At 73.5% G+C, this 43359-nt stretch carries 38 protein-coding genes; 19 read left to right on the forward strand and 19 right to left on the reverse strand.

Going from position 1 to position 43359, the window contains the following annotated elements; genetic code table 11:
* The first annotated feature begins 254 nt into the window (after positions 1 to 254).
* From ACFVXG_RS27370 to ACFVXG_RS27380, 3 genes are all read left to right on the forward strand, one after another.
* Positions 255 to 1733 (forward strand): FAD-binding protein, encoded by a 1479-nt coding sequence (locus tag ACFVXG_RS27370; protein WP_387931091.1) that lies wholly within the window; start codon positions 255 to 257, stop codon positions 1731 to 1733.
* 57 nt (positions 1734 to 1790) lie between these two features.
* Positions 1791 to 2252, forward strand: coding sequence for an SRPBCC family protein (locus ACFVXG_RS27375; RefSeq protein ID WP_387931092.1), 462 nt, complete (start codon positions 1791 to 1793; stop codon positions 2250 to 2252).
* Between the two features lie 444 nt (positions 2253 to 2696).
* Entirely contained in the window at positions 2697 to 3476 is a 780-nt protein-coding gene (locus ACFVXG_RS27380; RefSeq protein WP_387931093.1) for a class I SAM-dependent methyltransferase, read from the forward strand.
* Between the two features lie 289 nt (positions 3477 to 3765).
* Here ACFVXG_RS27380 and ACFVXG_RS27385 read toward each other — a convergent pair whose 3' ends face one another.
* Positions 3766 to 4494 carry a TetR/AcrR family transcriptional regulator gene (locus ACFVXG_RS27385; RefSeq protein ID WP_387931094.1) on the reverse strand — a complete coding sequence of 243 codons (729 nt, stop codon included), beginning with the start codon at positions 4492 to 4494 and terminating at the stop codon, positions 3766 to 3768.
* A gap of 90 nt (positions 4495 to 4584) precedes the next feature.
* Between ACFVXG_RS27385 and ACFVXG_RS27390 the strand changes: the two genes are divergently transcribed.
* A complete protein-coding gene (locus tag ACFVXG_RS27390) occupies positions 4585 to 5154 on the forward strand; it encodes a DUF1707 domain-containing protein (RefSeq protein WP_387931095.1) in 570 nt (189 codons plus the stop codon).
* Positions 5155 to 5450: 296 nt separating this feature from the next.
* On the opposite strand, the gene ACFVXG_RS27395 is transcribed toward ACFVXG_RS27390, so the two are convergent.
* Positions 5451 to 6275 carry an SAM-dependent methyltransferase gene (locus ACFVXG_RS27395; protein ID WP_387931096.1) on the reverse strand — a complete coding sequence of 275 codons (825 nt, stop codon included), beginning with the start codon at positions 6273 to 6275 and terminating at the stop codon, positions 5451 to 5453.
* A gap of 310 nt (positions 6276 to 6585) precedes the next feature.
* Between ACFVXG_RS27395 and ACFVXG_RS27400 the strand changes: the two genes are divergently transcribed.
* Positions 6586 to 7218 carry a hypothetical protein gene (locus ACFVXG_RS27400; RefSeq protein WP_387931097.1) on the forward strand — a complete coding sequence of 211 codons (633 nt, stop codon included), beginning with the start codon at positions 6586 to 6588 and terminating at the stop codon, positions 7216 to 7218.
* Positions 7219 to 7333: 115 nt separating this feature from the next.
* Positions 7334 to 8749 carry a M64 family metallopeptidase gene (locus ACFVXG_RS27405; protein ID WP_387931098.1) on the forward strand — a complete coding sequence of 472 codons (1416 nt, stop codon included), beginning with the start codon at positions 7334 to 7336 and terminating at the stop codon, positions 8747 to 8749.
* Positions 8750 to 8824: 75 nt separating this feature from the next.
* Here the strand turns inward: ACFVXG_RS27405 and ACFVXG_RS27410 are convergent, their stop codons facing one another.
* Positions 8825 to 9184, reverse strand: coding sequence for a hypothetical protein (locus ACFVXG_RS27410; RefSeq protein ID WP_387931099.1), 360 nt, complete (start codon positions 9182 to 9184; stop codon positions 8825 to 8827).
* Between the two features lie 42 nt (positions 9185 to 9226).
* Positions 9227 to 9586, reverse strand: a complete 360-nt coding sequence (locus ACFVXG_RS27415) for a hypothetical protein (RefSeq protein ID WP_387931100.1) — start codon at positions 9584 to 9586, stop codon at positions 9227 to 9229.
* A 334-nt stretch (positions 9587 to 9920) separates the two neighbouring features.
* Here ACFVXG_RS27415 and ACFVXG_RS27420 point away from each other — a divergent pair, with 334 nt between their 5' ends.
* On the forward strand, positions 9921 to 10358 hold the full coding sequence (locus ACFVXG_RS27420; protein WP_387931101.1) for a DUF6234 family protein: 438 nt from the start codon (positions 9921 to 9923) through the stop codon (positions 10356 to 10358).
* 179 nt (positions 10359 to 10537) lie between these two features.
* On the opposite strand, the gene ACFVXG_RS27425 is transcribed toward ACFVXG_RS27420, so the two are convergent.
* From ACFVXG_RS27425 to ACFVXG_RS27435, 3 genes are all read right to left on the reverse strand, one after another.
* A complete protein-coding gene (locus ACFVXG_RS27425) occupies positions 10538 to 11140 on the reverse strand; it encodes a DUF1772 domain-containing protein (protein WP_387931102.1) in 603 nt (200 codons plus the stop codon).
* A gap of 232 nt (positions 11141 to 11372) precedes the next feature.
* Entirely contained in the window at positions 11373 to 12020 is a 648-nt protein-coding gene (locus tag ACFVXG_RS27430) for a hemerythrin domain-containing protein (protein ID WP_387931103.1), read from the reverse strand.
* Between the two features lie 83 nt (positions 12021 to 12103).
* On the reverse strand, positions 12104 to 12946 hold the full coding sequence (locus ACFVXG_RS27435) for an NmrA family transcriptional regulator (protein WP_387931104.1): 843 nt from the start codon (positions 12944 to 12946) through the stop codon (positions 12104 to 12106).
* A 428-nt stretch (positions 12947 to 13374) separates the two neighbouring features.
* On the opposite strand from ACFVXG_RS27435, the gene ACFVXG_RS27440 reads away from it, so the two are divergent.
* The 4 genes from ACFVXG_RS27440 (at position 13375) to ACFVXG_RS27455 (ending at position 16377) form a co-directional block, all read left to right on the forward strand.
* Positions 13375 to 13785 (forward strand): hypothetical protein, encoded by a 411-nt coding sequence (locus tag ACFVXG_RS27440; protein WP_387931105.1) that lies wholly within the window; start codon positions 13375 to 13377, stop codon positions 13783 to 13785.
* Between the two features lie 83 nt (positions 13786 to 13868).
* On the forward strand, positions 13869 to 14279 hold the full coding sequence (locus tag ACFVXG_RS27445) for a hypothetical protein (RefSeq protein WP_387931106.1): 411 nt from the start codon (positions 13869 to 13871) through the stop codon (positions 14277 to 14279).
* A 73-nt stretch (positions 14280 to 14352) separates the two neighbouring features.
* Positions 14353 to 14766: a hypothetical protein gene (locus ACFVXG_RS27450; protein ID WP_387931107.1), complete on the forward strand. Its 414-nt coding sequence runs from the start codon at positions 14353 to 14355 to the stop codon at positions 14764 to 14766.
* Positions 14767 to 14880: 114 nt separating this feature from the next.
* Positions 14881 to 16377 carry an MFS transporter gene (locus ACFVXG_RS27455; protein ID WP_387931108.1) on the forward strand — a complete coding sequence of 499 codons (1497 nt, stop codon included), beginning with the start codon at positions 14881 to 14883 and terminating at the stop codon, positions 16375 to 16377.
* Here the strand turns inward: ACFVXG_RS27455 and ACFVXG_RS27460 are convergent, their stop codons facing one another.
* The gene (locus ACFVXG_RS27460) at positions 16378 to 18015 is read right to left on the reverse strand and encodes an alpha/beta hydrolase (protein ID WP_387931109.1); all 1638 of its coding nucleotides are present in this window, start codon (positions 18013 to 18015) and stop codon (positions 16378 to 16380) included.
* 299 nt (positions 18016 to 18314) lie between these two features.
* On the opposite strand from ACFVXG_RS27460, the gene ACFVXG_RS27465 reads away from it, so the two are divergent.
* The 5 genes from ACFVXG_RS27465 to ACFVXG_RS27485 all read left to right on the forward strand — a co-directional run bounded on the left by ACFVXG_RS27465 (position 18315) and on the right by ACFVXG_RS27485 (position 25034).
* On the forward strand, positions 18315 to 19133 hold the full coding sequence (locus ACFVXG_RS27465) for a BTAD domain-containing putative transcriptional regulator (protein WP_387931110.1): 819 nt from the start codon (positions 18315 to 18317) through the stop codon (positions 19131 to 19133).
* A 93-nt stretch (positions 19134 to 19226) separates the two neighbouring features.
* On the forward strand, positions 19227 to 20015 hold the full coding sequence (locus ACFVXG_RS27470; protein WP_387931111.1) for an SDR family NAD(P)-dependent oxidoreductase: 789 nt from the start codon (positions 19227 to 19229) through the stop codon (positions 20013 to 20015).
* A gap of 62 nt (positions 20016 to 20077) precedes the next feature.
* Positions 20078 to 22384 carry a condensation domain-containing protein gene (locus ACFVXG_RS27475; RefSeq protein WP_387931112.1) on the forward strand — a complete coding sequence of 769 codons (2307 nt, stop codon included), beginning with the start codon at positions 20078 to 20080 and terminating at the stop codon, positions 22382 to 22384.
* A 188-nt stretch (positions 22385 to 22572) separates the two neighbouring features.
* The gene (locus tag ACFVXG_RS27480; protein ID WP_387931113.1) at positions 22573 to 24513 is read left to right on the forward strand and encodes a PIG-L family deacetylase; all 1941 of its coding nucleotides are present in this window, start codon (positions 22573 to 22575) and stop codon (positions 24511 to 24513) included.
* Between the two features lie 80 nt (positions 24514 to 24593).
* On the forward strand, positions 24594 to 25034 hold the full coding sequence (locus ACFVXG_RS27485) for an SRPBCC family protein (protein ID WP_387931114.1): 441 nt from the start codon (positions 24594 to 24596) through the stop codon (positions 25032 to 25034).
* On the opposite strand, the gene ACFVXG_RS27490 is transcribed toward ACFVXG_RS27485, so the two are convergent.
* A complete protein-coding gene (locus tag ACFVXG_RS27490) occupies positions 25024 to 25839 on the reverse strand; it encodes a hypothetical protein (protein ID WP_387931115.1) in 816 nt (271 codons plus the stop codon). The genes ACFVXG_RS27485 and ACFVXG_RS27490 overlap by 11 nt on opposite strands.
* Before the next feature lie 148 nt (positions 25840 to 25987).
* Positions 25988 to 26929: a TIGR01777 family oxidoreductase gene (locus ACFVXG_RS27495; RefSeq protein WP_387931116.1), complete on the reverse strand. Its 942-nt coding sequence runs from the start codon at positions 26927 to 26929 to the stop codon at positions 25988 to 25990.
* Between the two features lie 181 nt (positions 26930 to 27110).
* On the opposite strand from ACFVXG_RS27495, the gene ACFVXG_RS27500 reads away from it, so the two are divergent.
* Positions 27111 to 28358, forward strand: a complete 1248-nt coding sequence (locus ACFVXG_RS27500) for a cytochrome P450 (protein ID WP_387931117.1) — start codon at positions 27111 to 27113, stop codon at positions 28356 to 28358.
* A 44-nt stretch (positions 28359 to 28402) separates the two neighbouring features.
* Here ACFVXG_RS27500 and ACFVXG_RS27505 read toward each other — a convergent pair whose 3' ends face one another.
* From ACFVXG_RS27505 to ACFVXG_RS27520, 4 genes are all read right to left on the reverse strand, one after another.
* A complete protein-coding gene (locus ACFVXG_RS27505; RefSeq protein WP_387931118.1) occupies positions 28403 to 31552 on the reverse strand; it encodes an ATP-binding protein in 3150 nt (1049 codons plus the stop codon).
* 306 nt (positions 31553 to 31858) lie between these two features.
* The gene (locus tag ACFVXG_RS27510; protein ID WP_387931119.1) at positions 31859 to 32011 is read right to left on the reverse strand and encodes a hypothetical protein; all 153 of its coding nucleotides are present in this window, start codon (positions 32009 to 32011) and stop codon (positions 31859 to 31861) included.
* Between the two features lie 369 nt (positions 32012 to 32380).
* Positions 32381 to 33022 carry a hypothetical protein gene (locus ACFVXG_RS27515; RefSeq protein ID WP_387931120.1) on the reverse strand — a complete coding sequence of 214 codons (642 nt, stop codon included), beginning with the start codon at positions 33020 to 33022 and terminating at the stop codon, positions 32381 to 32383.
* Positions 33019 to 35016, reverse strand: coding sequence for a Gfo/Idh/MocA family oxidoreductase (locus ACFVXG_RS27520; RefSeq protein ID WP_387931121.1), 1998 nt, complete (start codon positions 35014 to 35016; stop codon positions 33019 to 33021). Before ACFVXG_RS27520 ends, ACFVXG_RS27515 begins: the two co-directional genes overlap by 4 nt.
* Before the next feature lie 189 nt (positions 35017 to 35205).
* Here ACFVXG_RS27520 and ACFVXG_RS27525 point away from each other — a divergent pair, with 189 nt between their 5' ends.
* Positions 35206 to 35877, forward strand: coding sequence for a class I SAM-dependent methyltransferase (locus ACFVXG_RS27525; protein ID WP_387931122.1), 672 nt, complete (start codon positions 35206 to 35208; stop codon positions 35875 to 35877).
* Here the strand turns inward: ACFVXG_RS27525 and ACFVXG_RS27530 are convergent.
* The 5 genes from ACFVXG_RS27530 to ACFVXG_RS27550 are packed head-to-tail and all read right to left on the reverse strand — an operon-like array spanning position 35850 to position 41019.
* Complete coding sequence (locus ACFVXG_RS27530) at positions 35850 to 36689, reverse strand: hypothetical protein (protein WP_387931123.1); 840 nt, start codon at positions 36687 to 36689, stop codon at positions 35850 to 35852. The two genes, ACFVXG_RS27525 and ACFVXG_RS27530, sit on opposite strands and share 28 nt — an antisense overlap.
* Positions 36690 to 36710: 21 nt before the next feature.
* On the reverse strand, positions 36711 to 37676 hold the full coding sequence (locus tag ACFVXG_RS27535) for a TauD/TfdA dioxygenase family protein (protein WP_387931124.1): 966 nt from the start codon (positions 37674 to 37676) through the stop codon (positions 36711 to 36713).
* A 32-nt stretch (positions 37677 to 37708) separates the two neighbouring features.
* A complete protein-coding gene (locus ACFVXG_RS27540) occupies positions 37709 to 38560 on the reverse strand; it encodes a hypothetical protein (RefSeq protein ID WP_387931125.1) in 852 nt (283 codons plus the stop codon).
* 28 nt (positions 38561 to 38588) lie between these two features.
* Complete coding sequence (locus ACFVXG_RS27545; protein WP_387931126.1) at positions 38589 to 39848, reverse strand: hypothetical protein; 1260 nt, start codon at positions 39846 to 39848, stop codon at positions 38589 to 38591.
* A 28-nt stretch (positions 39849 to 39876) separates the two neighbouring features.
* Complete coding sequence (locus ACFVXG_RS27550) at positions 39877 to 41019, reverse strand: amidohydrolase family protein (RefSeq protein WP_387931127.1); 1143 nt, start codon at positions 41017 to 41019, stop codon at positions 39877 to 39879.
* Between the two features lie 259 nt (positions 41020 to 41278).
* On the opposite strand from ACFVXG_RS27550, the gene ACFVXG_RS27555 reads away from it, so the two are divergent.
* Positions 41279 to 43258 (forward strand): B12-binding domain-containing radical SAM protein, encoded by a 1980-nt coding sequence (locus tag ACFVXG_RS27555; RefSeq protein WP_387931128.1) that lies wholly within the window; start codon positions 41279 to 41281, stop codon positions 43256 to 43258.
* Positions 43259 to 43359: the final 101 nt, after the last annotated feature.

Consider the following 43359-nt stretch of genomic DNA (forward strand, 5'->3'; position numbering starts at 1 on the left):
TCTGGCCCACCTACACCCGCCGATACCAACAACAAACCCGCCACTTCGACCACACCAACTACCACACCACCACCCACACCCCCACCCCATAAACCAGCCACCCGGACACCCCCCCCTGGCCTGCCCACGGCAGGCCACACGCATACCCCCACCCCGTCACACCCGCCGCACACACACCACCAACCACCCCACACCCCAGGGCCCCTGGCCCCCGGCCCCGCCCGTCACCTCTACGGAAAGGAATCCCGCCACCCATGAACCGCCCACCCCTGACCCGACGCACCCTGCTCACCGGCCTGGCCGCCACCGTCATCGGCTACAACACGACCACCCGCGCCTGGGCCACCGCCGACACCCCCGTCACCGGACGCCTGTGCCCCGTCCCCGCACTCGAGGGCACCCTCACCACCGCGTCCGCCACCACCACCGCGTTCGCCCAGGACTTCGGACGCCTGGTCACCACCACGCCCCACGCCGTCCTCACCCCGGGCTCCGTCCAGGACATCGTCAAGATCATCGACTACGCCCGCGCCAACGGCCTCAAGGTCGCCATGAACGGCCAGAGCGGCACCGGGAACGACCTCGAATCACACTCCAACTACGGCCAGGCCGGCGCCGCCGGCGGCATCAGCATCAACGCCCGCGCTCTCAACCGCATCCACGCGATCACCCCCACCAACGCCACCGTCGAGGCCGGCGTCACCTGGGCTCAACTCACCGACGCCGCCCTCCAGCGCGGCCTCACCCCGCCCTGCCTCACCGACTACCTCCACCTCTCCATCGGCGGCACCCTCTCGGTCGGCGGCATCGGCTCCACCGTCCAGAAGTACGGGCTCCAGACCGACACCGTCGAATCCCTCGACATCGTCACCGGCACCGGTCGCCTGCTCACCGCCACCCCCACCCGCAACGCCGACCTCTTCAACGCCGCCCTCGCCGGTGCGGGACAGGTCGGCATCATCGTCCGCGCCACCGTCAAGCTCATCCCCGCCCCCGAGCGCGCCCTGGTCTTCAACCTCTACTACACCAACCTCGCGACCTATATGAGTGACCAGGAAACCATTCTGAACGACGGTCGCTTCCACTCCCAGGTCGGCGAAATCCAACCCCAACCCGTAGGAACCCCCACCCAATACAAAATCGAAACCGTCGCTTATTACAACGGCACCACACCCCCCGCTTCCGCCCCCCTCCTCGCCGGCCTCACCCCCAATCCGCAACAGACCATCATCACCGACACCACGTACCGCGACTACACGTTCCGCGTCAACGCCTTCGCCGACAACCTGAAGAACACCGGCTACTGGGACCAGCCCAAGCCCTGGCTGTCCCTCTTCCTCCCCGCCAGCGCCACCCACCAGTTCCTCACCCAGACCGTCCCCACCCTCACCCCCGACGACCTCGGGGCCGGGCTCCTCCTCTGCTATCCGTTCCACACCAACAAGATCACCCGCCCCCTCGCCATCACCCCCGACGAACCCACCGCCTACCTCTTCGACTTCCTCACTTTCCCCCACCCCGGAACCGACCCCCAGCCCGCCCTCGCCCGTAACCGCACCCTCTACGACAACGCCACCAAGCTCGGCGCCAAGCGCTATCTCGTCGGCGCCGTCCCCCACATGACCACCACCGACTGGCAGCGCCACTACGGCCCCCAATGGGCCACCCTCACCACTGCCAAGCGCACCTACGACCCCGCCCACACCCTCACCCCGGGACAGCACATCTTCTGAATCACCACCCCGGAGATCCAGAACGCGAACCCGATCCCAAACCCGGAAAGGAAACCCGTGCACACCATCAACCACACCGCCACGACGATCCTCCCCGCCCCGGCCCACATCGTCTGGCAGCACCTCTTCACCGAGCTCAACGGCACCTCCACCTGGTGGCACCCCCACAACACCTTCCGGCCCGGCCCCACGCCCCCTGACCACCTCGGCGGCGCCACCCACGTCACCGTCCACACCAACGGTGTCAACAAGCCGGGCCCCAAGATCCACTTCACCGCCACCACCACCCACATCACCCCCGGCACCCACTACGCCGCCTCCCACACCGGCCACTTCCACGGGCACACCACCATCCACCTCACCCCCCACGACGACACCCACACCCACCTCGCCTACACCTTCACCGCCACCCCCCACGGCTGGCCCCACCTCCTCCCCATCAGCAAGATCCACGCGAACCACGCCGCCGCCACCAACACCGCCCTCACCAACCTCCACCGCCAGCTCACCTCCCACTGACCGTCAAGACAGCTACCAGAGGCTGTAGCCATGCAGGCCAGTACCGACGACAGCGCCGCCGCCCGCGAGTTCGTGGACGGCGGCGTCGGCCTGCTCCGCACAGCCCGGCGGTACGAAGGGTCTTCGTCCGAGCGCCGCGAACCCGGAGGACACCTCCGCGCACCTGGTCCGGGCCCTCGCCCTGATCAACCCGCGGGATCCGCCCGGCGAGCCCGACCGACTGACCGACTGACCGACTGACCGGTGAAGACCCCGGACACGACCGAAAACCGGCCGCGGAAACTGCGCAGCTACGGCTACCCCACCGTCTCCGCGGAGCCCCTGCCGCGCTCCCGCGCCACCCGGTCACCGCTACACCGCCATGAAACCGGTGCGGAGGCGGCGGAAGTTGAGGAAGTGATGAGAAATCCCGCCCGAGCGCCCGGGCGTCGATAGCGTGGCCGGATGGATCACGACCGACAGCGTCTCCACGCCTCCTCCTTCGGTGCGGCTGCGGCCGCCTACGCCGAGCACCGTCCGGACTACGCGCACGCCGCGGTGCGGTGGGCACTCGACGCCGCGCCCGGGCCGCGGGTGCTCGATCTCGGGGCCGGGACGGGCAAGTTGACGGCCACCCTGCTCGAACTGGGGGCCGAGGTGATCGCGGTCGAGCCGGATCCGGCGATGCTGACCGAGTTGCGCCGCTCGCTGCCGACCGTCCGGGCGCTGTCGGGCAGCGCGGAGTCGGTTCCGCTGCCGGACGCCTCGGTGGACGCCGTGCTGGCCGGCAACGCGATGCACTGGTTCGACATGGCGGTCGCCGGGCCGGAGATCGCCCGGGTGCTGGCGCCCGGCGGCGTCCTGGCCGGACTCTGGAACCTGCTGGACGACCGGGTCGAGTGGGTCGCCGAACTGGCGCGGGTGAGCGGGGCCGCGGCGATCGGGCCGCGTGACACGCCCGCCGCCTGGCGGGCCGAGACGGCCGGTGCCCACCTCCCGAGGAGCGGCGGGGCGGTCCGCTTCGGCGAGGCGCAGCAGGACGTCTTCCCGCACGGCCAACCCCGCACCGCCGATTCGCTGGTCGCGACCCTGGCGACGCGCGCGGGGATGCTGGTCATGCCGGACGAGCGGCGGGAGGCCGCACTGAGCCGGATCCGGGCGTTCCTGGCGGGCCGTCCGGAGACCGCGGACGGCGGGTTCACCCTGCCGATGCTGACCGGAGTGCTGCGCACCCGCCGGCTGTGACGGCTACCGTCCCCCAGCCATGGAAGGCGGTGAGCAACACCTGGTAGCCGGCGGCCTGTTCGGAGGCGCCCGCGCCAGTGCACGTCGCCCCACGAGGTGCCCTGCCGTGCGGCTCGTCGGCCGAGGAGCCGGGCGCTTCGGCCCCCACCGCGGCCGGACGAAGAGCATCCGACGGCGGCAAGGAGGACCACCGCCACCGACCTGACCGCAGCGGCGGTCCTGCTCCTCGGGGTCCACTGCCGCGAACTCCCCATCTGCCCACCGTCAGCGTTCAGTTGGCCAGGCAGACCTACGCCGCCGTCCCCGGTGGGAGGGCGGCGGCCAGGCAGTCGAGGACGCGCTCCAGCCCGTGGTGGAACTGTTCGTCGCGGCTGAGCCGGGGCTGGCGCGCCTCCAGTGCGATCCGGCCGAAGATCGGGTATTCCCCACTGTCCAGCAACTGTTGGACGTACGGGAGGCTCCGCGCCAGCCATTCGGTCTCGCTGAGGCCGCTGCGCCGGACCTCCTCGGTCCAGCTGACCTCGTCGCGGGCGGCGCCCTCGACGTAGCCGTTGAGGAGCGCGATGAGGCCGAGGTTCTCGTCGATCGGGACGTGGGGGTCGAGCACGCCCATCACCCCTTCGATCAGCCGGAGTTGGTTGGGGCCGAAGCCGGGCAGGGCGCGGTGCGCGGTGGCGATCCACGGGTGCCGCAGCCACATGGCCCGCAGGCCGTGGGCGTAGCGGGTCAGGTCGGCGCGCCAGTCGCCGGAGGGCATGCCCTCGACGTCGATCTCGCCCATCAGCCGGTCGGCCATCAGCTGGATCAGCTCGTCGCGGCCGGGGACGTACCGGTAGAGCGACATCGCGCCGGCGCCGATCTCGGCGGCGATGCGGCGCATGGTGGTGGCCTCCAGGCCTTCGGCGTCGGCGATCCGGACGGCGGCCTCGGTGATCTGCGCGCGGCTGTAGGCGGGTTTGGGTCCGCGGGCGGGGCGCTCGGGCCGCATCCAGATGTTCACGTACTCGGCGTCGGTCACCGTCGGCCCTTCTTCTTGCGTACACGGTACCCAGTAATCTAGCTTGGCCGCCATGACCGCGTACAACGTACTCAGTCCAGGGGTGGCGTGATGGAGAGCAGCACGAACGGGTCGACACCGATCAGCGACGCCGAGCGCGACACCACCGTCCGGCGCCTCCAAGAGGCTTACGCCGAAGGGGGGTTCACCTTCGAGGAGTTGGACGAGCGACTGCAACGGGCCCTCACCGCGACCACGCCCGACGAACTCGCCGCGGCCCTCACCGGACTCCCGGAACGCGCCACCGAGCCGGCGGCAGCAGTCGCGGCCGAGCCCGCGGTCACCCTCACGGGCGACGCCCTCGGCGGCCGGATCCGGCGGCGCGGCGCCTGGCGCGTCCCCCGCGTCCTCACGGTGGCCTCGGCGCTCGGGCGGGTGCGACTGGACCTCTCCCGGGCGGTCATCGAGCACCCGGTGGTCGACATCCAACTGCACCTCGGCACCGGCGGGGCGGGCATCACCGTGCCCCGGGACGCGGTGGTCGACCTCACGGGCCTGCACAGCGGCCTCAAGGCGCCGCGCTACCGCCCCCGCCGCCCCGGACGCCCGGACGGGCCGACCATCCGGATCTCCGGAGTGGTCGGGATCGGGCGGCTGAGGATCCGCCACGCCCGGTGGTGAACCTCGGGCGCCCCCACGCCGCCCGCTCCGATCGGGCGCCCGCCAACCGACGGTACCCGACCGATCATCTCCAACTCACCAGTGGATCACCGGACTCAGAGAGGCATCGCAGGTCCCGGAGGGCGGCACCGACGCCTGTCGTCGCGAGTCCGGGCAGCGGCGCACACGTCGTCCGGATCGACTTCTGGGCCACCATCGACGGCCACTGCGGCTACTACGGCGACGTGGAGTCACCGGTCACCTCGGTGTTCTGAGCCACACGGGCCCACAGGCCCTCGGGCAAACGGACCTGCAGCTCACCGCGAGGCGGTGCGCACCGCCTCGATGAAGCCGCTGGTCCGGCTGGCGCCCTCCGGCAGCGGCCGGCCGTAGGTCTCCCCGACCTCCGTGAGGGCTGTGGTCCGGGCCTCCCAGCCGTGGGCGTTCAGCCACTGGTCGGTGTCGGGCCCGAGCCCGCCCTGCCAGAGCTCGGTGACCTGGGCCAGCGCCGGGTCCTGCGGGGTCCGGGAGACGTCCCGGCCCCGCTCCATCAGCAGCCGGCTGCCGGGGGCGGACAGCGAGCCGACCGCCGTGAGCAGCCCGGCCGCCTGCTCGGCGCTCAGATACACCAGCAGGCCCTCGGCCAGCCAGGCGGTGGGCCACTGCGGGTCGAAGCCCGCCTCGACCAGGCGGCGCGGCCAGGCCGGGTCCAGCAGGTCGCCCGGCAGCACGGCGCGCCCGCAGGTCGGCGCGGCGCCGGCGGCGTCGAGCACCTGTTCCTTGAAGGCCATCACCGGCGGCAGGTCCAGCTCCCACAGCCGCGTCCCGGCGGGCCAGTCCAGCCGGTAGGCCCGGGTGTCCAACCCGGCCGCGAGCAGCACCACCTGGTCCGCTCCGGCGGCCAGCAGCCGGTCGTCGTAGAAGCGGGTCCGCAGCATGACGTGCACGGCCAGCCGGGCGCCGAGTTCGCTGCGCGGCCCCTCCGCGGGGGCTTCGGTGGGCATTCCGGCAGCCTCGGCGAACCGGGCCGCGTACGGGTCGGTGAACAGCGGCTCGGGCCGGTCGCCCTCGCGGGCCCGCACCAGCGCGGCGTACAGAGCGGTTCGAGAGACCGGGCTCATCGCTTCAGGCGTCGACGTCATGCCCGCCAATCTACTGCCGCTCACAAGTCCGCTCCGGCCAGGGTGAATTCCTCGCGCACCCCGCCGTTCCCTGGCATGATCCGTGCTACTACGCCCGGCGTCGCGACGGCTGCACACCGGGACGGCCGGGGCCGGGGGGCCGGGGAGGCGGAACGGGTGGGGGTGCCGATGGACGCGTGGACCGTACGGACACCGGGCGGTGACGATGCCTGAGGACGCGGTTCCCCTCCGGTACCGGCCCCGGCCCCGGCCGTCGAAGCGGCGGCCGTCGCCGACCCCCGACAGGCGGCTCCGGTCCGCCGCCCGGGTCGTGCTCGTCGTGCTCGGTCTCGCCCTCACCGTGCTCGGCTTCGTCCGGTTCACCGACACCTTCGAGGAGGTGCGCGACCACTACGCCACCCCGGCCTGCACGGCCGCCGCCCGACCGGGCGACGACTGCACGAGGCAGGAGAGCGGCCGGGTGACGAGGAAGCGCGAGCCGGCCGCCGACTCCGATTCGACCAGCTATCTGCTGACCGTGGCCCGGGAGACGGCGCCGACCGAGGAGTACGACGTCGGCAAGCCCTTCTTCGACGACGTCAACCCCGGTGACACCGTGGACCTGAAGGTCCTGCACGGCAAGGTCTTCGAGCTCGACTTCCACGGGCACCGCTCCCAGACGGAGACCGCCCCGTGGGCCTCGTGCGCCCTGATCGGCGGGCTGATCGCCGGTGGTCTGGTCCTGCTGCTCACCGACCCGCGCCGCCGGCAGGCCCTGGACGAGCTGTTCATGGCGGTGGTCATGGCCGTGGTGGTCGTGGGCCTGACGCTCCTGGCCGCGATGAGCCTGGTCAGCTTCCAGTGGCCGCTGGTCATCACCCTGGTCGTCGCCGCCGTGTGCTGGGCGGGCGTGGGCGCCCTCTGCCGCATCATCCTCTTCGGCGAGTTCTCCGGAGACTTCTGACCGGTCACGCCAGATCCGCCCCCGAACTACGGGGCACCGGCGGATCCTCAGTGATTGTCAGGTCCCGAACAAGGGAAGGAGCCTCCCCACACCGCCGCCCACCGGGAGGACCTCCGTGCAGATCAGGACCAGAAGAGCGACCAGGACCAGGACCGCGTCCGCCCTGCTGACCGCCGCCCTCGCCGCGGCCCTCCTCGGCGCCGCACCCGCCTGGAGCGCGCCATCCGACTGGAGCGCGCCACCCGCGCGGAGCGGGCCGGGGCCGGGCACCTCGAACACCCCAACCTCAAACACCCAGGCCTCGAACACCCCGACCGCGGACGGGCCCCGGCACCCGGTGGAAGCCTTCACCGAGGACGGCACCATCTCCCGCGCCACAGCCCCGGCCGCCTCCCCGTACCTGGCCGCCCCGCCCGCCGGCCTCACCGCCCCGGGCGCCCACGGCGACGGCGAGGTCACCTCCCTCGTCCACAACGGCGAACCGGCCACCAAGCTGGACGTGGTGGTGATCGGCGACGGCTACTCCGCCCAGGAGCAGCAGAAGTTCCGCACCGACGCCGCCGAGAAGTGGCGGGAGATCACCGCCGTCGAGCCGTACGCCACCTACCGGCAGCTGTTCAACGTCTGGGCGGTGTCCGCCGTCTCGCCGGAGTCCGGCGTCACCGGCGATCCGGACCAGGCGACCGTCCGGCACACCGCGCTCGGCTCCTACTTCTGGTGCGACGGGGTGGAGCGGCTGCTCTGCGTGGACGAGAAGGCCGTCGAGCGCTACGCGGCGAAGGCACCGCAGGCCGACCTGGTGATCGTGGTGGCCAACAGCGCCAAGTACGGCGGCGCGGGCTACAACGACGTCAAGTCCCCGCTCGGCTACGAGGGCATCGCCACCGTGGCGGGCGGCAACGCGAAGTCCGGGCAGATCGCCGTGCACGAGACCGGCCACTCGCTGGGCAAGCTCGCCGACGAGTACGCCTACGACGCCCAAGGCACCTACCAGGGCGACGAGCCGCCCGAGGCCAACCTCAGCACCCTGACCGCCGACCGGATGCGCACCCAGGGCACCAAGTGGTCCCGCTGGCTCAGCCAGTCCTCGCCCGACGGCGGGACGGTCGACAGCTACGAGGGCGCCGGCTACTACCCGAAGGGCCTCTACCGGCCGACGGAGAACTCGATCATGCGCTCGCTCGGCCGCGAGTTCAACCTGCCCGGACGGGAGGCGATGATCGCCGGCTTCTACCGCCACGCCACCCCGCTGACCAGCGCCACCCCCACCGGCCGCCGGCTCACCACCGACGACCGCCTGACCGTCGACCTGCCCGTACCCGGCACCCTGCTGCACTGGTACCTCGACGGGCGCGAGCAGCCCCGACTGCGCGGGCGCACCGCCCTCGACCTCGACGCGCTGCACCTGACCGGCCCGCGCTCGCGCCCGCACCTGCTCACCGCCGTCGCCACCGACCCGACCCCGGCTGTCGCGGACCCGGCCATGCGGGCGGAGCTGACCGGCAGCCTGTCCTGGCTGGTGACCCGCTAAGCCCGCGAGCCGCCGGCCCAGAGCCCTGTCAGGCCCAGGGCACCGTCAGGCCCGGCGTCCTGTCAGGCCCTGCCGTCAGGGCGACGGCACCGGGCCCGGCAGCGGTCCGCCGCCGGGCCCGGGCCGCCAGAGCCGCCCGCCAGGAAGGTTCTGGCGGGCGCCGAGGAAGTAGTCGATGCCGTCCTCGAGGCCGAGCGGCCCGAGCAGCTCCTCCAGCGGCCCCCACAGCGGCGGCGGGACGGGCCAGGAGCCCGTCATCATCCAGTCGTCGCCGCCGAGTTCGGCCGCGAAGAGGTGGCGGATCCGGAGGTACTCCTCCCGGCCGAGCCACCGGGAGGAGTGCTGGCGGTCGTCCGCCCCGTAGCCCTCCAGCTCCCAGAGCACGTTCCGGCCATCGGCGAAGGGGTACTCGCGCTGAGCGTGATCACTGTCCACGCCCGCACAGTAACAACCCCCGGCTGACCGGCGGCCAACGGCTCAGGTGGCCGGCCGACGGCACTCCGGGCCCTCCGGGGGCCGGCGCCGCAGCGGCGCCAGTTCGCGCTCCAGCGTCCGGACGTCGCGGGCGATGCACGTCGCGAGCTCCTTCGACCCGGCGTCGCCGGGCAGCCGGCGCGTCCAGGAGCGGGGCTTGGCCGGACCGTCCTGGACCATGTGGAAGGTGAGGCCCACCACCGCGCCGACATCGGCCAGGCTCACCAGGATCCGCGTGTCCGCGAGGTCGATGGTCACCTCGTTGCCGATGCACGAACAGGCCACCAGGCCCTCGATCTCCTCCTCCGCCAGGTACCTGGCCAGCGGAACCGCCCTCCCCCGGACCAGAAACGGACGTGCCACCGAACCCATCGGACCCACCCCCTCTCGCCGTACGCGTGCCGCCCGGCCGGGCGCAAGCGCGCCGCAACGGACCGGGTCCCGCCCATGCTCCACCACCCCGCAGCAAAGCGCCAACTCCCCGTCTCACCTAGTGATTTGAGCGCAGGCACCCGACCGGCGCACCGGCGCACGCCCGGGCGCACCGGGCGCTGGACCGAGTGGCGCACCGGGTGGCTCACCCGGCGGCGAAGCGGCGCTGCGGCCGCGGCGGGCCCCGGCGGGGGCCGTTCGTCGGCGACGGATCTGAGTATCCGTACTCAGGTCCGCCCCACCCCTCCTCTGGCAGGCTGTCCGCATGCCGTCGAACGACCGCGCCACCCCCGCTCCCACCCGGCTCCGCCGCCTGCGGCGGCCGCAGCGGCCGCACCCCGCCCACGACCTCGTGGTCGGGGTGGTGCTGTTCCTCGCCCTGGGAATCGCCTACGTGGTGCGGATGTTCGGCTACGGCATGGACCTCTGGGCGGCGCAGGGCGCCGACGGCGCGGCCGACCGGGTGGCCCGCGCCCAACTCGGCTTCACCTGGGGCCTGCTGTGCGTCGCGCTCGGGCTCGCCGGGGTCGCTTCACTGCTGCGGGCGCGCTGGACGGCGGTGATCCAACTGCTGGCCGCGCTGGTGCTGTTGGCCTTCGCACTGCTGCTGCGGCACGACTGGGAGCGCAGCCACCCCGCACCGCCGGCGCCGCTGCCCAGCTGGTACGTGCCGTGCTACAGCGGCAGCGGGCGGTGCAACTGACGCGCCCGGGGCCCGGGCACGCGAAGTGCCCGCCCGCGCGAGGCGGACGGGCACCGGGGAAGCACCGGGGCCGGAGCCCCGAACGGTCTGCGGCTCAGCGGCCGAAGCAGCTCAGCGGACGGAGCGGTTCAGCGCCCGAAGCAGCTCAGCGAACGGAGTGGCTCAGCAACCGAAGCCGCTCAGCGCCCGAAGCGGCTGAACCGGCCGTGCAGGACGAGCGCGCGGCTGAGCGCGAGCAGGCCCGCCGTGCACAGCGCGGTGCGGAACATGTTGGCCGCCACCCACGTCCCCTCGAAGTGCGTGCGCACCGCGGCGAAGTCGTGGATCTGGGACGGGTCGCCGGCCGCCGCCAGGTCGTTGTTCAGCGGGATGTTCACCCCCATGGTGACCATCAGCGCCACCACGTACAGCAGGGTCGCGCCCGCCGCCCACAGCGCCGCCTGCCGCCGGCCCGCCTTGTGCTGCAGCCAGGCCGCGATGCCCGTCGCCACGAAGGCACCGGTGAAGACCAGGCCGAACATGCCGTTCTCGATCGACTTGTTGATGTGCTGCATCGCCGTCACGTACGTCCGGTCGTCACCGGCCGCCAGGCCCGGCATCACCGACACGTCGAAGGCGAAGAACAGCCCCGCCATCAGCCCCATCGCGATGGTGGCACCCACCAGGACGGGACCGGCGGCCCTGCCCGGCCCGGCGCCGTGGGCCGAACTCCCGTGCCCCGTACCGCCGATGGCGGACGGCGCGGAGTAGGACTGCGGAACAGTGCTCTGATCCGAACGCATCAAGGACCCCTTTACTCTCCCGGCCCCGCGGGGTGCGGTGCCGACGAACTTTCGGAACACGCGGCACCCCCCACCGTGCGGTGGGCAGCGCAACAGAACCGCGACAACCGGAACCGCGCCTGGCGGCGGGGCACTTGCCGGGGCCGCCGGTGCCTGGCCGGGCGGTGCCGGGTCGGGCTGGACCGGGTCGGGCGGTGCCGGGTCAGGCGGGACCGGGCCCGGGCGGGTCGGCTCAGAGGACGGGGCCCAGGGTGCGCCGGTAGCGCCGGTCCAGCACCGTCCGCCCGAGCAGTCGCACGGGGGCCGGGATGGTCGCGGACACGGCCCGTACCGAGGCCGGGTCGGCGCCGTCGAACATCCACGGCTGCAGGTAGGTCATCACCTGGCCGGGCGCGCTGCCGATGATCCGGCGCTCCACCCGCAGGTACTCCTGCACCGGCAGCCCGGCCAGCGCGGGGAAGACCACCGGCTCCTCGTGCCCCAGGTGCTCGCGCACCAGGCCCTGGAACGCCCGTGCGGCGTCCGGTAGTTCGGAGCTGCGGCCGGCGGCCAGCACCCCCGCCACCCGGCTCATCGTGCGGTCCAGCGCCTCGTGGTCCTGCTCCAGCACCCCGCTGCCCTCGAAGCCGGCCACCCGGTCGCGCAGGTACGGCCAGAGGATCTCGTCCTCGCTGTGGTGGTGCCAGTCGATCACGGCGCGCAGCCGCCCGAACCACTCGGCGAGCGCGGCCGGGGAGCCCGACGCGCCGCGGGCGGCGACCGCGGTCAGCCGGGCCGCGTCCCGGCGCATCGCGACGTGCATCAGGCCGAAGCCCCGGATGTGTTCGGGCAGTGCGCCCAGTGACTGCTCGCTCGACCAGACCGTTGTGCCGTCCGACATGACCAGACCTCCAGAGTCCGTTCGGTTTCTCGATCAACACCCGTCCGGTGGAGGCCGGTTGCGGCCGCCGTCGGCGGGTCTGCTCAGGTGTTCCACACGCCGGTGGCGGCGGCCGCCCGGGCGTAGTCCGCGAAGTCCCTCGGCTCGCGCCCCAGCGCCCGCCGCACCCCGTCCCCCAGCGAGGCGTTGCGGCCGTCCAGGATCACCGAGAACAGCTCGGCGAAGTCCCCCGGCAGCCCCGCCTCCTCCAGCACCAGCCGGTAGGCCTCCGGCGACACCGGCGCGAACCGCACCTCCCGGCCCGTCACCGCCGACAACTCCCGCGCCACATCCGCGAAGGACAGCAGCCGCGGCCCCGTCAGCTCGTACACCTCACCCACGTGCCCCGCCCGCGTCAACGCCGCCACCGCCACATCAGCGATGTCCTCCACGTCCACGAACGGCTCCACCGCACCACCCACCGGCAGCGCCAACTCCCCCGCCAGCACCGGCTCCAGGAAGAACGACTCACTGAAGTTCTGGTCGAACCACGCGCACCGCACCACCGTCCACACCGCCCCCGACTCCATCACGGCCTTCTCCCCCGCCTCCGCCGCCTCCTCACCACGGCCCGACAGCAGCACCAGCCGCCCCACACCCCGCTCCACCGCCCGCCGCGAGAACGCCCCCACCGCCTCCACCGCCCCCGGGAACGCCAGATCCGGGCAGTACGTCAGATACGCCGCGCTCACCCCCTCCAGCGCCGCGTCCCACGTCCCCTCGTCATGCCAGTCGAACGGCACCGCCGCCGACCGCGACCCCACCCGCACCGCGTACCCCAGCGCCGACAACCGCTCCGCCACCCGCCGACCCGTCTTGCCCGTACCACCCACCACCAGCACCGCACCCGCACCGACCGGCAGATCCACCACACCCGCACCAGCCATCACGACCACCCTCACTCGGAGTAGGAGAAACCAGCGGACCGGACAAGAGCCCCGCAGGGCCCCCGAACCGTCCGTCCTCGTGTCCACCAGTCAAATCCACGCCGGGCCGACGAACCATAGCCTCCGCTCTCACGTCCATGCGTGAGCGTCTACGCCGCCCGCCATGGCGACGGCCACAGCTCTCCGCCACCCACCACAACACACCGCGTCCGGGGTCGAAAGCGCTTTCCAGCGCCCCTCGACCGGCCTTCCAGTACCCGGGCGTCCATCGGGCGCACGGCGGCCGTTCGGACGCCCCGACGACGCTCGCATATGCGCGCGGGCGGCACCGCCGGGCCGCCGGGACCCGGACTTGCCCCACGGCAGCCGCCGGGCATAGTTTTGAACTCGTTCAGTTTGAACCTGTTCAAAGCCACCGGGGGGACCGGATGTCAGGACACCTCTTCACCCGCCGAGCCGACCGGCCCTGGCCGATCGCCCTGTTCGCCGCAGCCACCTGGGTGCAGCCCTGGGTGACGAACACCCACCACATCAACCCCTGGCTCATCGCCCTCTGGCTGGTACTCGGGGCACTGACCGCACTCCCGCTGCTGATCGCCGACCCCGTGAGGTTCCGCCAGGCCTGTCTGACCGTCGGCGGGCTGCTGCTCGGGCTCGAGGTCCTGATCTCGCTCCCGTTCCTCCTGATCATCCTGCCGTTCTACGTGGCGCTCTTCCCCGCCGGCGCCCTGCTGCTGCTCGCGGGCTGGAGGCGCCGGGGGCCGGCCCGCGGCATCCTCACCGCCGTCCTGCTCGTCGTCCCGTGCCTGATGGCCGTCACGTCGCTCCTGCCCCGCTGACCACACCCCGAGCGGCACCGGTTCACCACCGGGCGCTCGACACCCAGTCCTCGATCCGCCCGAAGCACCATGGGGGCACCCACATGACCGACCATGCGTTCCCGCGCCGCACCGACCGGCCCTGGCTGATCGCCCTGTTCGCCGCAGCCACCTGGGTGCAGCCCTGGTTCCTGATCGACACGTCCGCGACCTGGTGGGCCGCCACCCTCTGGTTCCTGCTCCTGGCACTCACCGTGCTGCCCCAGGCGGTCACCGACCCCCTGTGGTTCCGCCGGACCTGCCGGATCGTCGCCGGGGTGGTGCTCGGCACCGAGATCGCGGTCTCCGCGCCCAACCTCCTGCCCCTGCCGTTCCTCCTCGTCCTCTTCCCCGCGGGCCTCCTCCTGCTGCTCGCCGGCTGGGGGCGCGGCAGCCCGGTCCGCGGGTTCCTCGCCGCCCTGCTGCTCGCCGTCCCCTTCCTGCTCGGCTTCGCGACGCTCTGCAGGCCCCGCTGACCGCCCCCCTGATCAGCTCCGGCACGCGGCCGGACCACTCACGCCCCCAGTCGCCGCCCTCAGGAGATCGACCATGAACGAACGTCCGTTCCCACCCAGGCCCGACCGCCCGTGGCCGATCGTCGCCCTGGCCGGGGCCAGCTGGCTGCCGCTCTGGGCGGTGGCGCGCGACTACGCCGACGGGAAGGCCGTCGCGATCTGGCTCCTGCTGCTCGTGCTGACCCTGCTGCCGCTGCCCTACGGCGATCCGGTGGTGTTCCGCCGCACCTGCCTGACCATCGGCGGGCTCCTGCTCGCCACCGAGTTCGTGCTCTCCCTGCCGTACCTCCTCCTGGTCCTGCCGTTCTTCATCGCCTTCTTCCCGGCCGGCGTGCTGCTCCTGCTCGCGGGCTGGCGGCGCGGCGGCCGGGTCCGCACCGGCCTCGCCGCCGTCCTGGGCGCCTTCCCCTTCGTGATCACCGTCGGACTCCTCTGCCACCCCCACTGACCCCGCCCGGGCGGCGCCCCGGCCGCCACCGGGGCATCATGACGGAGGAGTCGCCATCGTTCACCGAGCGTGACGGACGGGCGGCGGGCATCCGGCCGGCGAAGGAGGACCGTCATGACCGATCCGGCGAAGTCGACCTCGTCCCGACAGCGGCCGACGCCGCCCGGGGTGATCGCCACCGACGTGCCCGCCCGGCTGGACCGGCTGCCCTGGTCCCGCTGGCACTGGCGGATCGTGATCGGCCTGGGCACCGTCTGGATCCTGGACGGTCTGGAGGTGACGATCGTCGGCAACATGGCCGGCCGGCTCGCCCAGGACGGCAGCGGCATCGCCATCACCACCACCCAGGTGACCACCGTCGCGGCCGCCGTGTACGTGGCGGGGGCCTGCGCCGGGGCGCTGTTCTTCGGCTGGCTGACCGACCGGCTGGGCCGCAAGAAGCTGTTCATGGTCACCCTCGCCGTGTACCTGGCCGCCACCGCCGTCACCTCGCTGTCCTGGACGGCCTGGTTCTTCTTCCTCTGCCGCTTCTTCACCGGCTTCGGCATCGGCGGCGAGTACGCGGCCATCAACTCGGCGATCGACGAGCTGATCCCGGCCCGGGTGCGCGGCCGGGTCGACCTGATCATCAACGGCAGCTTCTGGGTCGGCGCCGCGGTCGGCGCCTTCGCCTCGATCGCCCTGCTCAACACCTCCCTCTTCGCGACGGACCTCGGCTGGCGGCTCGCCTTCGGCATCGGCGTGGTCCTGGGCCTGGTGATCCTGCTGGTGCGCCGGCACGTCCCGGAGAGCCCGCGCTGGCTGTTCACCCACGGGCGGGCGCCGGAGGCCGAGCAGGTGGTGGCCGAGGCGGAGGAGGCGGTCGAACGGGAGACCGGGGCGCCGCTGCCGCCGGTCACCAGGGAGCCGATCCTGATCCGCGAACGCGCGCCGCTGGGCTTCGGCGCGGTGCTGCGCACGGTGATCGCCCGCTACCCGCGCCGCACCGTGCTCGGCCTGGCGCTCTTCATCGGCCAGGCCTTCCTCTACAACGCGGTGACCTTCGGCTACGCCACCATCCTGACCACCTACTTCGCGGTGCCGGAGGGCGACACCGGCTACTACTTCGCGGTGATCGCGGTCGGCAACTTCCTCGGCCCGCTGCTGCTCGGCCACCTCTTCGACTCGATCGGCCGCAAGCCGATGATCGCCGGCACCTACATCGGCTCCGGCGTCCTGCTGTTCGCCACCGCCGCGCTCTTCCAGCACGGCTCGCTCTCCGCCGCCTCCATGACGGGCTGCTGGACGGCCGTCCTGTTCCTCGCCTCGGCCGGGGCCAGCGCGGCCTACCTGACGGTCAGCGAGATCTTCCCGCTGGAGACCAGGGCGCTGTCCATCGCCTTCTTCTACGCCGTCGGCACGGCGGTCGGCGGCATCAGCGGCCCGCTGCTCTTCAACGGCCTGGTGAGCAGCGGCGAGGTCTCCGACACCACGCTCGCCTTCTGCGTCGGGGCGGCACTGATGACGGCCGCCGGCCTGGTCGAGGCGGCGATCGGCGTACGGGCGGAGCGGCGCAGCCTGGAGTCGCTGGCTGCGCCGCTCAGTGCCGTCGCACCGTCGAAGGGGCCCTAGCTAGCGGAGCACCCCGCGCACGGCCTCGGGGTCGGTGGGCGCGAGCGGGGCGGCCGGGGCGGTGGTGAGCGCCTTCGCGGTGGCGGGCGGCGGGGTCACGTACACGGGCGCCGGGTCGTCCTCGGGGGCGCAGGTCTTGGCGATCCGTCCCTTGCCCTGGGGCAGGCTGCCGTCGCGCAGGTAGGCGGTGAAGGTGTCGTCCAGGCAGGCGTTGCCGTGGAAGAGGATCTCGTGGAAGCTGCCGCCGTTCTGGACGACGAGCTTGGAGCCCGGCAGCGCGTCGTGCATGGCGAGGCCGCCCTGGTAGGGGGTGGCGGCGTCCTCGGTGGCCTGGAACAGCAGGACGGGGGGCAGGCCCTTGCCGGTGATCTTGAGGCGGCCCGCCGGGTTGCCCTGGTAGGGCCAGAACATGCAGGCGGCGTTGTACCACATGTTGTTATAGGCGTAGAAGGGCGCGCGGGCGTCGACCTTCGCCTGGTCCTTCTTCCAGAACTCCCAGTCGCGCGGCCAGGCGTTCTCGGTGCACTGGGCGGCGTTGTAGGCGGGGAAGGCGCCGTCGTCGGCGCCGGGGGCCGCGTACTTGTTGTAGGCGATGTTCAGCGGCCGGGTGTCGTGCTGGGTGAGGTAGCCGGAGAGCACGGTGGCCATCCGGGGCCAGCGCAGGAAGTTGTAGCCGCCGCCGTAGAAGGTGTCCTCGAACTCGGCGGGGCCGATCTTCCCGGGTGCCGGGGCGGCGTCGACCGGGTCCTTGCGCAGCGCGTCCTCGACCTGGTGGTAGGCCCGGGCCACGGCGGCGGGGTCGGTGCCCAGGTGGTAGGTCTGGTCGGCCTTGGCGGTCCAGGCGGTGAAGGCGTCGAAGCGGCGCTGGTGTTCCTCGTCCTGGAGGACGTTGTGGTCGTACCAGCTGATGGTCGGGCCGACGATGCTGTCCAGCACCATCCGGCGCACGTGCGAGGGGAAGAGCTGGCCGTACGTCGAGCCGAGCGAGGTGCCCCAGGAGCCGCCGTAGTAGTTGATCTTCGATACGCCCAGGGCCCGGCGGATGCTGTCGAGGTCGCGGGCGTTGTCGACGGTGGTCATGTGCGGCAGCAGCCAGGACCAGTCGGCCGCGCAGTCGGCGGCGTAGCCGGCCGCCTTCTTCAGCCAGGCCTTCGAAGTCCCCTGGCTCAGCTGGTAGTCGGGGCGCTCGGCGTCGAAGTAGTGGGCGTCGCAGATGACATGGGGGTCGCTGCCGTTGGTGCCGCGCGGGTCGAAGCCGATCCAGTCGTAGGTCGAGGCGACGTCCGCCGGGATCTTTCCGGCGATGTAGGCGGGCATCCAGAGGCCGGAGTCGCCGGGGCCGCCGGGGTTGAGCAGGATCGGGCCCTGCTGCTTGTCCTTGGGTGCGGTGGCGGGCAGCCGGTTGAGCTTGATCTTGATCTTGCGCCCGCGCGGGTCGGCGTAGTCCACCGGAACGTCGAGCATCGCGCACTGGAGCGCCGGGGTTGCGGCGTCGTTGCAGGAGCTCCAGGCGAGCGCGCCCTGGCCGGTGTCGACCAGGTCGGGGGCGTCGGGTTCGGTGGCGGAGGCGGGGCCGACGAGCCCGCCGAAGGTGGCGACGGCCGCGGCGGCCGCGAGGAGGGCGATGGCTTTTCTCATGGGGAGCATGATGTGACATGTGCAATGGCACATCCAGGGGGTGGACCGGACTTTACCAAGCTTTGACCCGACCCCGGACGTCCGACCACCCGTCAGAGCCCTGACCTCCCGGGGAGGTCGACCGCACGGACACCCTCGCGTCAGCCCGCCCGGAACCGCACTCGATCCGCGCTCGAGGAATCCGGCCGCCCCCGCCCGGCGCAACTAAGGTGCGACGCGTCCACCCGACCATCCCTCGGATTCGAACACACACCCGTCCGGCCGAGCCGCCGCCACGCCCGTACGAGAGGAGAACCGCCATGCACCTCAAGGTCCTCGGCCCCCTCACCGCCGACCTGAACGGCATCTCCGTCGTCCCCACCGCCGCCAAACAGCGCCAGATCCTCGCCCTGCTCGCGCTGTACCCCAACCGGATCCTGCCCACCGCGACCCTGATCGAGGAGATCTGGGGCGACGACCCGCCGAGACAGGCGCTCACCACCATGCAGACGTACATCCTGCAACTGCGCCGCCGGATCACCCAGGCCCTCGGCCCGACCCCGCACATCACCGCCAAGGACGTCCTGACCACCCGGCACGGCGGCTACCAACTCACCGCCCTCCCCGACGCCCTGGACGTGCACACCTACAACCTGCTGATCACCCAGGGCCAGCACGCCTTCAACCACGGCCACGACCACCAGGCCGCCACCCACTTCCGCCAGGCCCTCGCCCTCTGGCACGGCCCCGCCCTGGTCGACGTCCGGCCCGGACCGATCCTCAGCATCGAGATCATGCGCCTGGAGGAGAGCCGGCTGATCACCCTGGAACGCCGCATCGACACCGACCTGCGACTCGGCCGGCACAACGAACTGATCCCCGAACTCACCCACCTCACCCACCAGCACCCGCACCACGAGGGCCTGCACGCCCAGGCCATGGTCGCGCTCTACCGGGCCGGCCGGCAGACCAACGCGCTCTCCGCCTACCACCACCTCCGGCACCGGCTGACCAACGAGCTCGGCATCCAGCCCTCCCCGCACCTCCAGCACCTGCACCACGCCATCCTCAACCTCGACCCCACCCTCAACACCCCGACCACCGCACACCCGACGACCTACAACCTCTACTCCGCCTGAGCCGTGTCCGAGCCCCAGGACGCACGACCACTACTCCGCCCGAGGCGCACCCAGGACGCAGCACCTCTCCCGCCCTCACCCACAGGACCCGTCATGACCACCGAACCCGAGAAACCCCTCGCCCTGATCACCGGCGGCACCCGCGGGATCGGCCTCGCCATCGCCCGCGAACTCGGCAGCCGCGGCCACCACGTCTACATCTGCGCCCGCACCGCCGAGCACATCGGCGAGGCACTGGACACCCTCCGCGACGAAGGCCACCAGGCGGACGGCTCCACCTGCGACGTCCGCGACCCCACGCAGGTCACCGAGCTGGTCCAGCGCACGGTCGCCGCGCACGGCCCGATCACCGTCCTGGTCAACAACGCCGGCCGCACCGGCGGCGGTCCGACCGCCACCACCACCGACGACCTCTGGTACGACGTCATCGACACCAACCTGAACGCCGTCTTCCTGGTCACCCGGGAGACCCTCAAGCACGGCCGGATCACCACCACCACCCACCCGCGCATCATCAACATCGCCTCCACCGCCGGGAAGCAGGCCGTCACCTACGGCGCCCCGTACACCGCGAGCAAGCACGCCGTGATCGGCTTCACCCGGGCCCTGGCCAAGGAGCTGGCGCCGACCGGCACCACCGTCAACGCCATCTGCCCCGGCTACGTGCACACCCCGCACACCACCCGGATCCACCACGAGTACGCGACCGCCTACAACACCACGCCCGAGACGATCCACCAGCACTTCCAGACCCACATCCCGCTCGGGCGCTACACCACCCCCGAGGAGGTCGCCTCGCTGGCCGGCTACCTCACCAGCCCCACCGCGGCCAGCATCACCGCCCAGGCACTCAACGTCTGCGGCGGCCTCGCCACCCAGTAGCCCCGGCCCGCACCCGGGCCGGCCGACGGGAAGGAACCGGGCCAGGAGCCCGTTGATCAGCGATGACGACCCGCCAGTTCTCCAGCGCACCCGTCACCCTGCTGGTGGCCGGCGCCCCCGCGGTCGCGCCCTGCCTGCCCGCCGCCCGTCCGCCGAGGGCACTCGACCCGGCCGCGGTGAGCGCCGCGCTCGCCCGGACGGCGTCCCGTCCCCGCCCTCGCGCCCACACCCACCCCGGCCTGCCCCAGGCCGTTCCCGGCCCGCGGCTGCCGGAGTTCCTGCTGGTCGAGCTGCACCGGTCGTACGAGCCCGCCGCCCTCCAGGACGCCCTGCGCGCCGCCGCCCGGGGGCCCGCCGCTCGGAAGCCCGCCGCCGACCTGCTGTGGCAGCGGGCGGTGGCCGGCCCCGCCGGGCTGGACGGCGTGCTCGCCGACCTGGGCCGGTCCCTGGCCGCCGGGCCGCCGCTGCGGGCCGTCCTGGTGACGGACCTCCGCGGCGGCCCCCAGCGGCTGTTCGTGGGCATCGCCCCCGGCCCGCCCGGGCACGCCGTCGGGCTGCTGGAGGAACTGCGGGCGGCCCTCGCCCACCCGCCGGAGCCCGTCACCGTGCCGACCAGCGCGCTGCAGCGCGAACTGCTGCGCCAGGTGATCGGCCGCGCCGACCACGGCGGGCGGCACATCGAGCAACTGTCCTGGAAGTGGCACGGCCCGCTGGACACCGAGCGCTTCACCGCGGCCTGGCAGTCGGTGACCGACCACGAGACGGTGCTGCGCGCCTCCTTCGACTGGGAGCGGGACGGCAGCGGCGACCCGTGGATGGTGCTGCACGAGCACGCCGCCCCCGAGGTCACCCGGCACCCCCACGGCAGCCTCGGCTGGGACGAACTGCTGGCCGCCGACCGCCTGCGCGGCTTCGACCTGCGCCGCCCCGGCCTGCTGCGCGCCACCCTGCTGGACGCCCCGCAGACCGAGGACGAGGGCCCCGCCACCCGGGTGCTGCTCACCTACCACCACGCCATGCTGGACGGCTGGAGCGTCCGGCTGCTGCTGCAGTCCTTCTACCGCGCCTACCTCACCGGCGGGGTGCTCCCCGGCGGCGAACGGCGCCCCGACCTGCGCGACCACGCCCGCTGGCTGGCCGCCCAACCCACCGTCGCCGCCCAGGAGTTCTGGTCCACCCGGCCCGCTGCCACGGCCCGGCTGCCACTCGCCCCGGACCCGCGCCGACGCGGCAGCGGCCGGGCCCGGCGCCGGCTCACCCCGTACGAGGCGGTCAAGCTGCGCGGCTGGGCGGCGGCCCTCGGCGCGGGCGAGAGCAGCGCACTGCAGGCCGCCTGGGCGCTGCTGCTGTACCGCGCCGCGCAGTCCGAGCAGCCGCGGCGCCCGGCCCGGGCGGTCCGGGTCGGCTTCGCGGTCGCCGTCTCCGGCCGCGGCATCCCGCTGGAGGGCGTCGACCGGCTGCCCGGCGCCCTGCGCAACCCGCTGCCGGTCTCGGTCCGGGTCCACCCGGGCACCACCGTGCCGCAGTTGCTCGCCACCCTGCGCGACACCGTGCTCGACCTCGCCGCCTACGAATGGGTCTCCCCCGGCCAGGCCGAGCGCTTCGGCCCCGACGGGCGGCGCGGCCGACGGCCGGACAGCCTGGTCGTCCTGGAACACCAGCCGATGACCGCACACCAACGACGACTGGAGAGCGACCTCGCGGCGCACGGCATCCACGTGGAGACGCCCGTTCCGGCCGGCACCTTCACTTCGTACCCGATCACCCTCGCCGCGCACTACGACGCGACCGGCGGACTCGTCCTCACCACGACCCACGACCGGGCACTGCTCACCGACCAGGACGCGGCCGAACTCCTCAGCCAGAGCGCCCACCTGCTGCGCAGCTTCCCCGACCTGCCGAGCGGACTGAGCGCCACCGAGGTGCTGCGCTCCACCCTCGCCGGGCAGCCCGCCCCGCGCCCCGGCGAGCCCTGCCCCGCCACCCCGGACGCCGCTCCGCCCGCTGTCCGGCTGGACGTGCTGCACCGCGCCGAACGGCCGGGCGCCGGCTGGGTCCTGCTGCTCCCCCCGCCCGGCGCCCCGCCGGCCGGCCACCCCGACGACCCCTCCGCCGCCCGCGCCTGGCCCGGCCCGCAGGCCCTCGGCGTGCTCCACCCGGACTCGGATGACACCCCGCCCGAGGCCTACCGCCCGGTGCTGGCACCGCTGTTGGCGGGCTGCGCGCCCGTCGCCCTGGTCGCCCCGCCGGGCCGGGGCGTCACCGCCTACGAGATCGCCCGACTCGGCCCGCCCGGCCCGCCGCCCCAGGTGGTACTGCTCGCCGCCGGGGCCGATCTCCCGGCGCTGGCACCGCTGTTGGCGCCGTAGGCCCGCTGCGGCCGCAGCGGTACTCGACGGGACCGCGAACGGAAAGTGGACCAGGAGGGCTGATTTCACGTCAATTATCTTTCCCCACGGGCAATTCACGGATTTCCCACCCCGTAATCGGCCGGTCGATGGTGCGCTAATCTCCTCCTGGCGTGATCTCATGCCGATCTCGAATTGGGGGGAACCACATGGCAATCGGACGACGGCAACTCCTCACCTCCGTCGCTCTCACCGCTCTCGCCGCACCCGTCCTGGCCAAGGCGACCGCACCCCGCGCGGCCGCCGCCACGGGCCCGGAGACGACCCTGACCGCCGGCTCCGGGCCGCTGGTCATGCACGTCGTCGCGCACGAGGACGACGACATCCTCTTCATGAACCCGGACCTGTCCAACGCGCTGGCCGACGGCACGCCGTCCGTCACGGTGTTCGTCACCGCGGGCAACGCGACCGGCGACCCGTGCGCCACGGTGTGCTGGGACACCGCGGGCGAGCCGCTGCGCACCTGGAACCGGCAGATGGGCGCCGTCAACGCCTACTCCCGGATGACCGGGGTCGGCGACAACGACCCGACGACCGACGAGGTCGGGCACTGGACGGCCGAGGCCTGGACGGTCGCGGGCAAGCAGGTCGAGCGGTACGTCCTCAAGGACCACCCGGTGCACCTGGTCTTCCTCAACCTGCACGACGCCGGGCTCGGCGGAGTCCTGGCCGGCGGCACCGACACCACGGTCGTCCCGGTCGGCAGCCCGCTGTCCGGGCCGTCCACGTACACCGCGGCGGACGTCGTCGAGGTGCTGCGGCAGCTGATGGTGACGTACCGGCCGACCGTGCTCCGGGCCCAGGACGAGCTCCCGGACCGCCGCTACTCGGGCGACCACTCGGACCACGTCTCGGCGGCGAAGTTCGCCGGCCAGGCGGCCCTGCTGTACGGCGGCCCGATGGTCCAGGTGAACTACCGGGACTACAACATCGGCGACTCCCCGGTGAACCTCGACCCGCCGACGGTCGGTGCCAAGGGCGTGTTCGTCTCCGAGTACGCCAGTCATGACCACTCCGGGAACTACTCCGACTCCTGGTTCTCCCGGATGTACTACCGCTGGTCGCGCGGCACCTCCTGGGCCGGGCTGAACCAGGACGGCCGGCCGCAGGTCTTCGTGGTCCGGGCCGGCGCCCTCCACACCTACTGGCGCCAGGCGGACGGCAGTTGGGGCGGTCCGGTGCGGATGGCCGACCCCGGCGGGCGGCTGGCGCCGGGCATCGTCGTCGGCACCAACGCCGACGGCCGGCTGGAGGTCTTCGCCCGCCGGCTGACCGACCACCACATCGTCTCGCTCCCGCAGGGCACCCCCAACGGCTGGTGGTGGAACGGCTGGGCCGACCACGGCAACCCCAACACCGGGCTCGGCAACGAGGACCAGGTCGGCGTGCCCGTGGTGGCCGCCTCCCAGGACGGGCACCTGGAACTGTTCGTCAAGAACGGCGGCGGCGGCCTCAGCAGCATCCGGCAGACCACCCCCGGCGGGGTCTGGACGACCACCTGGGCGGACCTCGGCGGCACCGACCTCCAGGACCCGGTCACCGCGATCCGCAACGGCGTCGGGGCGATCGAGGTGTTCGCCGCCACCCGCACCGGCGTGCTCGGCTGGTGGCAGGGCGCCCCGAACGGCACCTTCAGCGGCCCCGGCCCGATCCCGGGCGCCAGTCCGGCCAGCCCGCCCAAGGCCGCGCTCGACCAGGACGGCCGGATCGAGCTCGCCTACCGCGAGGCCGGCACCGCCGCGATGCAGGTCAGCTACCAGACCCAACCCGGCGGATCGTGGAGCCAGTCCCCGGCCCTGCTCGGCGGCCACGGCGGGGTCGGCGAGCCCGCGGCGGCCACCCTCGGCGGACGCGTCGTCCTGTTCGAACGCAACCGCGGCGGCGGTGTCAGCACCACCGCCCAGACCGCCCCGAACTCCGGCTACGGCCCCTGGCAGGACCTCGGCGGCACCGTGCTCGACCACCCGGCCGCCGTCGTCGACGGCAACGGTGTGCTCCACGTCTTTGCCATCGGCACCGACGCGCGTGTCCACTACCGCACGGCCACCGACCCGACCGCCTTCGGCCCGTGGCAGGCCCTGCCGCTCTGATCCGACACCGGCGGCCGCTCCTGACCCGTCCCGGGCGGCCGCCGTACGGCCGCCGGAGCGCGGGAGTCCTAGACTGCGGCATGGCCCGTTTCGTCCTGACCCGCCGTTCCCCGCTGCCGCCCGCCGAGTGCTGGGCCCTGGTGACCGCCTGGCCCCGGCACGGCGAGCGGGTGCCGTTCACCCGGGTGAGCGTGGTGCGGGGCACCGGGCGGCAGGTGGGGGACGTGGTGCTGGCGCGGACGGCCCTGGGGCCGCTGCGCTTCGACGACCCGATGGAGCTGGTCGAGCTGGCCGCACCCGAACGGTGCCGGCTGGCGAAGCGCGGCCGGGTGGTGCGCGGCGGTGCCGAGCTGCGGGTCCGCGCGGTGGGTGCGGGCAGTGAGGCGGTGTGGGCCGAAGAGCTGCGGATCACCGGACTGCCCCGGCTGTTCGACCCGCTGGTGGCGCTCGCCGGGCGACTGGTGTTCGGCCGGGTGCTGGACCACCTGCTGGCCGCGGACCCGGACACCGCTACGGGTTGAGGGTGCGCCAGCTCAGGTACTGCTCGCGCACGTAGTACCGCTGGTCGCCCTCGACCGTGATCCGGTCGTACTTGACCAGTTGCTCCGCCGCCCGCAGGGCGATCGCCAGCGCCAGCCCGTCCCCGTCCCGCAGGAACACCCGGTCGGCGAGCGCGGCGCGCCGCAGCAGGTACTCGCGCCGACCGCGCTGGCGGGGCCGCAGGCCCTCGTCCGGCAGGGCGCCCGCCTCCGCGTCGATGCCGGGCGCGTCCGCGTAGGCCCGCTCGGCCGCGGGCACCCCCTCGGGGGGCGCGGCCCACACCCGCAGCGGCGGCAGCGGCGGGAGGCCGCGCACCCGGAGCACCTCGTTCGCGAACTCCGGCTCCTCGACGGGCAGTCCGCGCTCCCCGAAGACCGCGAACAGCTCGGCCATCGCCCGGGACGGGACGCCCTCGGGGGTGTCCTGGTCGGTGACCGGGAACTTGCCGAGCAGCGGCCCCGGGACCCGGCCCCGCGGATCGGCGAGCCGCAACCGCAGGGTGAGGAGACGGCCGTCGCCCTCCGCCTCGTTGCCGAACTCCATCGCCAGCCCGTGGAGGTCCGCCCAGGCGTAACGACGCGGCAGCAGGTACCGGACCAGGGTGACGCCCTGGTCGTCCACCCGCAGCCAGAAGGCGTACGGCGTCGCGAACAGCGCGGCGGCGGCGACCAGCAGCGCGACCAGGAAGGCCCCGAGGGGGTCGATCACCCCGGTGCCGGCCAGGACGATTCCCGTGGCGACCATCAGCACGAAGCCGACACCGGAGCGCTCGCTCCGCATCTGCATGGACGACAACCGCACCGTGCGCATCACCGTGCCCCCTCCCCCGCGGCCCCGTCCCCCGCGGCCGCCACCACCGTCGCGTCCCGACGCCGTCCGGGCAAGCTCCGGCGCGCAGCTGTGACAGCCCCGTGACGCCCGTTCGGACGGGCCCTCAGCGTCCGCGCAGCCGCCGCACCAGGTCGCGGGCGGCCTGCGGCCAGTCCGGGTGGGCGAAGGTGAAGCCGGCCTCCAGCAGCCGGGTGGGCACGACCCGGCGGCTCTTCAGCAGCAGTTCGCTCTCCGAGCGCAGGGCGAAGGCTCCGAGTTCCGCCATCCAGCGGGTGGCGGGCAGGGCCAGCGGCATGCCCCAGGCCGCCCGCAGCTCGCGCATGAACTCGCGCTGGGGCAGCGGGTTCGGGGCGGCGAGGTTGACCGGGCCGCTGAGCTCCGGGTGCCCGATCAGGAACTCGACGGCGCGCACGAAGTCCTGTTCGTGGATCCAGGACACGTACTGGGCGCCGCCGGCGATCGGCCCGCCGACTCCGAGCCGGGCCAGCCAGGACAGCGAGTCGAGGGCGCCCCCGCGTTCGGGACCGAGGACGACGGCGGTGCGCAGCGCGAGGCGCCGGGTGTGCGGGGTGTCGGCGTCGGTCTGGGCGCCCTCCCAGGCCCGGGCGATGTCGACGCTGTACCGCCAGGAGGCCGGGGCGTCGGGTTCGCTGCCGCCGATCCGCCCGTCGGTCTCGCCGTTGGGCGCGTCGTGGCGGTGGGCGTAGACGGTGGCGGTGCTCATCTGCAGCCAGACGGCGGGCGGTCTGCGGGCGGCGGCGATCGCCTGGCCGACGGCCCGGGCGGAGTGCACCCGGGAGTCCATCATGGCCCGCTGGTTCTCCGCGGTGTAGCGGCAGTTGACGCTGCGCCCGGCCAGGTTGACGACCACGTCGCTACCGTCGATCTCCGCTGTCCAGGCGCCCTGGGTGCGGCCGTCCCAACCGATCTGCCGGGGCCCGGCGGGCCGTCGGCTCAGCACCGTGACCTGGTGGCCGGCGGCCGTCAGGGTGCGGTCGAGCAGGGTTCCGAGCGCGCCGGAGCCGCCGGGGATGACGATCTTCATGAGTTCTCCCCCTCATCGTTCGTCGTCGAGCCTAGCGCGCTTCTTGAACACGTTCAATTCAGTCGCAGCCGGTGGTCCCGGTGGCCCCGCCGCCGCTGAAACCGGTCTGAAACCGGGTTGAGAGCGGGCCCCCGCACACTCATGCCATCGAGACCCCGACCGGACCGAAAGAGGGCCCGCCATGACCACCGCCCCCGTGCACCTGACCCCCGAGCAGATCGAGGACCCCGTCGGCGCCTACGCCGCCTTCCGCGAGCAGCCCGAGCTTCCCCTGGTCGTGCTGCCCGGGCTGGAGACCCCGGCCCGGCTGGTCACCCGCTACGCCGACGTCAAGGCCGCGCTCACCGAACCCCGGCTGGTCCGGGACCGCTCCAGCCTCGCCGCCACCCGGGCCGGGAGCGACCCGCAGGACGAGCTGCTGGCCGCCGCCTTCGACGCCTTCCCCGCCGAGTACGTCAAGTACCTCTCCGGCCACCTCGCCCTGTTCGACGGCGAGGAGCACGCCCGCCGCCGGGCCCCGCTCACCCGGGCCTTCACCGCACGGCGGATCGCCGCCCTGCGCGAGTTCGTCGAACGCACCTCCGCCGAGCTGCTCACCGAACTGGCCGACCGGGACCGAACGGCCGACCTGCTGGCCGAGTTCGCCTACCCGCTGAGCACCCACGTGGTCTGCGAGCTGGTCGGGGTGGAGACCAGGGACCGGGACCGGGTCTGCGGCTGGATCCGCGACTTCGCCTACGGCGACGGCAGCGGGATGGTGGACGGCCTGGTCGGCATCGTGGACTACGTCAAGGAGCTGATCGCCCGCCGCCGCGCCCGGCCCACCGAGGACCTCATCTCGGCGCTCGTCCACGGCACCCGTGAGGGCGAGGAGCCGCTCGACGAGGACGAACTGGTCTCCATCGTGTTCCTGCTGATCAACACGGGCATCACCCCGCCGGCGCTCTTCCTCGCCCACGGACTGCTCGCCCTCTTCGACCACCCGGACCAGCTGGCCCGGCTGCGCGCGGAGCCGGAGCTGCTGGAGCGGGCCGTCCCCGAACTGCTGCGCTACGTCACCCTGGTGCGGATCGGCGCCACGCTCTACGCCACCGAGGACTTCGAGTTCGCCGGCACCGCGCTGCGCACCGGCGACCCGGTCACCGTCGCCCTGCTGGCCGCCGACCACGACCCCCGGGAGTACGGCGACGCGCCCGAACGCCTCGACATCGCCCGGGAGTTCGGGCGCGGGGACGGCCACCTGGCGTACGGCCACGGCGCCCACTACTGCCTGGGCGCGGCGCTCGGCCGGCTGGTCACCTCGGTGGTGCTGGACCAGGTGCTGATCCACCGGCCCCACGCCGAACTCGGCGTCCGCCGGGACGAGTTGGAGTTCGGCCACTGGCCGGGCGACGGCTTCCACCTGCTCCGCCTGCCGGTGCGGCTGTGAACTCCCCGGCCACGGACCGCTTCACCGAGTCGGCACTCCGCAGCTCAGCCCCGGGCCAGGGCGCGCGCCTCGGCCGTCAGCCCGGCCTGGTCCAGCGCCGCGTACGCCTCGGCCGCCCGCCGGTACCGCTCCGCGTCCGAGCGTTCGGCATCCCGGCGGGCGGCGGCGGAGCCCATGGTCGGCTGGAAGCTGCGCGGGCAGCGGAACCGTTCGGCCAGCGCGACCATCCGCACCCCGGCCCCGGTCCGCCCGGGGTCTGCGGTCCGGGCGCCCTCGTCGAGGGCGACCAGCCCGAGCGCGAGCAGCAGCGCCCCGGTGGCCGGGCCGTCCGCCGGGGCCGTCCGCCGCTCCAGCCGGGCGAGCAGTTCCGCCCCGAGCGCGGCCGCCAACGAAGCCACCCGGTCGACCCGCCCGTGCCGGGCGTGCGCGGCCACGCAGGCCGCCTCCAGCTCCAGGACCCAGGAAGGGTCGGCGAGCGGATCGGCGTTCCGCCCCGTCGAGGCGACGGCCCGCCGCCACAGTTCCAGCCCCGGTTCCGTCTCGCCCCGGGCCAGGGCGAGTTCGGCCCGCACCCCCAGCTCCGGGCTGAGCAGGTCCACCGCGTCGTCAGGGCGGTGCCGCAGCGCCAGCGCCAGCCAGTGCTCGGCGCCGTCCAGGTCCCCCGCCTGCAGGCTGCCGATCGCCATGCCCCAGCGCACGCCCAGCATGTCGTTCCAGTCGCCGAGCCCGTCCAGCGTCCGGATGGCCTCCCGCAGCAGCGGCAGCGCCTGCGCCCCCTGTTCGGCCAGCAGGTGGAGTTCGCCGAGCCGGGCCAGGGCGAACACCCGCAGCCAGGGCACCGGCAGCGGGTCGAACACCGCGAGGGCGCGCCGGGTGGCGGCGATCGCCCGCGCCACCTCCTGCTCGGCCTCCCACCGGTAGCCCGCCACTACCCCGGCGACGGCCGCCAACAACGGCGACGGGTCGGCACACAGGGCCTCGAGCCGGCCGCCACCCGGGCCCAGCGGGTCGGGGACGGCCGCCAGCACGGCGGCGATCGCCCGGACCGGGGTGTCCGGCACGGCGGGCCGCTGCCGGCGCAGCGTCACGAGCAGGCGCCGGGCACCGACCCCCGGGGCCAGGCCGCCGCCGGCGGTGAGCAGGGTGTTGACGGCGCTCAGCGCGGTCAACGTCCTGACCGGCTGCGCCAGTTCGGCCCCCGGACGCAGCCGGGACACCGGGCCGCCGACCTCCTCGGCCAGGGCCGTCAGCCGGACGTGGTTGCCCTCCGTGGTCCACACGGCGGCGAGGACGGCGGCGGTGGCGGCGACGGTCTGGTGGTCCCCGGCGGCGAGCGCCAGGCGCAGCGCGCGGGCCAGGTTCACCTGCTCGGCCCGGATCCGCCGCCAGGCCGCGGTGGCCGACCCGGTGGAGGGGTCGAACGGGCCGTCGTGCAGAGCGATCCCGAACTCCCTGGCCCAGGACAGGAACCGGCCGGTGACGGCCTCCTCCTCCCCGGCAGCGGCGCGCTGGGCGGCGCCGAACTCGCGGACGGTCTCCAGCATCCGGAACCGGCTGCCGGTCGGGGTGTCCGAGAGCCGCAGCAGCGACTGGTCGACCAGGTCCTCGATGACGGCGAGCGCGTCCGCCCCGGGCAGCAGGTGTTCGGCTCCGTCCAGCAGGTGTTCGGCGGCCTCGACGGTGAAGCCGCCGGGGAAGACGGAGAGCGCGCGCAGCGCCGCCCGGCCCTCGGGCGCCAGCAGGTTCCAGCTCCAGTCGACCACCGCCTCCAGGGTGCGGTGGCGCTGCGGCGCGTCCCGGGGCCCGCCGCGCAGCAGGGCGAAGCGGTCGGCCAGCCGTGCGGCGATCTCGGCCACCGACAGCACCCGCACCCGGGCCGCGGCCAGCTCGACCGCCAGCGGCAGGCCGTCCAGCCGGGCGCACAGTCCGGCGACCGGGCCGGGCGGCAGCTCCACGTCGGGGCGGGCCGCGCGGGCCCGCCGGGTGAACAGTTCGACGGCGCTGGCGGAGTCCAACTCCGGCAGCAGATGGACGACTTCGGCGGAGATGCCGAGCGGCGTGCGGCTGGTGGTGAGCACCCGCAGGTCCCGGCGGGCGGCGACCAGGCCGTGCACCAGCTCGGCCACGCCGCGCACCACGTGCTCGCAGTTGTCCAGCACCAGCAGGGCCGGGCCGGGGCCGAGCACGGCGGCCGTCCCCGCCGGGTCGCCCGCGCCGAGCGCGTCGGCCACCGCCCCGGCGACCTCCTCGTCCGCCGACACCCCGGCCAGCGGCACCAGGTGCACCACCCGCTGCGGGGCCTGCCGGGCCACCGCGGCCGCCACCCTGGTCTTGCCCAGCCCGCCGGGGCCGACCACGGACACCACCCGTGCGGTGCGCAGCAGTTCGGCCACAGCCGCGAGGTCGCCGTCCCGCCCGAGCAGCTCATTCGGCTCGTGCGGCACCCCGCGCCGCACCGGGGCCGCCTCGCCGCGCAGCAACTCCCCGTGCAGCGCGCGCAGTTCGGGGCCCGGGTCGGTGCCGAGCGCCTCCCGCAGCCCGCGCCGGTAGCGGTCGTACCGGCCGAGGGCGGCCGCCGCCCCCGCCGTACGGGCCTCGCAGCGCAGCAGTTCCAGCAGCAGCTCCTCGTCCCGCGGGTGCTCGGCCGCCTCCGCGGCGAGCGCCTCGACGGCCTCCGGGTGCCGCCCGGTGCGGGACAGCGCGAGGGCCCGCCCCCGCCACAAAGCCCGCTGGGCGGCGGCCCGTTCGGTGCGCAGCGCGGCCACCGGGTCCGTCCCGTCGGGCTCCGTGCGGCCTGCGTCCGGACCCCAGAGTTCCAGCCCGGCCTCGGCCTCCGCCAGTGCCCCGGCGTGGTCGCCGGCCCGGGCCTTCTCCACGGCGGCGGCCGAGTGCAGCAACACCGCGGCGGCGTCAACCCGTTCCTCCCCGAGGCCCAGCCGGTACCCCGTCGGCGTGCTGACGATCAGCTCCGCGCCGTACCTGGCCCGGGCCCGCGACACCAGCACCTGCAGCGCCTTGCCCGGCCGCTCCGGCCCGCCCTCCTCCTCCGGCCACAGCCCGTCGATCAGCCGCCCGCTGCTGCACCCGCCCCGGACGTCCCCCGCCAACAGCGCCAGCAGCGCCCGCAGTCCGGGGGCCGTGACCTCTTCCCCCCGGTAGGAGACCGTGGACAGCACGCGCAGCTCGATCGTCACCCGGTCAGACTAGTGGCTCGGCCGCGAACCGTGATCTTCCGGCCCGAACCGCCTGCCTCGCTGGGTCCTTGCCCGCCCGCGCTCCCCCGACGACCGGCGGCGGCCTCATCCGCGTGGACTCCACCTGAGCAGGTAGTCGACCCCGTCGATCCGGTAGCGGGGGCCATCGATGAAGCCCAACTCGGCGCCCAGTCGCCGCACATCGGCCGGTGCCTCACGGTGCGGTGCGAGCCGTGCCGTCAGTTCGTCGTAGCGGGCGTCGACTCCCCCTTGACCGGGATGGGCGTCCAGCGCCGCGGTCCCTGCTCAGTGCCGCAGGTGCCACCGGGCGAAGACCGCCCATTGCTGCCGTTCCAGTGCGAGGACGGCCTCGTCCACGGGCCACACCAGGTACTCGTCAGCGGCGTCGGAGGGGTCGAAGTCGTATCCCGCACCCGACCCGCAGGGCTCGTGCGCCACCAACAACCTCGCCGACGACCTGCACTACCGTGGGGTGCGCGACGCCGGCACCGTCGAGCGGCTGCGCCTTACGGGGAGTCGCTTCTCGCCCTCCATGGCGTCGAAGAGCACTCCGAGCATGGCCGGCAGGTCGATCACGGTGGTGAAGCGGGGCAGCCCGCGCGACCGGATGTGCCACCCGGCGCCGGACCGCCGTGTCTTGGGCCAGGACCCTCTCCACGCCGGAGCGTTGGATATTCACTGCGGCCGCGGTGCCGGCGGCCGGCTGAACGCCGGCTGGCCCCGGCCCCCGGAAGGGGCCGGGGCACCGGCGGCGAGCCGCGGGGTGTCGCGCGAGCGGTGGGGTGGTGAGACCTCGTCGGAGGAGGTTCACGGGCCCGGCACCCGGCGGTCGGCACTGGCGGAGGCAGGCGGACGGGCCACCAGTCGGTACCAGGCACCCGGGGCGATGGACCGTCCCGGTCGATCCGGGGTGAGGTGGGCCAGGGCCCAGGGGACCAGCGGATCCGGGATGTCGACGGTGGCGTCGGCCCAACGGGTGGGGAGGACGCGAACCCCGGGGCGGTGGACGGCGTAGTAGGTCGGCAGGCGCACGGTGGGGTGCAGCGGGCGGGCGGCGAGCAGCACGCACCCGCCGGGGCGGACCGCGGCGAGCGCGTGGAGGATTCCGGCCTCGGTGCCGGTCGTCTCGACGACCACGGCAGGTACCTCCGGGCCGGCGGGAACGGCGTCGGGGAGCGTCAGCCGGACCAGCCCGGCCAACGCGCCGTCTCCCGGCACCAGGACCGCGGACCTGTCGGCGGCGGCGGCCCGCACGGCGGCGGCGGTGACGCGCGCGGTGGCCACCCAGGCGCGTGCGGCGCGCACCTCGGCGTCCGGCGCCGGGAAACCGACGGCCCAGGTCTCGTCGGCGGCCGTGCCTTCGGCGAACCACACCGTGTCCGGGCCGATGCCGTCGGGTGGCGGGTAGCCGCCGTCAGGGGAGCGGACGACGCGCTGCGGGCCGATCACGGCGTACCACCCTCGATCAGGCGTGCGGGGTCGACAGCCCGGCCGAGCCGCGCCGCGGCGTAGCCGGCCTCCACCACGGCCTGGGTGCGCAGCCCGTCGGTGAGGCTGACGTCGACGGGCGTGCCGTCCCGTACGGCGCGGGCGAAGCGGGTGAACGCCGTGGTCCGCAGGTCGATCGCGGTGGGTACCGGTCCGTCGGTCGATGGGGCGGCGCCGAGCGGGGCGCGGTGGGTCAGCCGGAAGTCGGGGGTCAGTGCCACCTCGCCCTTCTCGCCCCACACACTGGTGCGCATGCTGGTGCCGCCGACCACGCTGGCGCTGCCGATCAGGGTGGCGACGATCGGGCCGAACCTCAGGACGAGGGTGACCGCGTCCTCGATTCCTTCGGCGTCGGCCACCGCGGAGGGCGCGGTCTCGGCGTAGACGCGGTCCACCTCGCCCCCCAGCAGGGCCCGGACGGTGTCGACCTGGTGGATCAGGTTCATGATGAGGAAGCCGCCGCCGGCCCGGTCGCGGTCGAGCCGCCAGGTGGACGGGGCACGGCCGCTGAGGCCGCCCTGGAAGTAGCCGGCCGGCTTGTCCGTGAAGTAGGTGGCCGTGACGCCCAGGGGTGCGCCGATCTCCCCGGCCGCGATGGCTGCCCGGGCCTGCTCGAAGCGCGGGTCGGTTCGGGTCGGGAAGAGCACTCCGGTGCGCAACGGTCCGGCGGAGTCAGCGAGTTCGGCCATCCGGCGGGCGGTGGTGAGGTCCTGGGCGACGGGCTTCTCCAGCAGCACGTGCTTGCCTGCGGCCAGGGCGGCGGAGAACAGCTGCTCGTGGGTGTCGTGCGGGGTGGCGACGATCACGGCGTCCACGTCATCGCGGGCCAGCAGGGCGGCGACGTCCGGTGTGCGCTGCCCGCCGAATCGCGCCGCGGTCTCCTCGGCCAGGTCGGCGACGGGGTCGTGGCAGGCGGTCAGCTCGGCCTCATCGGCGGCGGCGAGGGCTTTCGCGTCCTCGATGCCGATGTCGCCGCAGCCGATGAGCCCGTAGCGCAGCGGGCGCGCGGACGCGGTCCGGCGGCCGGCGGCCGGGCGGGGCGCGTCCCAGCGCAGGGCCGCGCTGATGAACGCGCGGTCGGTGGCGAGCCGGCGGTAGACCTGCGGGGCGCGGTGGGCCGGGTAGTCGGAGAGCACGTCACGGATGGCGAAGCGGCGCTCTTCGAGCAGGGCGAAGAAGACGTCGCTCAACCGGTCTTCCTCGGCCTCGGTGAGTCCGCCTACGTGGGCGCCGCGCAGGTCGAGTCCTCGGTCGTGGAGTTGCTGCAGTGGGACGTCGGCGTGCTCGGTGCGGGGCGAGCCGAGCAGGACCACCCGGCCGCCGGGCGCGGCGGCGCCGATGGCGACGGCCAGGCCCGGGCCGCTGTCGGTGACGTCCAGCACCAGCGGGGTGCCGTCGTCGTCGGGCCCGCCCGGCTCGTGCCGGACGGCCGCCGGTTCGGCCCGGAGGGTCCATGCCTTGGCGGGAGTGGCGGCGACTGCCCGCACCTGGGAGGCGCCGCGCGCCGCGGCCAGGCGGCGGGTGATGACGCCGAGCAGCCCGCCGCCGACCACGGTGACCGCTTCGCCCGGGTGCTGCCCGCCGGTCTCCAGGCCGTGCAGGGCGGTGAGGGCGAGTTGCCAGACGGCGGCGTCGGCGAGCGGGACGCGGTCGGGGATCGGGCGCACGTAGCGCTCGGGGACGACGGCGACCTCCGCGTGCCGGGCCCGGCGGACCGCGACCCGGGTGCCGGCGGGGAGGGCGGATCCGGTGCGCAGGGTTCCGGCGGCCTGGTAGCCGGGGTGCTCGGGGTACCGGGCACCGGCGTTCGGGAGGTTCAGCAGGATGGCGCGTTCGGTGCCCGGGCTGATCACGCTCACGCTCAGGTCCACGACGACCTGTCCGGGGCCGCCCGGCGGCTCGTCGCGCTCGATGACCTCGCACTGTCCGGGTCCGGTCAGGACCACCGCTCGCATGCGTGCCTCCTGTGGGGTGCGGTTGCGCCCATGGTCGTCGAATTCGGTATCGGCGGCCAGGGTATTGACGGCGTCGAGGGGATTCGCGGGAATGATGACCGAAAAAGGGTGGCCGAATAAGGCTTCCCGGCGGCGGGGTTGACCGGGATTCGGTTCACGGGCATCGTGAGGCGGGTGATGACTTGGGCATTGCGGAGGCTGAATTTCGATCCGCGCACCGTCGCATTCGTCGAACACGATCTCGCCCGGCTGTCCGCCCGGCTGCGGCTGCGCCGCGTCGATTTCGGCGGCCGGGGCCCGGATTCCCGGCGGCTGCACCTCGGCTGTGGCGGGCGGCGGGTTCCGGGTTGGCTGAACTGCGACGTCTCCGGCTCGGAGCTCGACGTGGACCTCGCCGCCGGCCGGCTGCCGTTCCCGGACCGCTCGGCCGAGGTCGTGGTGATGCAGCACGTGGTCGAACACCTGGAGCTGCACGGGCAGTTGATTCCGCTGCTGCGGGAGCTGCGCCGGGTGTGCACCCCGGACGCGGCGCTGTGGTTGTCCTGCCCCGACCTGGCCAAGGCCTGCGCCGGCTACGTGGCCGACCGGGGACGGGCGCTGCGGGACGACCGGTGCAGCCGCTACCCGGACTATTCGCTGGGCGGTGCCCCGGTGCAGCAGTTCGTCAACGACCTCTTCCAGGCGCGCGGCCGGCACCGCAACCTGTTCGACCTGGAACTGCTCACCTGGGCGCTCGACCAGGCCGGCTTCGACCTGGTCGAGCAGGTGAAGGAGGCCGAACTGCTGGCCGCGCACCCGGAGTTCCCGCCCCGGTACGACGACGAGCAGTCGCTCTACGTCATGGCCCGCAGGTCGCGGTAGTAGCACCACAGGTCGTAGAGCGGGACCTCCTCCGGCGCCTGCCGGGTCGGTTTCAGGGGTTCCGTCCAGTGCACCAGCAGGGTCGGCGGGACGGCGGGGTGCACGATCTGGCCGTCCTTCGCCTCGATGCCCGGCGTCCAGGCGAAGACCTCGGCGGGGATGGACTGGTCCCCGGTGGTGGTGCGCAGGTGGTGCAGGCTGGTGTAGCGGTGGCCTGAGGTCACCATCAGGTAGTTCAGGAAGGGCTGTTCGTAGCCGAGTTTCATGTGCGGGGCGATTTCCCGGGCACCTGGCAGTGCGGCGGCGATTCCCGGAAAGGTGAGGGCGCCCTTCCGGGAGGCGACGAATCCGGTGTTCGCCCGGTATCCGTACTGTTCCGGGGTGAGCATTCCGGATTCCTCGACGCTGTCCTTCCAGGCCCGCCCGGGAAGGTTCGAGGTGGCGGTCAGGAATCCGTATCCGGCGAGCCGGTCGAAGATGAAGTCGATGTTCCGCAGGACGGCCGTGTCGCTGTCGATGTAGAGGAACTCGTCGAACTCCCCGGCCCAGGCGGCGAGTTTCCGGAAATGGCCTTTCGGGCGGTCGTGGAAGGACAGGCCGAACTCGTCGCAGTCCGCCAGCAGGTCCTTGTCCTCCCAGACGGTGAAGCCGTAGCGCTCGCCGAGTCCGGCGATCCGGTGGTGGTCGTCGTCGAAGGGGATGAGGCGCAGCGGGATGTCGGGGTTGTTGTGGCGGAAGCTGTTGAGGAAGACGGTGGCCAGTTCGAGTACGCGGTCGTTGGCCACGAAGTAGACCCCGCGGGTGCCGGGCATGGTGGTCGGTCCCCTTTCCGGTCAGCGGTCGCGGTAGGCGGTGAGCGGCTCGCCGCGGACGGCCTCGGAGGTGAAGCCGTCCGGGCCGACCGGGCGGTCGCCGAGCACGGTCACCCGGTAGAGGGTGCGGCGGTGGGCGAGGTCCAGGTCGGCGGGCTGCAGGTGGGCGACGGCGCGGTTGTCCCAGATCGCGACATCACCTGGGGCCCAGTGCCAGCGCACGGTGTACTCGGGCCGGCCGATGTGCCCGTGGAAGAGTTCCAGCAGGTGGCGGCTCTCCCAGGGCAGCAGTCCGAGCAGGTGGGTGACGGACGCCGGCGGGGCGAACAGGGCGCGTTCGCCGGTCTCGGGGTGGACGCGCACCACTGGGTGGACGGAGAGCAGCGTGTCCTCGGTGAGCCGGCGCAGGACCTCGGTGTCCTCCTTGTCGGACAGCAGCAGGCGGTTGGCGGCGTACAGGGTGTGTTCGGCGCGCAGTCCGTCGGCGAGCGCCCGCAGCGGTTCGGAGAGGCCCTGGTAGGCGGCCACCAGGTTGGTCCACTGGGTGTCGCCGCCGTACGGGGGGATCGCCTCGGCCCGCAGGACGGAGATCGCCGGCGGGTTGACGGCGGCGGCCAGGTCGACGTGCCAGCCGGAGTACGGTTCCAGCGCCTTGGGGCGCAGCCGCTCCTCGAACCGCTGTCCGTGGCGGGTGTCCTCCACCTCCGGGTCCACGACGAGGATCTCGGGGTACCCGTCCGGGTGAACGCCGTGCTTGCGCCCCGGACGCCGGGTGAGTTCTCCGAGGCGCCGGCCGAAAGCGGCGTGCTCGGCGTGGCCGAGCCGCTGGCCGCGGAGGAAGATCACCTTGTGGCGCAGCAGCGCGGCGCGGATGGCGCCGACCGTCCGGTCGGGCACGGTCCCGGCGAGGTCGACTCCGTCGATCACGGCACCGATGTGGCCCGCGAGCTGTCGGACGGTGATCCGGGCGTCCGTCGTGTCCGGCACGCGGTCCTCTTCTCTCCGGTCGGCCCGGTCCGTCAGGCCCATTGCAGGACGGTCCCGTCGGCGAGCGGCCCGGTGATCCACAGGGCCACGGTTCGGCGTACGTCCTCCGTCGCGCTGGGGGCGACGGCGTGCACGTTGCCGCCGTCGAAGATGTACATGTCCCCGGCGTGGATCGGCAGCGTGATCCGCTCCACGCCGGCCAGCGCCTCCAGCGGATAGCCGTAGCTGTCCGGCCGCATCCCCAGCGCCCGCCGCTCCTCGGAGCCGAACGCGGTGTTCCAGTAGACCAGTTCGCCGCCGGGTCCGTTCTCCAGGCAGAGCAGCGCGTTGCAGATGCGCTTGACCCCCTGGATCTCGAAGTCGCGCAGGTGCGGGAGCGCCCAGTTGTGCATCGCGTCGTCGTGGGGCAGCAGTCCGAAGCCCTTGCTGTCCGCCCGGGAGCGGAGCTTGTACGCGCCGGCCCGCCGGCCGTCGTACTCGGCGAGGCGGGAGCGCACACCCCGGTCGGCCAGGTACGCGCGCCACTCGTCGAGCAGGGCCGGCAGGGTTCGGCCGGGTCCGCCGCAGATCTCCCCGAGGCCCGCGCGGGTGCGGTCGGATTCGGTCAGGTAGGTGTCCATGCTGCCGGAGGCGATCAGCAGCGGGCCGACGGCGCGCTCGGTGCTGCGGGTCGCGTTCGGGCTGCTGAGCAGGGGGCTGCTCCAGAAGTTGCGGCAGGTCCGTTCGCAGACCTCCGGTGACAGCGCCCCCCGGAAGACGGCGCCGGCGACGCGTCCGCGGAGCACGTCCCACCAGGCGTCCCAGTCCACGCCGTCGCTTTCCAGGAAGCGGAAGTAGGCGGCGTCACGTTGCCCCGGGGGATCGATGGGGTCCGATGCGGTCATGGCTGCGGTCCTCCCTCGGTCGTGGCGGTCAGTAGGCGATGCTGAGCACGGTCTGAGGCGAGCCGTGCACCTTGCGGGCCCGCTCCTGCATGACCATCACCCCGGCCAGGCCCTCCGGGGTGTAGAAGCCGCTGAGCTTGGTGTAGGCGTCGAAGGCCACCGGCTCGCCGTCCCGGGTGACGCCTGTGGCCGGTTCTTGCAGCAGGCGGGCGTCCTGGGCGACCCAGAGGTGGCCGGCCGCCGTGTCGACCAGGATCCGGTCGAAGAGGGCGCGCAGCGCCGCTCCGGAGAAGCTCCCGGTGTGGTAGACGGCGCGGCTGCCCCAGTTCAGGGTCGGGTGGTGATGGCCGAACTTGAGGTAGTAGCGGCGCTTGCCCTGCCCCAGCGCGCAGTACTCGTCCAGCCCGATCCACTCGCCGTCGGGCAGGTGGAAGCCGTCGGGGGTGACGATCTCGGTGTGCGGGAAGAGCCCGCGGACCCGGTCCGGGTAGTACTGCCGGGTCTTCTCCCAGAACGGCCAGGCCATGGTCACCTTGGCGTCGTACAGCGGGGTCGGCGGGTGGTCGAAGAACAGCTCGCCGCGCTCGCAGGCGTCCATCCACTGGTCGAAGAAGCCGTTGTAGCGCAGGTCGTAGAACTCGTGGGCGCGGATCAGCCCGCAGTCCTTCCAGTGCACCCGGTCGAAGCCGAAGTGCCGGATCCCGTGCTCGCGCAGCCGCTGCACGGTGTACTGGACGCCGTGCGGCCGGGAGGCGTTGCCGGTGAGGTGGTGCACGACCAGGTCGTCGCCGAAGCGGGCGCGCAGCGAGGCGGCGAGGTTGTCGATCGGCGCTCCGAGGTGCCGCGCGGGGGCCCCGAAGTGCTCCGGGAAGGCCCGGTAGAGCGCGTGGACCTGGTCGGCGATCTCCCAGCCGGAGGCCGGGCACTGCACCTCGGCGATCTGGCCGGGGGCCGGCTCGTCGGTGCGGAAGTACCGGGGCAGCTCCAGCTGACGTTCCGTCAGGTTCTTGTGGTAGCCGTGGTCGCGCTCCGGGGGCTGGCCGGCCAGCAGGGTGTCCGCGACGGCCGGGTCGGCCTCGCCGCGCACGCTGGCCAGGAAGAGGTCCCGGGTGATCCGCAGGTACTCGCGGATGACGGCGTTGCGGTCGACGAAGCCCTGGAAGGTCGCGTCGTCCATCGGGTAGGGGCGGTCGGAGATCAGATTGGTGAAGCCGACGTCCGTCCTGGTCCGGCGATCGATGTCCTCGTCGATGAAGCGGTACCAGCGGCTCGCGCTCTGCTCCGCCATGCGGGCTCCTTCACGGTGGTCGGCAGGGTCACTCGGCGGTTTCGGCGGCCAGGGTGGCGAGGTCGAACCCGTACAGCCGGGCACAGTTCTCGGCGGTCACCCGCTGCCGCGCCTGCGGCCCCGCGTCCCGCAGGCAGCGGTCCAGAACTTCGCGGGAGTTCGGCCAACTGCCCTCGTAGTGCGGGTAGTCGCTGCCCCAGAGGAAGTTCCCGGAACCGAGCAGCCGCATGGTGAGCACGCCCACCTCGTCCTCGGTGAAGGTGGCGTGCACCTGGCGGCGGAAGTAGTCGCTGGGGGCCATGGTGAGGTCGGTGCGCAGGGCCGGGCCGAGCTTGTCGTAGATCCGGTCGGCGTGCAGCAGGTGGTAGGCGATCCAGCCGATGTCGTTCTCGGCGAGGACGACCTGCAGGTCCGGGAAGCGCTGGAGGACCCCGGAGAAGATCAGGTCGGTGAGGGTGTGCTGGAGTTCCTCCGGGTAGCCCATGTTGCGCCGGATCCGGCCCAGCGGGCTGTCGTAGTCGAAGAGCTTCGGGCTGTCCCGGTAGCCGGTGAGGCAGTGCATCGACACCGGCATGCCGAGCTCCTGGGCCTCCCGCCAGAACGGGTCGTTGGCGTCCCCGCCGAAGTCCCGCTCGGTGGGGGCGGAGGCCCAGACCGCGGCGCCGCGCAGGCCCAGTCCACGACAGCGGCGCAGTTCCCGTACGGCCTCCTCGGTGTCCCACAGCGGGATCAGCCCGAGGCCGGCCAGCCGCTCCGGGGCGTGCCGCACGTACTCGGCCAGCCAGTCGTTGTAGGCGCGGAAGCAGGCGCGCTGGAAGTCCCCGTCCGAGAGCCAGAACAGGTGCAGGCCCAGGCTGGGGTAGAGCACCTCGGCGGCCACGCCGTCCAGGGCCATGTCCTTCAGGCGCGCGGCCGGGTCACTGCCGCCCGCCCGGGCCGCCTCCACCACCGTCTCGGCGTCGGTGACGAACCCCTCGGCGGTGGCGTCGGTGGCGTAGAGGCTGTTGACCAGGGCGGGGCGCAGGTCGTCGCAGGTGAAGTACCAGCCGCGCCGCTCGGCGTCCCAGGAGACCCGGGGCGCGCGGTCGCGGTACTTGCGTTCCAGTCCTTCGGTCCACAGTCGCACGGGTTCGACGACGTGCGAGTCGGCCGACAGCACGGGAGCGGTCAAGGATGCACTCCTCACGGGAGGGAGAGTGGGCCGTCGGGGCGGGCCCGGCCGGTGGGGTGCGGTGCGGGACGGACGGCGGAAGTGCGGTCCGGAGCGTCGAGGGTCCGCCACCGGGGCGCCGGAAGGCAGCAGCGCGGAATCCATTGTTGCCCGGTGACCGGTCCGGTCAAGGGGGCGTGTCACCGAGCGCGGCGATCCGGACACTCGCACCGACCGGGCGTGGTGGTGGAGGGCCTGACGATGTGTCACGATCCGCAGCATGTCGGACCCATACTCGGCGACACCGGGGCGGCAGGGCGTGGACCTGCTGCTGCTGAGCGCCTCGAACTACCCGGCACTGCCCATCTACCCCTACGCCTTCGTCCAGGTCTCGGCGGTCGCCGCGCACCACGGCCTGACCACCGCCCGGTTCGACCTGCTGCGCACGCCCAAGTCCGAGTGGCGCCCGGCGCTGGCCGCGACCCTGGAGCGCACCGACCCCCGCCTCATCGGCATCCACCTGCGGCAACTGGACTCCATCTTCATCTGGAACTACGCCGACGCCGACCTGCCCGGCGCCCCGCCGGTGCGCCGCAACAGCTACTGGCCGATGCACGAGACCGAGGAACTCATCGGCATCCTGCGCGAGTTGACCGATACTCCGGTGATGCTCGGCGGTTTCGGCTTCACCACCAGGCCGCAGGCGCTGCTGGAGCGGCTGCGGCCGGAGTTCGGGGTGGTCGGCGAGCCGGACGAGATCCTGGGCCGCTTCGACGACGTCCTCGCCGGTCGCGGCCTGGACGGGATCGCCAACCTGGCCCACCGCCACGACGACAGCCGCTACACCGTCAACGAACGGGTCTTCCTGCCTCCCGCCGAGCACCCCGAGTACACCGAGGAGATCCTGCGCGACCTGCTGGAGTTCTACGGCCCCGAGCGCGTCCTCGGCCCCGAACCCGAGGTCCACGTGCCGGTGGAGGTGCAGCGCGGCTGCCCGTACCGCTGCTACTTCTGCACCGAGCCGATGGTCAAGGGCCGCCGGCACCGGGTGCGGAACCCGGACGCCGTCATGGCCGACATCCGCTTCCTGGCCGACCGCGGCGTGACCCGGATCTGGCTGGTCTGCTCCGAGATCAACGTCGGCCGCAACACCCTGCTGTTCGAGCTGGCCGAACGCATGCGCGAGCTCAACCGCGACCGCCCCCGGCCGGTGCACTGGACCTGCTACCTGCTGCCCAACCCGCCGCTCGGGCGCGCCGAGATCCGGCTGCTGCTGGAGTCGGAATTCGAACCCAGCTGGAACCAGTTCGGCTCGTACGACGACGCCAACCTCAAACGCACCCGCGTCCCCTACCGCGCCCGGCACGCGATCCAGGCTCAGGTCTCCTGGCTTGAGGAGGAGCAGGAGTTCCGCCGGGAACGCGGACTGCCGCTCCCGCCCCGGCGGCTGGACATGTTCCTCGGCAACTCCTACGCCACCCCCGACACCGTCGCGACGACCCTGCGCGCGGTCAGCGACCTGCGGCTGGCCGAACGCTTCGAGGACTCGCTGATCACCCGCGCCACCCGGGTCTTCGACCTCGGCGAGGGGCTCACCGGAGAGCCGGCCGCCGCGGCCTACTCGGTCGGCCCGCACGGCCGCCTCGACACCGTGGACCTGCTGTACCCGACGTTCAGCTACCCGCCCGCGCTGGTCGCCGCGCTCGGCGACGCCCGGGCGGTGGACGAGTTCTTCGCCCACGTCGAGGCGACCTACCTCTCCCGCGCCCACCGGAGCCGCCTCGACTGGCAGGCCTTCCTGGCCCGGCACACCTCGGCGGGCGAACTGGCCGACTGGTGCGCCCGCCCGCCGGGCCACGGGGCGCCGGACGACGCGCGGGTACGGGCGGAGCTCGCCGCGGACGGCGGGGCGGCCCTGGTCGAACGGCTGCTGGCCCCGGCCCCGGGGGCGGAACCCGAGGGCCCGCTCGCCCGCGCCCTGCTGGAACTGGTGGTGGGCACCGAACTCCCCTCCGTCCGCGCGGCCTTGGCAGCAATCGGCCTGCCCGGCTACTGGGAGGACCGGACCGGCCGCACCGCGTACGAGGTCTGCGCCGAGCTGGCCGCCCGCTTCGACTCCGTCGAGGAGGTCCTGACGGCGGCCCGCGCGGCGGCCGGGCCGGGCGACCCGGCGGTCCCGCTGCTGGCCGTGCGGTACTGCCTGTACGACAACAACGTGGTGCTGCGCCCGGACTACAGCCGGGTGCTGTTCGCCTCCTGAACGGCGGCGGGGTGGGCGGCCCCCGGGGGGGGCGGGCCCCCCCCCCGCCGGGACGCCCCCCGGGGGCCGGGAGGGATCGGGCCCGGCCCCCCCCCCCCCCC

Source organism: Kitasatospora sp. NPDC058162, assembly GCF_042884005.1.
In the GTDB taxonomy this organism is placed as follows: domain Bacteria; phylum Actinomycetota; class Actinomycetes; order Streptomycetales; family Streptomycetaceae; genus Kitasatospora.

Excerpts from the sequence above, each read along its gene's own strand:
- ACFVXG_RS27390 (WP_387931095.1), top strand. The coding sequence starts at position 4,585 with ATGGAGAGCAGCACGAACGGGTCGACACCGATCAGCGACGCCGAGCGC.
- ACFVXG_RS27480 (WP_387931113.1), top strand. The coding sequence starts at position 22,573 with ATGGCAATCGGACGACGGCAACTCCTCACCTCCGTCGCTCTCACCGCT.
- ACFVXG_RS27455 (WP_387931108.1), top strand. The coding sequence starts at position 14,881 with ATGACCGATCCGGCGAAGTCGACCTCGTCCCGACAGCGGCCGACGCCG.
- ACFVXG_RS27470 (WP_387931111.1), top strand. The coding sequence starts at position 19,227 with ATGACCACCGAACCCGAGAAACCCCTCGCCCTGATCACCGGCGGCACC.
- ACFVXG_RS27540 (WP_387931125.1), bottom strand. The coding sequence starts at position 38,560 with ATGACCGCATCGGACCCCATCGATCCCCCGGGGCAACGTGACGCCGCC.
- ACFVXG_RS27545 (WP_387931126.1), bottom strand. The coding sequence starts at position 39,848 with ATGGCGGAGCAGAGCGCGAGCCGCTGGTACCGCTTCATCGACGAGGAC.
- ACFVXG_RS27555 (WP_387931128.1), top strand. The coding sequence starts at position 41,279 with ATGTCGGACCCATACTCGGCGACACCGGGGCGGCAGGGCGTGGACCTG.
- ACFVXG_RS27445 (WP_387931106.1), top strand. The coding sequence starts at position 13,869 with ATGACCGACCATGCGTTCCCGCGCCGCACCGACCGGCCCTGGCTGATC.
- ACFVXG_RS27430 (WP_387931103.1), bottom strand. The coding sequence starts at position 12,020 with ATGTCGGACGGCACAACGGTCTGGTCGAGCGAGCAGTCACTGGGCGCA.
- ACFVXG_RS27460 (WP_387931109.1), bottom strand. The coding sequence starts at position 18,015 with ATGAGAAAAGCCATCGCCCTCCTCGCGGCCGCCGCGGCCGTCGCCACC.
- ACFVXG_RS27475 (WP_387931112.1), top strand. The coding sequence starts at position 20,078 with ATGACGACCCGCCAGTTCTCCAGCGCACCCGTCACCCTGCTGGTGGCC.
- ACFVXG_RS27450 (WP_387931107.1), top strand. The coding sequence starts at position 14,353 with ATGAACGAACGTCCGTTCCCACCCAGGCCCGACCGCCCGTGGCCGATC.
- ACFVXG_RS27530 (WP_387931123.1), bottom strand. The coding sequence starts at position 36,689 with ATGCCCGGCACCCGCGGGGTCTACTTCGTGGCCAACGACCGCGTACTC.
- ACFVXG_RS27440 (WP_387931105.1), top strand. The coding sequence starts at position 13,375 with ATGTCAGGACACCTCTTCACCCGCCGAGCCGACCGGCCCTGGCCGATC.
- ACFVXG_RS27395 (WP_387931096.1), bottom strand. The coding sequence starts at position 6,275 with ATGACGTCGACGCCTGAAGCGATGAGCCCGGTCTCTCGAACCGCTCTG.
- ACFVXG_RS27485 (WP_387931114.1), top strand. The coding sequence starts at position 24,594 with ATGGCCCGTTTCGTCCTGACCCGCCGTTCCCCGCTGCCGCCCGCCGAG.
- ACFVXG_RS27425 (WP_387931102.1), bottom strand. The coding sequence starts at position 11,140 with ATGCGTTCGGATCAGAGCACTGTTCCGCAGTCCTACTCCGCGCCGTCC.
- ACFVXG_RS27495 (WP_387931116.1), bottom strand. The coding sequence starts at position 26,929 with ATGAAGATCGTCATCCCCGGCGGCTCCGGCGCGCTCGGAACCCTGCTC.
- ACFVXG_RS27490 (WP_387931115.1), bottom strand. The coding sequence starts at position 25,839 with ATGCAGATGCGGAGCGAGCGCTCCGGTGTCGGCTTCGTGCTGATGGTC.
- ACFVXG_RS27520 (WP_387931121.1), bottom strand. The coding sequence starts at position 35,016 with ATGCGAGCGGTGGTCCTGACCGGACCCGGACAGTGCGAGGTCATCGAG.
- ACFVXG_RS27420 (WP_387931101.1), top strand. The coding sequence starts at position 9,921 with ATGCCGTCGAACGACCGCGCCACCCCCGCTCCCACCCGGCTCCGCCGC.
- ACFVXG_RS27500 (WP_387931117.1), top strand. The coding sequence starts at position 27,111 with ATGACCACCGCCCCCGTGCACCTGACCCCCGAGCAGATCGAGGACCCC.
- ACFVXG_RS27370 (WP_387931091.1), top strand. The coding sequence starts at position 255 with ATGAACCGCCCACCCCTGACCCGACGCACCCTGCTCACCGGCCTGGCC.
- ACFVXG_RS27435 (WP_387931104.1), bottom strand. The coding sequence starts at position 12,946 with ATGGCTGGTGCGGGTGTGGTGGATCTGCCGGTCGGTGCGGGTGCGGTG.
- ACFVXG_RS27465 (WP_387931110.1), top strand. The coding sequence starts at position 18,315 with ATGCACCTCAAGGTCCTCGGCCCCCTCACCGCCGACCTGAACGGCATC.
- ACFVXG_RS27380 (WP_387931093.1), top strand. The coding sequence starts at position 2,697 with ATGGATCACGACCGACAGCGTCTCCACGCCTCCTCCTTCGGTGCGGCT.